Annotated in this window: 57 protein-coding genes, 2 tRNA genes and 3 pseudogenes (1 of these 62 only partly in view); 42 read left to right on the top strand and 20 right to left on the bottom strand. The window is 64.0% G+C overall.

The genetic code is table 11. The annotated features are described in order from the left end of the window. Together B0E41_RS18235 and B0E41_RS18230 are read left to right on the top strand one after the other, a co-directional pair. Window positions 1–1078: the 3' portion of a DUF2779 domain-containing protein gene (locus B0E41_RS18235; protein WP_077332951.1), read on the top strand. Its footprint begins 449 nt before the window's first position; only the last 1078 of its 1527 coding nucleotides appear in the window; the start codon falls outside the window, past its left edge; it ends in the stop codon at window positions 1076–1078. Beyond that, the gene (locus B0E41_RS18230) at window positions 1075–1779 is read left to right on the top strand and encodes a UPF0149 family protein (protein WP_077332949.1); all 705 of its coding nucleotides are present in this window, start codon (window positions 1075–1077) and stop codon (window positions 1777–1779) included. Before B0E41_RS18235 ends, B0E41_RS18230 begins: the two co-directional genes overlap by 4 nt. Window positions 1780–1834: 55 nt before the next feature. On the opposite strand, the gene B0E41_RS18225 is transcribed toward B0E41_RS18230, so the two are convergent. Together B0E41_RS18225 and B0E41_RS26735 are read right to left on the bottom strand one after the other, a co-directional pair. Further along, window positions 1835–2299 (bottom strand): helix-turn-helix domain-containing protein, encoded by a 465-nt coding sequence (locus tag B0E41_RS18225; protein ID WP_077332947.1) that lies wholly within the window; start codon window positions 2297–2299, stop codon window positions 1835–1837. Between the two features lie 13 nt (window positions 2300–2312). After that, window positions 2313–2666 (bottom strand): hypothetical protein, encoded by a 354-nt coding sequence (locus tag B0E41_RS26735; RefSeq protein ID WP_143433896.1) that lies wholly within the window; start codon window positions 2664–2666, stop codon window positions 2313–2315. Window positions 2667–2757: 91 nt separating this feature from the next. On the opposite strand from B0E41_RS26735, the gene B0E41_RS18220 reads away from it, so the two are divergent. Beyond that, on the top strand, window positions 2758–3090 hold the full coding sequence (locus B0E41_RS18220; protein WP_077332945.1) for a YnfA family protein: 333 nt from the start codon (window positions 2758–2760) through the stop codon (window positions 3088–3090). A gap of 107 nt (window positions 3091–3197) precedes the next feature. Here B0E41_RS18220 and B0E41_RS18215 read toward each other — a convergent pair whose 3' ends face one another. Both B0E41_RS18215 and B0E41_RS18210 read right to left on the bottom strand, forming a co-directional pair. After that, window positions 3198–3623, bottom strand: coding sequence for a LysR substrate-binding domain-containing protein (locus B0E41_RS18215; RefSeq protein WP_171984812.1), 426 nt, complete (start codon window positions 3621–3623; stop codon window positions 3198–3200). Beyond that, on the bottom strand, window positions 3571–4626 hold the full coding sequence (locus B0E41_RS18210; RefSeq protein ID WP_077332941.1) for a class I SAM-dependent methyltransferase: 1056 nt from the start codon (window positions 4624–4626) through the stop codon (window positions 3571–3573). Before B0E41_RS18210 ends, B0E41_RS18215 begins: the two co-directional genes overlap by 53 nt. Before the next feature lie 87 nt (window positions 4627–4713). Here B0E41_RS18210 and B0E41_RS18205 point away from each other — a divergent pair, with 87 nt between their 5' ends. Next, the gene (locus B0E41_RS18205; protein ID WP_253194999.1) at window positions 4714–5664 is read left to right on the top strand and encodes a LysR family transcriptional regulator; all 951 of its coding nucleotides are present in this window, start codon (window positions 4714–4716) and stop codon (window positions 5662–5664) included. Between the two features lie 518 nt (window positions 5665–6182). On the opposite strand, the gene B0E41_RS18200 is transcribed toward B0E41_RS18205, so the two are convergent. Next, window positions 6183–7049, bottom strand: coding sequence for a LysR family transcriptional regulator (locus B0E41_RS18200; RefSeq protein ID WP_077332939.1), 867 nt, complete (start codon window positions 7047–7049; stop codon window positions 6183–6185). 97 nt (window positions 7050–7146) lie between these two features. On the opposite strand from B0E41_RS18200, the gene B0E41_RS18195 reads away from it, so the two are divergent. The 3 genes and pseudogenes from B0E41_RS18195 to B0E41_RS18185 all read left to right on the top strand — a co-directional run bounded on the left by B0E41_RS18195 (window position 7147) and on the right by B0E41_RS18185 (window position 11881). Beyond that, entirely contained in the window at window positions 7147–8070 is a 924-nt protein-coding gene (locus B0E41_RS18195) for a DMT family transporter (RefSeq protein WP_143433895.1), read from the top strand. Window positions 8071–8079: 9 nt separating this feature from the next. Further along, window positions 8080–8225: pseudogene (locus tag B0E41_RS27370) on the top strand (SEC-C metal-binding domain-containing protein); the annotation flags it as partial. A gap of 302 nt (window positions 8226–8527) precedes the next feature. After that, window positions 8528–11881 carry a metallophosphoesterase gene (locus B0E41_RS18185; RefSeq protein WP_171984811.1) on the top strand — a complete coding sequence of 1118 codons (3354 nt, stop codon included), beginning with the start codon at window positions 8528–8530 and terminating at the stop codon, window positions 11879–11881. A 263-nt stretch (window positions 11882–12144) separates the two neighbouring features. Here B0E41_RS18185 and B0E41_RS18180 read toward each other — a convergent pair whose 3' ends face one another. The 10 genes from B0E41_RS18180 to B0E41_RS18135 all read right to left on the bottom strand — a co-directional run bounded on the left by B0E41_RS18180 (window position 12145) and on the right by B0E41_RS18135 (window position 19408). Next, window positions 12145–12879 (bottom strand): YkgJ family cysteine cluster protein, encoded by a 735-nt coding sequence (locus tag B0E41_RS18180; protein ID WP_077332931.1) that lies wholly within the window; start codon window positions 12877–12879, stop codon window positions 12145–12147. Between the two features lie 20 nt (window positions 12880–12899). Next, entirely contained in the window at window positions 12900–13337 is a 438-nt protein-coding gene (locus B0E41_RS18175; protein ID WP_077332929.1) for an Ohr family peroxiredoxin, read from the bottom strand. A gap of 1 nt (window position 13338) precedes the next feature. After that, window positions 13339–13587: a zinc ribbon domain-containing protein gene (locus B0E41_RS18170; RefSeq protein WP_077332927.1), complete on the bottom strand. Its 249-nt coding sequence runs from the start codon at window positions 13585–13587 to the stop codon at window positions 13339–13341. Continuing rightward, on the bottom strand, window positions 13574–14023 hold the full coding sequence (locus B0E41_RS18165; RefSeq protein ID WP_077332925.1) for an ArsC/Spx/MgsR family protein: 450 nt from the start codon (window positions 14021–14023) through the stop codon (window positions 13574–13576). The genes B0E41_RS18170 and B0E41_RS18165 overlap by 14 nt, the downstream gene beginning before the upstream one ends. Beyond that, window positions 14020–14844: an ankyrin repeat domain-containing protein gene (locus B0E41_RS18160; RefSeq protein ID WP_077332923.1), complete on the bottom strand. Its 825-nt coding sequence runs from the start codon at window positions 14842–14844 to the stop codon at window positions 14020–14022. Before B0E41_RS18160 ends, B0E41_RS18165 begins: the two co-directional genes overlap by 4 nt. Next, window positions 14841–16454, bottom strand: coding sequence for a SagB/ThcOx family dehydrogenase (locus B0E41_RS18155; protein WP_077332921.1), 1614 nt, complete (start codon window positions 16452–16454; stop codon window positions 14841–14843). The genes B0E41_RS18160 and B0E41_RS18155 overlap by 4 nt, the downstream gene beginning before the upstream one ends. Then, window positions 16447–17376 (bottom strand): ADP-ribosyl-[dinitrogen reductase] hydrolase, encoded by a 930-nt coding sequence (draG, locus tag B0E41_RS18150; protein ID WP_077332919.1) that lies wholly within the window; start codon window positions 17374–17376, stop codon window positions 16447–16449. The genes B0E41_RS18155 and draG overlap by 8 nt, the downstream gene beginning before the upstream one ends. Beyond that, window positions 17369–18214 carry an NAD(+)--dinitrogen-reductase ADP-D-ribosyltransferase gene (locus B0E41_RS18145; RefSeq protein ID WP_077332917.1) on the bottom strand — a complete coding sequence of 282 codons (846 nt, stop codon included), beginning with the start codon at window positions 18212–18214 and terminating at the stop codon, window positions 17369–17371. The genes draG and B0E41_RS18145 overlap by 8 nt, the downstream gene beginning before the upstream one ends. Window positions 18215–18347: 133 nt before the next feature. Continuing rightward, window positions 18348–18953 (bottom strand): hypothetical protein, encoded by a 606-nt coding sequence (locus B0E41_RS18140; RefSeq protein WP_077332915.1) that lies wholly within the window; start codon window positions 18951–18953, stop codon window positions 18348–18350. Beyond that, window positions 18950–19408, bottom strand: coding sequence for a group II truncated hemoglobin (locus B0E41_RS18135; protein ID WP_077332913.1), 459 nt, complete (start codon window positions 19406–19408; stop codon window positions 18950–18952). The genes B0E41_RS18140 and B0E41_RS18135 overlap by 4 nt, the downstream gene beginning before the upstream one ends. A gap of 379 nt (window positions 19409–19787) precedes the next feature. Between B0E41_RS18135 and nifH the strand changes: the two genes are divergently transcribed. The 18 genes from nifH to clpA all read left to right on the top strand — a co-directional run bounded on the left by nifH (window position 19788) and on the right by clpA (window position 36116). Beyond that, entirely contained in the window at window positions 19788–20678 is an 891-nt protein-coding gene (nifH, locus tag B0E41_RS18130) for a nitrogenase iron protein (protein ID WP_077332911.1), read from the top strand. 90 nt (window positions 20679–20768) lie between these two features. Then, a complete protein-coding gene (nifD, locus tag B0E41_RS18125; protein ID WP_077332909.1) occupies window positions 20769–22232 on the top strand; it encodes a nitrogenase molybdenum-iron protein alpha chain in 1464 nt (487 codons plus the stop codon). 71 nt (window positions 22233–22303) lie between these two features. Continuing rightward, window positions 22304–23863 carry a nitrogenase molybdenum-iron protein subunit beta gene (nifK, locus tag B0E41_RS18120; protein WP_077332907.1) on the top strand — a complete coding sequence of 520 codons (1560 nt, stop codon included), beginning with the start codon at window positions 22304–22306 and terminating at the stop codon, window positions 23861–23863. Window positions 23864–24028: 165 nt separating this feature from the next. Then, a complete protein-coding gene (locus B0E41_RS18115) occupies window positions 24029–24376 on the top strand; it encodes a 2Fe-2S iron-sulfur cluster-binding protein (protein WP_077332905.1) in 348 nt (115 codons plus the stop codon). Between the two features lie 2 nt (window positions 24377–24378). Next, window positions 24379–24759, top strand: a complete 381-nt coding sequence (locus tag B0E41_RS18110) for a hypothetical protein (RefSeq protein WP_253194997.1) — start codon at window positions 24379–24381, stop codon at window positions 24757–24759. A gap of 185 nt (window positions 24760–24944) precedes the next feature. Then, complete coding sequence (locus tag B0E41_RS18105; RefSeq protein WP_077332903.1) at window positions 24945–25430, top strand: hypothetical protein; 486 nt, start codon at window positions 24945–24947, stop codon at window positions 25428–25430. Window positions 25431–25450: 20 nt separating this feature from the next. Beyond that, window positions 25451–27157, top strand: coding sequence for an ATP-binding protein (locus tag B0E41_RS18100; RefSeq protein WP_077332901.1), 1707 nt, complete (start codon window positions 25451–25453; stop codon window positions 27155–27157). Further along, window positions 27154–27510, top strand: coding sequence for a hypothetical protein (locus tag B0E41_RS18095; protein ID WP_077332899.1), 357 nt, complete (start codon window positions 27154–27156; stop codon window positions 27508–27510). The genes B0E41_RS18100 and B0E41_RS18095 overlap by 4 nt, the downstream gene beginning before the upstream one ends. Window positions 27511–27526: 16 nt before the next feature. Next, window positions 27527–28006, top strand: a complete 480-nt coding sequence (locus B0E41_RS18090) for a ferritin family protein (RefSeq protein ID WP_077332896.1) — start codon at window positions 27527–27529, stop codon at window positions 28004–28006. A 145-nt stretch (window positions 28007–28151) separates the two neighbouring features. Then, the gene (gene nifE, locus B0E41_RS18085; RefSeq protein ID WP_077332894.1) at window positions 28152–29654 is read left to right on the top strand and encodes a nitrogenase iron-molybdenum cofactor biosynthesis protein NifE; all 1503 of its coding nucleotides are present in this window, start codon (window positions 28152–28154) and stop codon (window positions 29652–29654) included. Between the two features lie 24 nt (window positions 29655–29678). After that, window positions 29679–31079, top strand: coding sequence for a nitrogenase iron-molybdenum cofactor biosynthesis protein NifN (gene nifN / locus B0E41_RS18080; protein ID WP_077332892.1), 1401 nt, complete (start codon window positions 29679–29681; stop codon window positions 31077–31079). Between the two features lie 14 nt (window positions 31080–31093). Further along, complete coding sequence (nifX, locus tag B0E41_RS18075; RefSeq protein WP_077332890.1) at window positions 31094–31504, top strand: nitrogen fixation protein NifX; 411 nt, start codon at window positions 31094–31096, stop codon at window positions 31502–31504. Next, window positions 31501–31989, top strand: coding sequence for a NifX-associated nitrogen fixation protein (locus B0E41_RS18070; protein WP_077332888.1), 489 nt, complete (start codon window positions 31501–31503; stop codon window positions 31987–31989). The genes nifX and B0E41_RS18070 overlap by 4 nt, the downstream gene beginning before the upstream one ends. 2 nt (window positions 31990–31991) lie before the next feature. After that, the gene (locus B0E41_RS18065) at window positions 31992–32189 is read left to right on the top strand and encodes a CCE_0567 family metalloprotein (protein ID WP_077332886.1); all 198 of its coding nucleotides are present in this window, start codon (window positions 31992–31994) and stop codon (window positions 32187–32189) included. 112 nt (window positions 32190–32301) lie between these two features. Continuing rightward, the gene (gene fdxB, locus B0E41_RS18060; RefSeq protein ID WP_077332884.1) at window positions 32302–32616 is read left to right on the top strand and encodes a ferredoxin III, nif-specific; all 315 of its coding nucleotides are present in this window, start codon (window positions 32302–32304) and stop codon (window positions 32614–32616) included. Window positions 32617–32622: 6 nt separating this feature from the next. Next, a complete protein-coding gene (locus tag B0E41_RS18055) occupies window positions 32623–33105 on the top strand; it encodes a nitrogen fixation protein NifQ (RefSeq protein ID WP_077332882.1) in 483 nt (160 codons plus the stop codon). A gap of 216 nt (window positions 33106–33321) precedes the next feature. After that, window positions 33322–33687 carry an ATP-dependent Clp protease adapter ClpS gene (gene clpS, locus B0E41_RS18050; protein WP_077332880.1) on the top strand — a complete coding sequence of 122 codons (366 nt, stop codon included), beginning with the start codon at window positions 33322–33324 and terminating at the stop codon, window positions 33685–33687. 92 nt (window positions 33688–33779) lie between these two features. Continuing rightward, entirely contained in the window at window positions 33780–36116 is a 2337-nt protein-coding gene (gene clpA, locus B0E41_RS18045) for an ATP-dependent Clp protease ATP-binding subunit ClpA (RefSeq protein WP_077332878.1), read from the top strand. A 75-nt stretch (window positions 36117–36191) separates the two neighbouring features. On the opposite strand, the gene B0E41_RS18040 is transcribed toward clpA, so the two are convergent. From B0E41_RS18040 to B0E41_RS18030, 3 genes are read right to left on the bottom strand one after another with little or no spacing between them, the layout of a single operon-like run. Further along, window positions 36192–36965: an SGNH/GDSL hydrolase family protein gene (locus B0E41_RS18040; RefSeq protein WP_077332876.1), complete on the bottom strand. Its 774-nt coding sequence runs from the start codon at window positions 36963–36965 to the stop codon at window positions 36192–36194. Window positions 36966–37005: 40 nt separating this feature from the next. Next, window positions 37006–37494 carry a DUF1499 domain-containing protein gene (locus B0E41_RS18035; RefSeq protein ID WP_253194995.1) on the bottom strand — a complete coding sequence of 163 codons (489 nt, stop codon included), beginning with the start codon at window positions 37492–37494 and terminating at the stop codon, window positions 37006–37008. Between the two features lie 11 nt (window positions 37495–37505). Then, the gene (locus B0E41_RS18030; RefSeq protein WP_077332973.1) at window positions 37506–39047 is read right to left on the bottom strand and encodes a helicase HerA-like C-terminal domain-containing protein; all 1542 of its coding nucleotides are present in this window, start codon (window positions 39045–39047) and stop codon (window positions 37506–37508) included. An 89-nt stretch (window positions 39048–39136) separates the two neighbouring features. Here B0E41_RS18030 and B0E41_RS18025 point away from each other — a divergent pair, with 89 nt between their 5' ends. The 9 genes from B0E41_RS18025 to B0E41_RS17985 all read left to right on the top strand — a co-directional run bounded on the left by B0E41_RS18025 (window position 39137) and on the right by B0E41_RS17985 (window position 46956). Beyond that, on the top strand, window positions 39137–39856 hold the full coding sequence (locus B0E41_RS18025; protein ID WP_077332872.1) for a YebC/PmpR family DNA-binding transcriptional regulator: 720 nt from the start codon (window positions 39137–39139) through the stop codon (window positions 39854–39856). Window positions 39857–39935: 79 nt separating this feature from the next. Further along, window positions 39936–41210, top strand: a complete 1275-nt coding sequence (gene purD / locus B0E41_RS18020) for a phosphoribosylamine--glycine ligase (RefSeq protein WP_077332870.1) — start codon at window positions 39936–39938, stop codon at window positions 41208–41210. A gap of 14 nt (window positions 41211–41224) precedes the next feature. Continuing rightward, complete coding sequence (gene hemF / locus B0E41_RS18015; RefSeq protein WP_077332868.1) at window positions 41225–42139, top strand: oxygen-dependent coproporphyrinogen oxidase; 915 nt, start codon at window positions 41225–41227, stop codon at window positions 42137–42139. After that, on the top strand, window positions 42136–42810 hold the full coding sequence (nadD, locus tag B0E41_RS18010) for a nicotinate (nicotinamide) nucleotide adenylyltransferase (protein ID WP_253194993.1): 675 nt from the start codon (window positions 42136–42138) through the stop codon (window positions 42808–42810). The genes hemF and nadD overlap by 4 nt, the downstream gene beginning before the upstream one ends. Beyond that, entirely contained in the window at window positions 42807–43589 is a 783-nt protein-coding gene (gene rsfS / locus B0E41_RS18005) for a ribosome silencing factor (RefSeq protein WP_077332864.1), read from the top strand. Before nadD ends, rsfS begins: the two co-directional genes overlap by 4 nt. After that, window positions 43586–44053: a 23S rRNA (pseudouridine(1915)-N(3))-methyltransferase RlmH gene (gene rlmH / locus B0E41_RS18000; protein WP_077332862.1), complete on the top strand. Its 468-nt coding sequence runs from the start codon at window positions 43586–43588 to the stop codon at window positions 44051–44053. Before rsfS ends, rlmH begins: the two co-directional genes overlap by 4 nt. 6 nt (window positions 44054–44059) lie before the next feature. Beyond that, window positions 44060–44677: a Maf family protein gene (locus B0E41_RS17995; protein ID WP_077332860.1), complete on the top strand. Its 618-nt coding sequence runs from the start codon at window positions 44060–44062 to the stop codon at window positions 44675–44677. Window positions 44678–44714: 37 nt separating this feature from the next. Continuing rightward, window positions 44715–46265 carry an Rne/Rng family ribonuclease gene (locus tag B0E41_RS17990; protein WP_077332858.1) on the top strand — a complete coding sequence of 517 codons (1551 nt, stop codon included), beginning with the start codon at window positions 44715–44717 and terminating at the stop codon, window positions 46263–46265. Between the two features lie 52 nt (window positions 46266–46317). Continuing rightward, a complete protein-coding gene (locus B0E41_RS17985) occupies window positions 46318–46956 on the top strand; it encodes an outer membrane beta-barrel protein (protein ID WP_171984810.1) in 639 nt (212 codons plus the stop codon). A 12-nt stretch (window positions 46957–46968) separates the two neighbouring features. Here the strand turns inward: B0E41_RS17985 and msbA are convergent, their stop codons facing one another. Next, window positions 46969–48786 carry a lipid A export permease/ATP-binding protein MsbA gene (gene msbA, locus B0E41_RS17980; protein ID WP_290440855.1) on the bottom strand — a complete coding sequence of 606 codons (1818 nt, stop codon included), beginning with the start codon at window positions 48784–48786 and terminating at the stop codon, window positions 46969–46971. A gap of 174 nt (window positions 48787–48960) precedes the next feature. On the opposite strand from msbA, the gene tolB reads away from it, so the two are divergent. The 7 genes from tolB to B0E41_RS17945 all read left to right on the top strand — a co-directional run bounded on the left by tolB (window position 48961) and on the right by B0E41_RS17945 (window position 53958). Continuing rightward, window positions 48961–50271 carry a Tol-Pal system beta propeller repeat protein TolB gene (gene tolB / locus B0E41_RS17975; RefSeq protein ID WP_077332854.1) on the top strand — a complete coding sequence of 437 codons (1311 nt, stop codon included), beginning with the start codon at window positions 48961–48963 and terminating at the stop codon, window positions 50269–50271. Window positions 50272–50334: 63 nt separating this feature from the next. Continuing rightward, a complete protein-coding gene (pal, locus tag B0E41_RS17970) occupies window positions 50335–50910 on the top strand; it encodes a peptidoglycan-associated lipoprotein Pal (RefSeq protein ID WP_253194992.1) in 576 nt (191 codons plus the stop codon). Window positions 50911–50978: 68 nt separating this feature from the next. Beyond that, entirely contained in the window at window positions 50979–51710 is a 732-nt protein-coding gene (gene ybgF, locus B0E41_RS17965; RefSeq protein WP_253194990.1) for a tol-pal system protein YbgF, read from the top strand. A 67-nt stretch (window positions 51711–51777) separates the two neighbouring features. Further along, a complete protein-coding gene (locus B0E41_RS17960) occupies window positions 51778–52890 on the top strand; it encodes a YeeE/YedE family protein (protein ID WP_077332848.1) in 1113 nt (370 codons plus the stop codon). After that, window positions 52887–53693: a tRNA threonylcarbamoyladenosine dehydratase gene (locus B0E41_RS17955; protein WP_077332846.1), complete on the top strand. Its 807-nt coding sequence runs from the start codon at window positions 52887–52889 to the stop codon at window positions 53691–53693. Before B0E41_RS17960 ends, B0E41_RS17955 begins: the two co-directional genes overlap by 4 nt. A gap of 40 nt (window positions 53694–53733) precedes the next feature. Beyond that, a tRNA-Lys gene (locus B0E41_RS17950) sits at window positions 53734–53809 on the top strand. 73 nt (window positions 53810–53882) lie between these two features. Next, window positions 53883–53958: transfer RNA gene (locus B0E41_RS17945), tRNA-Lys, on the top strand. Between the two features lie 186 nt (window positions 53959–54144). Here B0E41_RS17945 and B0E41_RS17940 read toward each other — a convergent pair. Continuing rightward, a pseudogene (locus B0E41_RS17940) lies at window positions 54145–54441 on the bottom strand (tyrosine-type recombinase/integrase); the annotation flags it as partial. Between the two features lie 62 nt (window positions 54442–54503). On the opposite strand from B0E41_RS17940, the pseudogene B0E41_RS17935 reads away from it, so the two are divergent. Next, window positions 54504–54810, top strand: a pseudogene (locus B0E41_RS17935) (transposase); the annotation flags it as partial.

Genomic DNA, 54810 nt, shown 5'->3' with positions numbered 1-54810 from the left:
CTTCGCGGTGCAGAGCGTGGGCCTGTTGCTGGTGGACACCGACTTCGTCTACCCCGGCCACGGCTGCTACGCCGGCCTGTTCCGCGAGGTGGACCTGGGCCCCGTGCTCGGCTCGCGCCCGGTGGCCGACTGGCTGCACGCAATGCGCCAGTGCGAACGCGGCTCGGAACCCGAGGCCACGCCCGGGCCGCATTGCCATGAGGGCAGCGGCTGCGAGTTCGCGGCGAGCTGCAAGGCCTGCGCGGTGCCGGCCACGGCCGAACATTCAGAGACCAGCCTCGACATCCTCGGGCGCGAGGCCGCGGCCGAATGGCGCGCCCCCGGCCACCACGACGTGATGAGCCTGCGCCCCGAAGACATCGTGCCGCCGCGCCAGCGCCGTGCCGTGCGCGCGGTGCAGCAGGGTGCGCCGCTGCTGGAGCCCGAGGTGGGCGCGCTGGCGCAAGCCTGGCCCTACCCGCGCCACTGCCTGCGCTTCGACACCATCGGCCTGGCCGTGCCCATCTGGCCCGGCACCCGGCCCTACCAGACGCTGCCGTTCCAGTGGAGCTGCGCGGTGCAGACGGCGGACGGCGCGTGGAGCGACCACCACTTTCTGGCCGAGGGGCAGGGCGGTGACCCGCGCCGGGCGTTTGCGCTGTCGCTGCTGGGCGTGCTCGGCACAACGGGCGCGGTGCTGGCCTACAACGCCGGCTTCGAACGCAACCGCATCCGCGAGCTCGCGCAGTGGTTCGACGACCTCGCGCCCGCGCTCGACTCGCTGCTGCCGCGCATCGTCGACCTGTTCCAGATCGCGCGCAGCCACTACTACCACCCGGTCATGGCCGGCTCGTGGTCGTTCCGTTCCATAGCGCGCGCCGTGGCGCCCGGGCTGGCGATGGACATCGCGCTCGACCCCGCGCTGGACGCGGGCACCGGGCGCTCGGCGCAGGCGGTGTTTGCGCTGATGCAGAAGCCCGGGCAAAACGCCACCGTGCGCGCGGCCTGCCGGGCCGCTCTGCAAGCCCATGGCCAGCGCGAGACGGCGGTGTTGCGCAGTCTGCTGGCCTTGTTTGAACAAGCGGGAACCGCACCATGAACACCGTCACCACCGAACTGATGCCCCTGAGCGCCGAAGACTTTGCCGCGCTGGAGGCCTGGCTCAAGGCGCGGCGAAAGGCCTTCCCCGAGACGCCCGCCTGGGAATTCTGCGAAGGCTTCATGGCGGCCCTGGTCTGCTGCCGCCGCGCCATCGCACCCGCCGAATACTGGCCCCGCCTGCTCGGCCTGGCGGCCGAGGCCGTGCCCGGCGATGTGTGTGATCTGTGGGCGCGGCGCTGGACGCTGGTGGAGCAGGCGCTGGACACCCGGGTGAGCGCGCTCGACGACCCGGCCGCCTACCAACCCGAACTGAGCGAAGGCGCCGGGTCCTTCGCCCAGCGCTGGGCGCAAGGCTTCATGGCCGCCGTGGTCGCCTGGCCCGAAGAATGGGCTGGCCCACGCAACGCCCAGGCGCAGCAGTGGCGCGAGGCGGCGCTCAAGCTCTTGCGCGCGCTCACCCTGCCCGACACCGGCGCACCCACCCTGCATGCCTACGAAGACCAGCAAGGCCCACCCCGCGTGAGCGCAGCGCGCATGCAGGCCGTGGGCGATGCGATCTGGGCGGTCTACAACCTGCGCGAAACCTGGAAGCGCCTGGGCGCGCGCGTGAAGACGGTGAAACACGCTGCGGCTGCGCCGGGCCGCAACGATGCTTGCCCTTGCGGGAGCGGGAAGAAGTTCAAGAAGTGCTGCGGCTGAGTGCGGGAGGGGTTCACACAGCCATCCTGCGCAGGAGATTCGCCGAAGTCGGTTCCTAGAATCCGCAACAACCGTCTCCGCCTTGTCGAACTCGTTGCGCTTGGTCCGCTGGAATGGCCAAGCTTTCGAGGATCGTGCAATCGACTGCGGGTCCGCCAACGCACGCCGATTCGCAACTGCACACGAAGGCGCAGAGGCTGGCTTCCAGCGCCTTCAGTTCGTCCAGCTTGCGCCGCACCTCGACGAGGTGCAGCGCCGCGATGTCACGCACCTCTGCACAGGGCCGATCAGGCTCATCAACAAGTCCAACCAATTCGCGCACCTGATCGATCGAGAAGCCGAGGTCCCGGCAACGCCGGATGAAAGCAAGGCGGCGAATCGTTCCCTCATTGAACTGCCGCTGACCAGCCTCCGTCCGGTCGGCCGGCTGCATAAGCCCAATGTCCTCGTAGTAACGGATGGTGGGTACCGTGCAACCGGTCTGGCGGGCAACGAAGCCAATCGAAAGTCTTGCGTTCATGCCGCCATCCTAGTCATCTGCATGCGCCGGGTGCGCAGCCGCAAGCTTTTTGCTCGGCATCTTGCGTGGCGCCGATGGGCAACGCGCAGGCTGGGTTTTGCATTTCATGGTCCTGAGCAACCCGATGCGGTGGTTCTGCGCGTTGTTGGTGCCTGCGCCAAAAAATGAGGCCGCCGCCTACGGACGCAAGCGCCAGCAGCACGAACGCCAAAGGCGCAAACTCATCTGCGTAGGCGAGCAAAGCAGATCCGGTCGCAGCCATCGAGGCAGAGCCAATGGTCAGAGCGGCAGCACCGCCGAGCAAGGGAACTGCACAGCAGGCCGCACATGCTGCGCCAACGCCGAGAGCCGCTTTCCAAAGTTTCATGTCGTATCTCCGATGCGAGGGCACAACGCCCACACCGATACGGTAGGACCTCAAGTGGCTTGAGGGTCAAGAGGCCATTGACAATCTCCGCATGGAACTCCTTAAAACATTCCTCCTGTTCGTCTTTACTGCAGTGGCCGAAATCGTCGGCTGCTACCTGCCGTATCTCTGGCTCAAACAAGACAGGTCAGCTTGGCTGCTCGTTCCGGCGGCATTCAGTCTGGCGCTGTTTGCATGGTTGCTCACACTGCATCCGACCGCAGCCGGTCGGGTCTACGCGGCCTATGGCGGCGTGTACATCGGCGTCGCGATGGTTTGGCTGATGCTTGTGGACAAAGTACGCCCCACGCCATTGGACTGGGTCGGTGTGGCGGTAAGCCTATTGGGGATGATGATCATCGTGCTCGGGCGGCAGTCCGAGTGAACGATGACCGAGCGAAAGACATTTCAAAATTTCTTGGCCAAGCTATTTCACTGCCTGCCATGCAGTCAGGCGGCTTGCGCGTCCAGCGCCAGCACCAGGGACCGACCTCACCCTCGCCGCAATTCATCAACAACATGGTCGTGGAGCGCCTGCGCCGCGGCATCCTTGCGGGCAGACGAGGCGATCACGGCCGCGACCTGCAGGCGGGTCAGTGGCGGCAAGCCGTGCCGGGCGTCCAGCTGCACCAGCTCGGGTGGGCATGAGCTGCGCTTGACGGCGGCCACCGCCAACCCGCTTTGAACCACGGCAAGCAGGCCCACGGTGCTGGGGCTTTGGTAGGCGATGCGGTAGCGGCGCCCGGCGCGGCGCAACGCCTGCTCGGGCATCTTGCGCGCCATCGAACCCGGTTCGAACACCGCCAGCGGCAGCGGGTCCCGTTGCCACACCGGGCTGCTGGCCAGGCCCACCCAGACATACGCCTCATCGAACAGGCGGGTGCCTCGCGAAGGCCGGTCTTGTGTGACCAGGGCCACATCCAGATCGCCAGATGTCAATGCTTGGACATCCGGTTCGGGCACGGATCAGGCAGACATCCGCGCCGGAGAAGGGCGCGCAACGCGGGCGCGCAACGCGGGCGCGTGCGATGTGCGCGGCAGCAGCCGACCGCAGGCCGTTCAGACCAGAAGCATCGTATCGAGCGACTGCTTGATCTCCGTTCAAGTCTTCAAGGAGCAACAAACCCGCCGTTTGCAGCTGCTCCCTGAGCAATGCCGGATCGAAGCCCGACAAGAACGCCTCACCTGCGGAAGACACCTCCGACTTCAGCTTGCGGAACGCTTCCGCCACGAGGGTTCCAGGATCAAGGGCCTCTTGGTCAACGTAGTTGAACACCAGTTCGCTTCCCGCCGGAGTGGACGATGCGATCGCCGCGAGGGCAGAGAGATTCGCCTCCCGGGTCAGGTACATGGTCACGCCGAGCCATGAAAAGAACGTCAATCGACTGGGTTGGAATGAAGAGCGAGCCAGGGCCGAGTCCAATGTCTCTGCCGAAAGGTCTGCGGCGATGAATTCGACGGACACCGACGCATCGACGCCGCATTCCGCCAAACGTTGTCGCTTCATCGCTTGTGTCGCGGGATGGTCTACCTCGTAGACCTTCAGTTTGGTGGCCCAGGCAGGTCGCCGATACGCAAAGCTGTCGAAGCCAGCGCCGATGATCACGTACTGCGTGACGCCCCGTTCCACAGCGGCTTCCAGCGCGTCCTCCGCATAGCGCGCCCGGGTGATCACATCGGCATAGGCGGCATTCGAACGCAACGACTGGGCGAGCAGTTCGGCAGGGTCCGCCGCTGCCATGGCTCGCGCGGTCGGCGGCATGCTGCCGAGAACACGTTGGCACAGCGCCGTGCGAACGGCATCGGGAACCAGTCGATCACCCCAATGGTCTTCAAGCAGAGGAGCGGGGTCGTGGCGCGAATGCAGTGCGCGCATCAGTGACGTGGCGAGGGCTGTGCGGCTGGCGTCGAGTGGGTTCAAAGGGGTCTCCAAAGATCAGGGGTGCGCAGTGTCCGATCTGAAGATCATTCTGTACAGTGCATTGTTCTGAACGAATACCTGTAAAAAATGAACTCGTTGGATCTCAACCTCCTTGCTGCGCTGGATGCCCTGTTGACGACTGGCAGCGTTGCCGCAGCAGCGCAACGCATGCACCTGAGCGCTCCGGCGATGAGCCACAAACTGGCCAGAATCCGCGAAGCGCTGGACGATCCCATCCTTGTGCGTGCCGGCCAAAAACTGATTCCCACGCCTCGCGCGGAGGAGATGCGCGCGCCGGTGCGGCGCCTGATCAGCGAAGCGTTCGTCCTGATGCAACCAGGTGGAGGGCTGGACCTGACTCGGATGCAGCGTGAATTCATCGTCCGGGCACCCGAGGGGATGGGGATCGTCTATGGGGCTGCATTGTTAGCGGAAATTCAACGTGAGATTCCGCTGGCAACGCTGCGTTTCATTCCTGAAAGCGACAGTGACTCGATGGCCTTGCGGGAAGGCCGCATTGATCTCGATGTCGGCATCGTGCGGGACGCAGGTCCCGAGGTGAAGACCGCGCCGCTGTACGAGCAGCGCATCGTCGGCGTCGCGAAGGCCGGGCACCGTTTGTTGGCCGCTCGTGTGACACCGAAGCGGTTTTCTGCCGAGCAGCATGTGAGCATCGCCCAGCGAGGGCGGAACAAGGAAGCGGTAGATGTCTTGCTCGCTGATATCGGCTGTGCAAGACGCATCGTGTTGACCGTGCCGAGCGCCTACGGTGCGCTGATGGCCGCTGCACGTTCTTCATTGATCGCTTGCGTGCCCGAGCCCTTGGCGCGCACGGTGGCCAGCGGATTGGGGCTGGAGATCTTCAAGCTGCCCGTGGCCATTCCCGTTGAGCAGGTGGTCCAGGCGTGGCATCCCCGCGTTGATGCCGAGCCAGCCAGTCAGTGCCTGCGTCGCTGCGTGGCTTCGTTGTCGCGGAGTGCAACGTTCGGTCCCCTCGGGCAACGCGTTGTGGCTGGGCACAACGCGCTTCTTTCGTAGCAACCGGCTGCTCTGGGGTCGATGAAGGTCGATGAACGCATTCGGCCATCAGAGTACCGCGATCGGTTTGCCGCCGAAGTGGGTGAGCGGCAGGCCCGCCGCGACTTGGTGGCGATGGAAGAACTGGGCCTGTTGCGAGTGGATGGTGCTGGGGCTTCTACTGCCTACGTACGGACAAACCGGACATGAGGAACACTGAATCGGACATGATCCGGACATCGCTGACGCCAACCTTGGGCCCTCCAGCTGTCGCTAAGTGCTTGATTTTCCTCGCTTACTGGGCAGGTGCAGGCGGCTTCATCCGGGCCTGACCTCTTCGAACCGGACATCAACCGGACATTGACCGCTTTGGCGCTGAAGCCGAGGCAGCCAACTCACTGCAGTATCTCGTCAAACCCCGCTGCCGTGGCCTCGCGTTGTTCCAGACTCAGCGCCGCCTCCGCGAGCGGGTCAGCGCCTTGCAGCCAGGCGGCTTGCGCGCTCGGCCGCGTCGGCGCAGACAGCAGCGGAGGACGACCTCACCCTCGCCGCAATTCATCAACAACATGGTCGTGGAGCGCCTGCGCCGCGGCATCCTTGCGGGCAGACGAGGCGATCACGGCCGCGACCTGCAGCCGGCTCAGCGGCGGCAAGCCGTGTCGGGCGTCCAGCTGCACCAGCTCGGGTGGGCATGAGCTGCGTTTGACGGCGGCCACCGCCAAGCCGCTTTGAACCACGGCAAGCAGGCCCACGGTGCTGGGGCTTTGGTAGGCGATGCGGTAGCGGCGCCCGGCGCGGCGCAGGGCCTGCTCGGGCATCTTGCGGGCCATCGAACCCGGTTCGAACACCGCCAGCGGCAGTGGGTCCCGTTGCCACACCGGGCTGCTGGCCAGGCCCACCCAGACATACGCCTCATCGAACAGGCGGGTGCCTCGCGAAGGTCGGTCCTGTGTGACCAGGGCCACGTCCAGATCGCCGGACGTCAGCGCCGGGATCAGCACCGTGGACTGGGCGCAGACCATCTCCACCTCAACCTCGGGGTGCGTCTGCGCAAAGCGCCGCAACGCCGGCCCCAGGTGGGCCGCAGCGTAGTCCTCGGGAAACCCGAAACGCACATGGCCCGTCACGGGCACCGTCTCCAGCGCCGACTGCGCCGCCGCGTGCGCCAACAGCACCTCGCGCGCCTTCGGTAGCAGCCGCTCGCCAGCGGGTGTGAGCGCAAAGCGCCGCGCATCGCGCAGCAACAGCGGCACCGCCGCGGCTTGCTCCAGCTTCTTGATCTGCATGCTCAGTGCCGCTGGCGAGCGGTGCACCACACGGCAGGCCGCCGACAGCGAACCGCCGTCGACCGCGGCGACGAAAGCACGCAGCCAGTCCAACTGCAAGTCACGGGAACGGTTCGTCATGTCGGGTTGGCTGCAACAGAGATGGTTTCGTTTATCGAATCAATCACACAAGAATATCGCGCTTTGCGAATTTCAGGAACCAGCTGACAGTCCTGCCATGACAGACACACAACGCTCTTCCGGTGCTGGGCTGATGGTGGCCGGCGGCCTGCTGATGGGAACGCTCGGGCTGTTCCTTGAGCAGGCCGGCCAGCACCCACTGACCGCGGTGTTCTTCCGCTGCCTCTTTGGCGGCGCGGCATTGCTGGCCTATGCGTTGGCGACCGGCAGGCTCAAGGAACTGCGTCCGACACGCCAAGGCATGGCCGTGGCAATGCTGACGGGCAGCCTGATGGTGGTGATGTGGGCCAGCTTCTTTGCCGCCATCCAGTGGACCTCGATCGCGTTGGCGACGGTGACTTTTCACTTGCAGCCCTTGTGGTTGTTGCTGGCCGGAACCTGGCTGTTCGGCGAGCGGCTGGGTCTCGCGCGGGCGCTGGGCGTCTTCGGTGCCTTTGCGGGGTTGACGATGGCCACCGGGCTGCTTCGCTCCGGCCTGCCGGCAGGGCAGCAACTGTTCGCCTGGGGCCTGGCGTTGGCTGTGATGGGGTCGGTGTGCTACGCGGCCGTGTCGCTGCTGGCCAGACGGCAGCGCGCGCTCAGCTCCCTGGGTTTGACGTTTTGGCAGTGCGCCACCGGAACGCTGCTGCTGGCCTGGTGGCCCGCCTGGCATGGGCTGCCAGCGCAGTGGGGCGGTTGGCCTGCCGCCACCTGGGGCTGGCTGGTGGGGCTGGGTGTGCTGCACACCGGCTTGGCCTATGCGCTGATCTATGCCGGCATGCAGCGGCTGGAGGTCGGGCGGATTGCGCTGCTGCAGTTCGTCTACCCCATTGCCGCGATCGCGCTCGATGTGGCGATCTATGGCCGGGCGCTGGATGGCACGCAGTGGGCGGGCGTGCTGCTGATGGGCGCGGCGCTGTGGTGGGCCGGCCGAACCGATGCGGTCCGGCCGCTGGCGGCCCGTGGTGTGCAAAGCAGCTGAAAGGCCGTGGGCGATGCGATCTGGACGGTCTACAACCTGCGCGAAACCTGGAAGGGCCTGGGCCCGCGCGTCGAGATGCCGCCCTTGCTGTGGCGGGTCGCAACGATGCTTGCCCTTGCGGGAGTGCGAAGAAGTTCAAGAAGTGCTGCGGCTGAGCTTGGGGGTCTTCATACGGCCATCCTGTACAGCAGATTCGCCGACGATGATCGGGGGCTGTCAAAGGGTTGCGCTTGGCGAAAGATGGCGGGCTCTTGGACGCTAGCGATCAAGCGCTAACGGGTGCGAGTTGTACGTTGATAGCGTCTTCCGCTATTGGCCAAGAGGGATCGATGCGATGCCGCAAAGATTGAGGGTATCCAACAGCGACGGCAGTCGTCCGCTTGTCGTCCCGAGCGTACACTTGATTGACACTAGGCGGAGCTCGCGGCGAAGCTCCCCGCCACCTTCAGGGATCTTTATGTCACAGCGAGAAGTGCGTCGCGGCGTTCAATTCAACGTCATTCACCTCAGTGATCTCCACATGGGAATGACCGGCCAAAAATGGATGTGGCCGACGTTCAAAACTGTCTTCTTTAACGACCTTAGACAGCAGCATGAAAAGACGGGGGCGTGGGATCTGGTCATCTTTTCGGGTGATCTGACGCAAGAATCGTCACCGCAAGAGTATGTCGCCCTCAATGCTGCTCTGATGGAACTTTGGGCCGTATTCAACTCGCTAGGGTGCTCGCCAAAGCTGTTCGTGGTACCAGGCAATCATGATCTTCAGCGTCCTTCCAAGATCGACCCATGTGCTCTTGCACTTGGGAGCTGGTGGCAAACACCGGACATTCATCAAGACTTCTGGGAGAACGGCGAATCACCGTACCGGGCTACTGTCTCGAATGCTTTTGCCGCATACACGAAGTGGACATCGAGCCTTGCCGGTACCCCCATTTCGCTGATTGGCGACGAGGCCGGCTTATTGCCGGGTGATGTATCGGCTCGTATTCACAAGGACGGAGCCTCGCTCGGACTTGTCGGGCTAAATTCCGCTTGGCTACAACTGAGCGAAAAGAACCGGATCGGGGATCTCAACATTCACGTACGCCAGCTGCAGAGCGTGACTGGCGATGATCCAGATGCATGGGCTGCGAGCAATCAATTCAACCTTGTCGTCACTCATCACCCGGTAACTTGGTTGAATTCAAAGGCGGCTGCGCATTGGAACTCGGAGATCCATGTGAACGCGCGCTTTTGTGCCCATTTGTTCGGGCACATGCACGATAGCGTCACTGGTCTGTCTAGCTTCAATGGTGGCGCCACGAAGATCGCAATTCAAGCGCCGTCGATCTTCGGCTTGGAGACTGTCGCCGATGGTCTACAGCGCAATCACGGCTACTCGTTCTTGCGGTTGGTAAAAAGCGCTGACGAGAGGACTCTGAAGATCTGGCCGCGACTCGCGTTCCCGCTCAAGGATGGCGCCCGGCGGCTCATCGCGGATCCGAATTGGGTCCTAATAGACGACGCCTTCGAACTAGCCTTGCAGACTCGGGCTGCCACGTGGTTGCCCCCCGGGCCACTTCTTGGTCCCGACAAAGCGCCCGAGGTATCCCTGGTCGACAATGCAGGTGCAAGGCGCATCTTGGGGAGCCTAAGAAAGACGAATGCCTATTCGCTTGCTGCGGCAAATGTGCGCAAGGAAGAACAGCAGTTTCTCCTTGCCGCGTTGTCCAGCGGACGGCAGGGGTGGCTTGTTGACACCTGGGGCACCGGTGGCGACGAGTTCATAAATGTCGTTTCTACACGCCTGCTGGGAACCACAGCAGAGATCTATTACTTGCCCGTTGGGACTTTTGATGGACAAGAGTCGTTCTTGGCAAATGTGCGGCCGCGCGTGGGCTGTAGCTTGGAAGAGTTGTGCCAAGCGCTTGATCAACGCTCCTGCATGCTCGTTTTGGACGACGTGAATATTGAAGGTGGGAACCGAGCCCAACTTGAGCAAGAGCTGCTCTTCATTGTTAACACCTTGCTCGAATTCTCAGAGCACCTGCACGTCATCATCCGATCGCGGTCGCGGCGCGCCGATCTCGGATCCTTCACCCAACTGCGCCCTCTGGATGAGGCCGACGTGACGGCGTACGTGACAAGTCACAAGCAAGCGTCGAACCTACCGCAGGAGGCAATCACACGCATCTTTCGCCATAGCGGAGGACTTGCTACGCGCATCGACGCGATCCTTCGAGCCATGGAGGTCGTTGGCACCCAGGCGCTGTACGACTTGGACGTTGACATCGCGGGCAAGGCCGCGGCTCGGCCAGATGACATTCCCCATGCACTTGTCGAAGCCATTCAAGAGTTGAATGGATCCGAAGATGAGCATAGTCGCCGAGCGGCCATGTTGCTTAAAGTCCTGTCGCTATTCCCTCAAGGCGAACCTCTGGTCCGGGTGCGTCGATTCTTCAACGCGAAGGCTTTCTACCCCAGTCACGCCACGCTTCTGCTAGAGCGTGGTTTGATCGACTCAAATCCAATAATGACGTCGCTGGAGGGCGGAACGGCTCCTCAAGAACAAGGCAATGCACTCACCGTATGCCGTCCGGTGCGCGAGTACCTTGTGCAGAGCCTGTCCGCGGCGGAATTGAAGACGCTGAATTCGAAGGCGTTGGCGCTGTACTTTGGCGACAACTGGGCTCTGCGAGGCATCCAATCGCCTTCCGATCTGAAGTTCTCGAGTTCGAACTGCGGCGCCCTGGCGATTGACAATGCGAGCACACTTATCCTGCGCGAAGCCCGAGCCGCGACGGAATCCCAGAAATACGGTCGCGTGAAGGTCGCTATGGCTCTGGCGGAATCCTTTGTGGGGCTACTCACACAGGGGGACCATTTCCGTGGCGTGGCGCAGTTTCTGGACGGCGCTGTGAAGATTTTCGAGGACTACGTGTCGGCCATGCCGACCGAGCAGGCGGTGATAGAGCCATTGAGCTTGGCGTCCTTGCTCAGTTCGCACGCTAGTGCGCTCAGGATGATCGGTCAGGTCGAGCGAGCCCATCAGATCGCCACGGACATAAATTTGGTGGGACAGAGCAACTCGTTCAAGGAAAGCACGCTACTGACCATCGCGATGTGCAAGCAGGCGCTTAAGGTGCCCCCTGAAGAAATCATTGCCGCTGCTGAGGCGTGCCGTAGCGTAAATCCCAGAGGCAAGATTGCAGTCAACGCTCGATACGTCATCGTGTCCAACGAGCAATCACCGGACAAGACGGCGCGACTGCGTACGCTCTACGCCGAAGCGCGAAAGAGGCATTGCAAGGTCGTTGCCAACAATATCGCGCTTGATTTAGCACGCGTAGCACCCAATACCGAGCAGAAGAATCTGCTTTTGAATGAAGTCCTTTTGTCAGGTCGGTCGGATAACGACCACTACAACTTTGTACGTGCTTTGCTTCGTACCTGCAGGCTTTCCATCGATGAGTCAGGAACTCTAACTCGGCGGAATTTCGACGACTGCGCTCGCGCATACAGCTACTTGTATAACCAAAGAATCTATGGGTTGTTCGAGTCTTGCCACCAGATTCTCTGGGATGTGTTCAAAGCCCGAGAGGATGAACAGAATCTCTTGACCCTTTACCGTTACAGCTCCCTTGTTTGGCGTCTCCGTAGGAAAACAGAGACGGAACAGAAGTACCGAAATTCATTGACAGCAATCTTGGGCAGTCGCTTGTCTAAGAGCATCTTGGCAGCGGACCGGGAACTGCGGTACTTCATCAGTCGCGAGGCTTCCTCAGCGAGCGAAATCACGACTCCCAATCCTGACGCTTCCGACCCACCTTGAAGCGATGAAGCGCACTCGTTTGATTGCTTGCCAGTGGGCTTCAGAAGGAGTTGGTTCGCACGCGGTCTCAAACCCTGCGTGGTGCCTCGATTGCGCTGGTTGTGTGTGCCCTTTGCTGACAGGCTTCTTTCAGGTGGCTATGAGCGGCTTTGGCCGGCAAGTCATAGGAAATTAGGTCAGGACCACAGATGCTGCTTCAGGATTGACATAAAGCTGTCCCAGCCTGCCGGACCACCCGCACGTTGATCACCCGCCTAGCGCAATCACCGCGGGATGTCGTCAAACCCCGGCGCCATGGCCTCGCGCTGATCCAGATCCACCGCCGCCTCGGCCAATGGGTCGGCACCCTTTAGCCAGGCGGCTTGCGCGTCCGGTGCGTCCAGCGCCAGCACCAGCGCGTGGTTCAGTTCGTAAGCTCCCCAGGCCAGGCCCTGCTGGCGCAGGGCGGCCTGCAGGGCCGACTGCAGCAGCATGCGCACCATCTGGTGCGGCCCGGAAAACGGCACTTCGCTTGCGCGCCCGGCCGCGGCGTCCACGCAGGCGCGCCGGTCGTGCGAGGCGTGGCCACGGCAGGCCAGTGGCCGCGCGCGGTGGATCAGGCACACGCCCTTCACCACGAAGGCGCAGCGCCGGTGCATCGCCACGCGCGCCGTTTCGTCTTGCCCCCGGGTGGCGGCGTCGATCTCGCGCACGGCGGTGATGAGGTCGATGCCGTGGCTCGCCAGCGTGGGCGCGGTGGCGCGCAGGTAGTTGGCCAGCACGAACACCTCGGGCGCGAGCGCGGTCACGCGCAGTTCGCAGCAGCTGGCGCAGCCTTTGCCGCAGGCCACGGGCGGTTGGCCCTCGCACTGGATCGCCACGTTGCCGTCGAAGCTGTCCCAGGCCTGCAGCAGCGCCGCCTCGGGGCCGGCGGTGGCGAGCGTGTGTTCAAAGGCGCCGCGCTGCTGGCGGAAGAAGGCTTCGGCGCCGTGGTCTTCAGGGGCGGTCTGTTCTGGCATGGGCGAAACCTCTCAAGCGGTCAAGCGGTCACCGGCGTGTCGAGCACCGCCTTGAGGTTGAGGCTCATGTTGGTCTTGGTCGCGTCGGCATAGGGGCAGATGCCCTTGGCGCGTTCCATCAGGCTGTCGGCCGTGGTCTGGTCCAGCGGGCCGGCCAGCGTGGCGGTGAGGCTGAGCGCCATGCGGTAGGCGCCTTCGAAGTTCACGTACATCGAGAGCGTGGCCTCGACGTAGCAGCCGCGCAGCGGCAGCTTGTCGGCCTTGGCGATGTGGCGGATGGAGTGTTCGAAACAGGCCGCGAAGGCGGCTGCGAACAGCATCTCGGGGTTCGGCCCCTCGCCGCTGCCGCCCATCTCTTTGGGCACGGCGAGCTTGAGCTTGAAGCTGCCGTCTTCGCTCTGCACCTGACCGCCGCGACCGCCCTGGGTCAGCATGGTTGTTTTGTAGACGAGGTCCATATCAGACTCGCTTTCCTTTGAGGATCTTGGCTTGATCCGACTGGCTGTAGTTGTTGAAATGACCCTGCGCGTGGGCCACGCGCCGGTGCGCCATGCGGATGGCTTCGATCTTGCCGGCCGGGGCGATGCGCGAGACGCACTTCTCCAGCTCGGTGCTCGCGCAGTGCGGGCAGGCGGGCACGGTGCTGGCTCGCACCAGCAGCTCGAACTCGGCCTGGCAGGCCTTGCAGTGGTAGTCAAACATGGGCATGTTGGCCTCCGGTGGGGGTGGTACAGGAAGTGGTGGGCGAGCTGCAGCCTTCGAGCGAGCGCGGGCGTTGCGCCGAGGGTTCGAGGCCGATCCAGGCCGTGACCGCGGCGGTGTCGAAGCCGACGTGGCGGCTGCCGTTTTCGGCGTTCAGCATCAGCGGGCGGCGGATCAGCAGCGGCTCAGCGATCAGCAGGGCCAGGGCGGCTTCGGCGTCCAGTGCCTCGGGCACGACCTCGCCACTCTTGATGCGCGGCGCGGCGCGGTTGAACCACTCGGGCACGGGCAGCGGCGCGAGGAATTCAAGCAGGGCCTCGGTGGTCCAGTGCGCGGTCAGCAGGTTGCGCCGCTCCAGCGTGTGGCCGGCGGCCTGCAGCGCGGCGCGCTGGCGCGCGTTGCCGCCGCAGCCGGGCTTTTCAAAGAAGACGAGGTGGCTCATGGGGGGCTTTCGCTGGGGATGGGTTGGCGGGCTGGGCGCAACAGGCGCAGGCATTCCACGCTGGCGGCCATGTCGAGCGCGCTGAAGTCGTCCTGCGTGCGCAGGCTGGCGTCGGCACCGAGCGCGAGCAGCTGGCGCAGCACGGTGGCCTTGCCGCTGCTGGACGCGTACATCAGCGCGGTGGCACCGGTGGTGTTGGTCTGGTCGATCGGCACGCCTGCGCGCACCAGGCGTTCGATGCCCGACAGATCGCCGTGCACGCAGGCCAGCCAGAGCGCGTTGTTGCCGTCGCGGTTGACCGCGTCCAGGGTCACGCCGTGGTGAAGCAGGGCGCTCACGATGGCGGCGTCGCCGCGCCAGGCCGCGAGCATCAGGGGCGTGTTGCCGTGGGGGCCGCGCGCATCGGGGTCGTCGAAGCCTTCGGCGCGCAGCCAGTCGGACAGGGCTTGCGTCGGTGGTTTGCGCGGCGGCGCGGGCGGCGTGGCGGGCGCCGCCGGTGCGGGCGCGTTCTGCGCCGCGACCCAGGCTGTCTGGCCGCCGATGAGGTCAAACACCTGGGTGAAGCCGAAGTCGGCGAAGGTTTGAGCCCAGGGCTGGCTGGCGTTGCCGTGGTAGCAGTAGATCAGCACCGGGCGCGCGCGGGCAGTGCGCAGCAACAGGTCGTCCTGGTTGTCGCTGCAGAGCCGCACGGCACCGGGCCAGCCGTCGCGTGCATGGCTGGCGGCGTCGCGCGTATCGAGCAGCAGGGCATTGGGGTGGGCCGCGCACCAGGGGCCGAGCTCGGCCACGGTGAGACGGCGGAAGACGCGTTGGCCTTTCATGGGCGGGGCTCCGGGTAGGGGGGTGTGCTGGCAATGCGCGCGTCCGCCACCGGCAGGCCGACGCTGAAGTGGTAGAGCACCTGCCAGGCTTCGGTGCCGGGGGCGCCCAGGCCGAGCAGCTCGCGCACCGGGTCGTCGAAAAAGCAGCCGATGCCGGTGCCGCGCAGGCCGGCGGCTTCGGCTTCGAGGTAAAGCACCTGGCCGATCAGGCCGGCTTCGCGCAGGCGGTCACTGTACAGCCAGGCTTGTTCGCTTTTGATCGACGGCAGCTCGGCCAGCAAGGCGATCACGAACACCGCGTCGGCGGCGATGGCCTGGTGGCAGGAGAGGGCGCGCAGCGTGCCGGCCAGTGCGGGGTTCGGGGCGAGTTCGACCAGCGGGATGTCGGCGGGGCAGCGGTCGACCGGCTTCCAGGTGAGTTGGGGCAGGGCGGCTTGCAGCCGCGCCTGGGCCGTGATGTTGCGCGGCAGCAGGTAGGCGCCGGGCGCGAGGCCGTCCACCCGGTGGGCGAACAGCACCGCGTGCACCTGGGCGCCGTCCTGGCCCATGTCCCAGGGCAGCTGGCCCGCGGGCATGAGCGCGGTGAGCAGGGGCCAGAGGGTGGCGGTGTGAGTGCGGGCGCTGCGGTCGAAGCGCTGGGCGCTGCGGCGCTGGCGGATCAGTTGCGAGGCCTTGGCTGTGCTGCTGGGCAGCAGCGTGCGGCGGGCCTGCGCGGGCAGCGCCGGGGTGGGCTTGGCGGTGAGGCGGCGCGAGGCCTGGGCCACGGCGTCGATCACCGGCCAGCGGTACATCGGGTGGGCATCGAGGCGGTTGGCTTGTCCGAACCAGCTGGCACCGGCCAGCACCTCGGGCAAGTCCAGCGGCGGCGTGTTGATCGCTTCAAAACACAGCTCGAACACGGCCTCGTCCTCTTCGCCCTCCGCGTGCAGAAAATCGCCCGCACGGTCCAGGCCCATGAGCGCGGCCAGTTCGACGTGGCCCAGGCCCAGCTCGCGCACACGCCAGCCCAGCAGGGCGGCGGCGTAGCGCAGGGCGCCGATGGCGTGGCCCATGTCGAGCTGGCAGTAGCGAAAAGCGCGCTCGCCGTATTTCCAGGCCTCGCGCCAGTGGATCGAGCTGAAGCCCACCAGCAGGCGCGGCGCGGTGGCTGGCCCATCGAAGGCGGCGCGCAGCTCCAGCGCGTGTTCCTTGGGCGCGTAGTGGTACACGCCATCGGTCAGGTCGGGCAGGCCTTGCGTCACGAGGTAGACCTCGGTCGGGTGCAGGTTGCCGCTGGAGGGGTTGATGCGCAGCGCCCAGCGGTCTGGGCCAAGCTCTTTCCAGGCCGAGAGCGCGAACGAGAGCTCGAACAGGCGGCCGATCTGGGCCAGGTTCGCTGAGCGGGCCTCGCGCCCGGGCTCGAAGAGTTGATTCCAGCCGATGGATTCTTCGGCGGCGTCCAGCGGCAGGGGCGTGAGCGGCGCGCCAGCGAAGCGGCGGAACGGGTCGGGCTGGGCGTCCCAGTCCAGCGTTTCCGGGCCGGCGGCGTAGGCGCCCAGCCGGTGCTTGCTGCGCTCGTGGTAGGACTGAACGTGAGCCAGCGCGCTGACCTGAGTGACGGTTTCAGCCATGGGGCGCCTCCGCCGGGCCGCGCGAGAGCGCGAGCAGGCCGCTGCACTGGTCGGTGATGGCCATCACGGTCTGCGGCTGCAGGCGCTGCAGCCAGCGCCGGGGCAGGGCGGCGGCGCCGCAGCGCGCACCGGCCAGCATGCCGATCAGCGCGCCCGTGGTGTCGGCGTCGTCGCCCTGGTTCACGGTGCTGATCAGGGCTTCTTCGAAGTCGTTGTGCAATGTGTAGAAGTGCAAGACGGTCTGCACCGTGTCCACCACATAGGCGGTGGCGTGGCCGCGGTAGGGCACGAAGTTGAAGGCCGGGTTCTGTTCGATCCAGCGGTCCATCCAGACCAGGCTGTCCGCGTGGCTGGCGCCATCGATGAGGCGGCGCACGAGGTGGCCGAAGCCCAGCGTGGCGGCGTCGGACAGCGGGTGGTGGTGCGTCAGGCGCGCCTGAGCGAGGGACAGGCGCTCGAAGGCCGCGTCGTCGCCCAGCGTGGCCAGGGCCACGGGCAGGTTGCGCATCAGCGCGCCGTTGCCGCCGTCGCCGGTGTTGTAGGGGCCTGCGAGGCTGCGCTCGTGGAGGTAACGCAAGATGCCGCGCCGGCAGGTGTTGCCGATGTCCACCGGCTTGGCCTGGAACCACTTCACAAAGGCCAGGCCGATGGTGTGCACCAGCGCGTCGTCGCCGAGGGCGTGGCTTTGCAGGGCCTGTGGGCCGCCCTGCAGAAGGGCCGCGCCCAGGGCCAGGCTCATGGTGGTGTCGTCGGTGACCTGGCCGCGCGCGAGCTTGAGCCAGCCGCCGCCCACGATGTCGCGGTGCACGCCGTATTGCAGCGCGATCTCGCGCGGGCGCATGAACTCCACCGTCGCGCCCAGCGCGTCGCCGATGGCCAGACCCAGGTAGGCGCCGAGCACGCGGTCGAAGCGATCAGTCATAGCGCGCCACCACGTCGTAGTCGCCACCCAGGGCGATCACCTCTTGCTCGCCTTGCAACACATGGCCCGGCAGCAGGCCGGGGAACACCAGCAGCTTGCTGGCGGGCACCAGCAGCTCGAACACCCAGTCGCCAAAACATGAGGCTTCTTCGGGGCTGAGGCTGAAGGACACGATGTTGTTGAGCCGCACACGGCACTGGCGTTCGCGCAGTGAGCCCTGCAGCAACTGCTCTTCCACGCGGTTGCTGCCGCGCCAGAGCCGCACGTGGCGGCCTTGCATCTGGGGCGGGGGCAGTGGGAAGCGGGCCAGTGCCCACTGGCAGAACTCGTACAACAGGTCGAGCTGCTGGTGGATGTTGTTGCTGTGGTGGCGGCTGCTGGTTTTTTCTTCCAGGTAGGCCACCCAGGCCGGTGAAGGGAAGCGCGCCAGCGGCGCCTTGTGGAACGTGGGCACGAGGCCGAAGCGGCTCTCTACCCAGCCCTTGAGCACGGCGCCCGCCGCGCCGTTGGCGTCCATGCCCCAGCCCTGCAGCAGGCGGCGCCAGCTGCCGCGCCAGCGCCGTGGCTCGGCCGATGCCGCGCTGCCGTTGGCGGGTTTCTCGGGCGCTTGCAGGCCGAAGGCGATGGACAGGTAGTGCACAAAGACCTCGCGCGCTTCGCTCAGGTCGCTACAGCGGTCCAGCAGCGCGAAGAGACCCGGCTGGGTCTCGCGCGTGCCGGCGATGTGCAGCTCGGGCGCGCGCTCATTGAAGCCCGTGCTGGCCAGCCAGGCCGTGGGCACACCCACCAGGTTGGTGCTGGTCCAGCGTGGGGGTTGGTCGCGCTCATCGTCGTCCATCTCAACGGCCTGAGGGTTTGATCGGATGGATTCCGTCGCGAGCGGACCGAGGCTGCGTTGAGGAGCGGAGCCGTACTCACGTACGGCGAGCACCGCAGATGCAGCATCGGTTCGCGCAGCAGGAAGACACCGATCAAACGGGGCGGTTTTCGTTGGGATTCCGCACGGGACCCATAAGCGTCAGGCCTTCTGCGTAGGTGATGGTGTCGAAGGTGACGTCGAACTTCAGCGCAGCGTCGGCCACGGCGTCGAGCTTGCCGGCGGTGTCCTTTTTCTTCAGGTCGTTCTTTTCGAGGTACAGCAGATCGAGCATCTCGTTGTAGACCGTGGACTCGTCGATGGGCAGCACATAGAACATCGCGCCCTTGTACGGCACCTGGTACTTCTTGGACAGGTCGATGTTGTTGCAGAACAGGAAGTACTTGCCGCCCGCGCTCAGCGAGTCGCCCAGCACCTCGGCCACGTCCTTCAGGTTCTCGAAGCTGAGCAGGTAACCGGCGAAGAAGGGCAGGGTCTTTTCACCCACGGTGCCGATGGCCATGACCTGTGGGCACATCAGTTCGGGTGGGCGCGCTTCGTCGGCCAGCTTGGGCGCAAAACGCAAGGCGAGTTCGCCGCGAAAGCCGACCCGGCCGAACTTGCTGGTGGGGGCCTTGAGCAGCGGGTTGAGCAGGCGGCCCTCGCTCTCCAGGCGGGCAAGCCCGGTGTCGTCGATCTCTTTGGTGGCCAGGGTGGTCATGAAGCTTCCTTCGGGTTGTTGGCAGGGGTTGCCGGGGGGTGTGGGGTGTTGCGCATGAAGTCGGCGGTCTTGAAGAAGGCCGCCATCAGCACGCTGTGCAAACCGGGGGGCACGCCGGTCTGCTGTATCGCGGCGGCCATGCAGGCGAGCCAGGCGTCGCGCTCGGGCACGCCGATGGCAAAGGCCGCGTGGCGCATGCGCAGGCGCGGGTGGCCGCGCTGCGCGGTGTAGTCCTTGGGGCCACCCAGCCACTCGGCCAGGTACAGCCGCAGCACGGCTTTGGTATGGCCCAGATCGGGCTCGTGCATGGCGCGGATGCCCTGGGCATCGGCCCGGCTGTCCATCTGCGCATAGAAGGCATTCACCAGGCGGTCCACCGCCGCCTGGCCACCGATCGCTTCAAAGTGCGAGGGCGGCGCCAGCGGTGCGGGGATGAGCGCGTGAGGCAGGTTCATGGCTCTCTAAGAGCAATCAACGTACCAGGCGCATTTGCCGCGCGACGGCCATCAAATGCGACACAAAGCCGCCGCAGCGACCCGCCGACGCGGTGTGTGTGCGAACAATTTCGCTGTTTTGTCGGGAACAGGACAAAGCCCTTTCGGAAGCCGTTGCGCGCCCTGAAAAGTGCACTTTTCCCTCTGTAGAGGCCCTGTTTCAAGGGCGACAAAACAGGGGCCAAACCACATGGCACGGAAGCTGCAAAGAGGAGGATGCGCGGACACCAGTCCGGCCGACGTGAACCTAGAGCAATAAGACCAACAGGCACGGAAGGCTGACCCAAAGTCGCGGCAACGCTTGCTTAGGTTCTTTAACTTTCCTGAATGGAGTACTGCAATGGCCAAACTTCGGCAAATCGCCTTTTACGGTAAAGGCGGCATCGGTAAATCGACCACTTCCCAGAACACCCTGGCTGCTCTGTCCGACCTCGGCCAGAAAATCCTGATCGTCGGCTGCGACCCCAAGGCCGACTCGACCCGCCTGATCCTGCACGCCAAGGCACAGGACACCATCCTCTCGCTGGCCGCTGAAGCCGGTTCTGTGGAGGACCTGGAGCTCGAAGACGTGATGAAGATCGGCTACAAGGACATCCGCTGCGTCGAGTCCGGTGGCCCTGAGCCAGGCGTCGGCTGCGCTGGCCGCGGCGTGATCACCTCGATCAACTTCCTGGAAGAAAACGGCGCCTACGACGGCGTGGACTACGTGTCCTACGACGTGCTGGGTGACGTGGTGTGCGGCGGCTTCGCCATGCCCATCCGCGAGAACAAGGCGCAAGAGATCTACATCGTGATGTCGGGCGAGATGATGGCCATGTACGCGGCCAACAACATCTCCAAGGGCATTTTGAAGTACGCCAACTCGGGTGGTGTGCGTCTGGGTGGCCTGGTCTGCAACGAGCGCCAGACCGACAAGGAACTGGAACTGGCCGACGCCCTGGCCGGCATGCTGGGCAGCAAGCTGATCCACTTCGTGCCGCGCGACAACATCGTGCAACACGCCGAGCTGCGCCGCATGACGGTGATCGAGTACGCACCTGAATCCAAGCAGGCCGCCGAGTACCGCACCCTGGCCCAGAAGATCCACAACAACGCCGGCAACGGCACGATCCCGACCCCGATCACCATGGACCAGCTGGAAGACATGCTGATGGAGTTCGGGATCATGGACACCATCGACGAGACCCAGGTCGGCAAGGCAGCAGCAGCCGCCGCGGCCGCCGCCGCCTAAACGGCCGGCCCCCAAGTCCGATCCGCCTGGCGTGTGCCGGCGGGTCGGTCTTGAATCCCAAGCAAAACCAAATATCCATTGGAGTTACCCATGACTGCCACAGTTGAAGACCGCAAGGCCACGAACAAAGCCTTGATCGATGAAGTGCTGAAGGCCTATCCCGAAAAGATGGCCAAGCGCAGGGCGAAGCACCTGGGCTCGTTCGAAGAAGGCAAGCCGGACTGCGGCGTCAAATCCAACATCAAGTCCCTGCCGGGCGTCATGACCATCCGCGGTTGTGCCTACGCCGGTTCCAAGGGCGTGGTGTGGGGCCCCATCAAGGACATGGTCCACATCAGCCACGGTCCCGTGGGCTGTGGCCAGTACTCCTGGGCTGCACGCCGCAACTACTACATCGGCACCACCGGCATCGACACCTTCGTGACGATGCAGTTCACCAGCGATTTCCAGGAAAAGGACATCGTCTTCGGTGGTGACAAAAAGCTCGACAAGATCATTGATGAGATTCAAGAGTTGTTCCCGCTCAACAAGGGCATCTCGATCCAGTCCGAGTGCCCGATCGGCCTGATCGGTGACGACATCGAAGCCGTGTCGAAGAAGAAGAGCAAGGAATACGAAGGCAAGACCATCGTGCCCGTGCGCTGCGAAGGTTTCCGCGGCGTGAGCCAGTCGCTCGGCCACCACCTGGCCAACGACGCGATCCGCGACTGGGTGTTCGACCGCACCGATCCGAACAAGCGCCCCGAGTTCGTCTCCACGCCCTACGACGTGGCCATCATCGGCGACTACAACATCGGTGGTGACGCCTGGTCCAGCCGCATCCTGCTCGAAGAAATGGGTCTGCGCGTGATCTCCCAGTGGTCCGGCGACGGCACCATCGCCGAGATCGAAAACACGCCCAAGGCCAAGCTCAACGTGCTGCACTGCTACCGCTCGATGAACTACATCAGCCGGCACATGGAAGAGAAGTACGGCATTCCATGGGTGGAATACAACTTCTTCGGCCCGACCATGATCGAGAAGAGCCTGCGCGAAATCGCCAGCCACTTCGACGACAGCATCAAGGCCAAGGCCGAAGAGGTGATCAACAAGTACAAGCCGCTGATGCAGGCCGTGATCGACAAGTTCAAGCCGCGCCTGCAGGGCAAGAAGGTCATGCTGTTCGTGGGCGGTCTGCGTCCGCGCCACGTGATCGGCGCTTACGAAGATTTGGGCATGGACGTGGTCGGCACCGGATACGAATTCGGCCACGGCGACGACTACCAGCGCACCACGCATTACGTGAAAGACGGCACGCTGATCTATGACGACGTGACCGGCTACGAGTTCGAGAAGTTCGTCGAGCAAGTGCAACCCGACCTGGTGGGCTCGGGCATCAAGGAAAAGTACGTGTTCCAGAAGATGGGCGTGCCCTTCCGCCAGATGCACAGCTGGGACTACTCCGGCCCGTACCACGGCTACGACGGCTTCGCCATCTTCGCCCGTGACATGGACATGGCAATCAGCTCGCCCATCTGGAGCCTGACCAAGGCTCCGTGGAAAAAAGCCGCCTGAAGAAGACTGCGGGCGGCCTGGCCTCTGCCGGTCGTCCGCTCCTTGAATTTCAACATCCTCTGGAGAGCACCATGCCCCAATCAGCCGACAAGATCCTCGACCACGAACTGCTGTTCCGTGAGCCCGAGTACCAGGACATCTTCCGCAACAAGAAAGCGGAATTCGAGTTCAACCACAGCGACGAAACGGTCAAGCAGATCGTCGAGTGGACCAAGACCGAAGACTACAAACAGAAGAACTTCGCCCGTGATTCCCTGTCGGTGAACCCGGCCAAGGCCTGCCAGCCGCTGGGCGCGGTCTACGTGGCCAACGGTTTCCAGAAGACGCTGAGCTTCGTGCACGGCAGCCAGGGCTGCGTGGCCTACTACCGCTCGCACTTCAGCCGCCACTTCAAGGAACCCACGTCCTGCGTGAGCTCCTCGATGACGGAAGACGCCGCCGTGTTCGGTGGCCTGAACAACATGGTCGACGGCCTGGCCAACGCCTACAGCCTGTACAAGCCCGACATGATCGCCGTCTCGACCACCTGCATGGCCGAAGTGATCGGTGACGACGTCGACGCCTTCATCAAGACCAGCAAGCAAAAAGGCAGCGTGCCCGACGAGTTCGACGTGCCGTTCGCCCACACCCCGGCGTTTGTGGGCAGCCACATCACCGGCTACGACAACGCGCTGCTGGGCATCCTGCGCCACTTCTGGGACGGCAAGGCCAAGACCACCGAACCCCTGGTGCGCGTGCCCAACGAGAGCATCAACTTCATCGGTGGCTTCGACGGCTTCGTCGTCGGCAACATGAAGGAAATCCGCCGCATCTTCGATCTGTTCGGTGTGCAGGTGAACATCATCTGTGACCCGTCCGGCAACTGGAACACGCCCACCGATGGCGAGTTCCGCATGTACGCCGGTGGCACCTCGAAAGAAGAAGTGGTCGCCGCGCTGCACGCCAAAGCGACCATCGTGTTCCAGGAGTTCTGCTGCGAGAAGACCAGCAAGTTCATCGCCGAACACGGCCAGGAAGTCGTCACGCTGAACGCCCCCGTGGGCGTGGCCGGCACCGACAAGTTCTTGATGGAAATCTCGCGCCTGACCGGCAAGCCGATCCCGGCCGAGCTGGAGAAAGAGCGCGGCGAACTGGTCGACGCCATGGCCGACAGCCAGGCCCACCTGCACGGCAAACGCTTCGCCCTCTACGGCGACCCGGACCAGATGCTGGGTTATGCCGGCTTCCTGCTCGAACTCGGTGCCGAACCCTCGCACGTGCTCGCCACCAACGGCGGCAAAGAGTGGGAGATCAAGGTCCAGGCCCTGTTCGACAGCTCGCCCTACGGCGCCGGTTGCAAGGTCTACCCCAAGCGCGATCTGTGGCACCTGCGTTCGCTGCTGTTCACCGAGCCGGTGGACTTCCTGATCGGCAACACCTACGGCAAGTACCTGGAACGCGACACCAAGACGCCGCTGGTGCGCATGGTGTTCCCGATCTTCGATCGCCACCACTACCACCGTTTCCCCACCTGGGGCTACGAAGGCGGTATGCGCGTGCTGGTCACCCTGCTTGACGAGTTCTTTGAAGCCCTGGATGCGAACACGATTGTTCCGGGCAAGACGGACTACTCGTACGACATCATTAGGTGATGGTTCCCCCTGCGCCGCTTCGCGTCACCCCCCAGGGGGCGATGCGAGTGGCCCGGCGGAGCCGGTTCCACCGCATCCTGAGTTGAACTCCCCCTGGTCTTCGGTGGACGCCCAGGTCGGCTCCCCGCTCGCTGGCGGGACCTATCAAATTTCTAGAGGTGCCCTATGGCCAACGTGACATTCAGTTCTCCGCGCATGAAGAAGGACCTCACGGTCTATGCCATCGCGGGTGACACCAAGACCCTGCTGGCGGTGGCGAAGGCCAACGACATTCCGCTGGATTTCGAGTGCGAGAACGGCGAGTGCGGCTCCTGCCAGTTGCAGGTGACCGTGCTGTCGGGCAACACGCCGCATGGCGTGGCGCTGACCGAAAAAGAGAAGACGGTGTTGAAGCTGGCCGGCAAGATCACGGCGCAGCAGATCGCCGACGCCGAGACCAAGGACCTGCCGCCACCGTGGCGCCTGGCCTGCCAGTTCATCGTGCGCAACGAAGACATCGTTGTGAAGTTCTGACCATGAACACGCCCGCCACCACCACCGCACTCGACGTGGCCCAAGACGGCTCGGGAACCGCAGCAGTTGAAGCGGTCTACATCAAGACCACGCTGGACGGCCGCAAGGTCGAGGTGATCGACGGTTGGGTGTGTCTCGGTGGCGTGCGCGAGGCCGACAACCTGATCGCCATGGACGAGCACCCGAACCGCCAGGCGATTGCCAAGGCGGTGCCTGGTGCCTCCCATGTGGCGGGCCGGCTGCCCCTGACCCTGCCCGAGGCCGCTGTGGCCCAGGGCGCTCTGTCGATTGCGCAGCGGCAGTTCGATGCCAGCCCGGCCGGCATCACGCAACGGTTGCGAAAAGCCGTCTGGGCCAAGACAGCAGCTGAAGGCGTGGAATGACCCCACTGTGCGTTCGATGCCACAAAAACCGTTCGGGCTGAGCTTGTCGAAGCCTTGCGCGGTGCCGGCATGTCGAACCCTTCGACAGGCTCAGGGCGAACGGAACTCAAAGCCAACAGACCTTGTTGCAAACGGGGCGTCCACGCAATGGGCGCTGATCGGCCATAGCCATCGGAGAGAGAACCATGATCTATGTGGTGGAAGTGCCCGAACAAGCCGCACCGCGCGCGTGGTTCGCCTACGACGAGGCCGACTTCGCGCGCAAGGTCGAGGCTGGCGATCCGCTGCAGCCTTGGGAAATTTTTGACACGCTGAGTGCGCGTGATCTGCTCAGCGACATCGGCCACGAATCGGTGGACGCGACCGCACGTGAACGCTACCCGGCCATCTGTGCGCTCGGCGACAGCCACGGCTGGGACGCGCCGCTCTACCGCGCCGACCACCTGCTCGGCAGCGGCGTGCTGAGCGCCGAACCGGTGAGTGAGGCCGAGGCGCTGGAGGCCGCGCTGGCCGCACGCGGCGGGCTCACCTGCGTCTACCGCGGCGACCGCGACGCCATCGGCGCGTTTGAAGGTGCTGACCCGCGCATCGCCGGCAAGGACAACTGGCACGCGCGGCGCGCGCTGTACGAGCAGCTGGTGGCGCTGGAAGTGCTGGCCGACGACAACTGATCCCCAACCGATCCACGGCCATGAAGCTGCGCATTGAACGCCCCCATGCCCAGACCCTGGCAGGGGAATTCCCCGAGCTCGCCGGCCTGACGGACCAGCTGCGTTTCGGCCAACACGCCGAGACCCGGCTGCGCCTGCTGAGCGCGCCGGTGCTGGACCGGCTCGACCAGCTCTGGGACGCGGGCGGCCCGGCCCAGCAGCGCCGCGCCGTGCAGCTGCGTTCGCTGCGGGGCTTGCTCGGCGTGCCCGGTGCCCAGCGCTTCACGGCCGACACGCTGGAAGACGCGGTGCCCGCCCTGGTGGCCTACTTGGCCGAGGGCAGCACGCACGGCTGGCTGTTCAGCGCCGACACCGACGGCGTGCCGCTGGCCTGGTGCCCGACGCGCATCGACTACACGCCGCCTTCCCACGACGAAACCGGCAAGGTGCTGGTCGACCTCAAGGCCAATGCCAAGGGCGGACTGGTCAGCCAGACACTGCGCCTCTCGGGCAACGACGTGATCGGCCGCAGCGTGGCCGAGCTGCTGCTCGCGCGCGGCCTGGTGCGCGAAACGCCCGAGCTGCTGCGCGCGTATGAAGCTTCGGTGGCCACGTACTTCGACTGGCGCGCGCAGAGCGGCGCCCAGTTCCTCGGCCGTGGCCTGGCCTTTCACGCGCCCGACCCGAGCGCCACCCACCGCGACAACGACTGGCAACGCAAGGACATCGTGATCCTCTCGGCGCAGGGCGAAGCGGCGCGCCTGGTGAACGACGAGGCCGTGCTGCAGCAGCGCGACACCAGCCTGGAAACCCCAGGCGAGCTGCTCACCAACTACCTGATCAAGGCCGCCAAGAGCAGCCAGTACGACGCCGAACAGGACGTGCTGGCGCTGAAGGCCTCTTTGCAGGACCGACCCCGGCTGTTCCGCCAGCTGCCGGTGCACCCGCTGATCCTGATGTTCCACCTGGAGTTGCACCACCATGTGTGGGTGCATGTGGACGACCTCGAACCCTATGCGTACAAGCCCCAGCTCAAGCAGCTGCTGGTGCTGCCGCCCGAGCAGACCGACCTGATCGACATCCTCACCGCCGAGATGGACGTGCTGATGGACGACATCATCGCCGGCAAGTCCGGCGGCACCACGGTGCTCTGCGCCGGCCCGCCTGGGGTGGGCAAGACGCTCACCGCCGAGGTCTATGCCGAGATCATTCAGCGCCCGCTCTACCGCGTGCACTCGGGCCAGCTCGGCCTGAACGTGGCCACCATGGAGACGGCGCTGAAGGACGTGCTGCAGCGCGCCCAGCGCTGGGGCGCGGTGCTGCTGATCGACGAGGCCGACGTCTACATCAAGAAGCGCGACGACAACCTGACCATGAACGCCGTGGTCGGCGTCTTCCTGCGCGTGCTGGAGTACTTCAACGGCCTGCTGTTCCTGACCACCAACCGGGTCGACGACATCGACGAGGCCATCGTCTCGCGCTGCATCGCGCTGATCCGCTACCACCCGCCCGACGCAGCCGCCCGCGCGCGCATCTGGGGCGTGATGGGCGAGCAGTTCGGTCTGGCCCTGGGCAACGACATGCCGCGCATGCTGGCCGAGCTGTTCCCGGCCGCGACCGGGCGCGACATCAAGGGCCTGGCCAAGCTGGTCGCCAAGTACTGCCGCCACAAGCAGGTGGACGCGAGCCGCGAGGTGTTTCTTCGCTGCGCCATGTTCCGTGGCCTCGACCCGGTGAGCACACCATGATCGCCCGCATGCAATACCTGATCCTGCAGAACAGCGGCGAGGTCATGACGAGCCTGCTCGCCGAGCTGCAGGGTGAAGAGGAGCTGTTCGCCAGCGCCAACACCCTGGCCTGTGTGGAGATGCATTTGCTGCGCATGGCGCAGACCCTGGCGCACTGGCCCGAGCCGCTGCGCCTGCGCCTGGTCCAGCTCGACTGGCACGGCTGGGCGCGCCTGCAGGGCCTGCTGGAGAGCGACGGCCAGCCGCGGCGCGAAGCCGTCTGGTACGGCATCCACGCCCTGGTGCCGGCCACGCTGGAACTGATCGCCCAGCTGCGCCAGAAAGAGCCGGCCTGGTTCGAACTGGATTTTTGACCGAAGGAAGATTGACATGGACTCCGTAGAAGAATTTCTGGCCCACACCATCCAGTTGGAAAACGAAGCCGCGCTGCGCTTTGGACAGCTCGCCGACGCCATGCGCACCGCCGGCAACACCGAGGTGGCCCAGCTGTTCCGCCAGCTCGCCGACTATTCGTTGCTGCACCTGGGCGACGCGCGCGAACGGGCCGGCTACCGGAACCTGCCTACGCTGGCCGAGGCCGACTACCAGTGGCCCGACATCGAAAGCCCCGAGGCCGCGGCGATCTGGGCCGCCGACCCCTTCATCGGCATCGAGCAGGCGCTGCAAGTGGCGCTCGACGCCGAGAGCGCCGGCCTGGCGTTTTACGACAACGTGCTGCAGACCACGACCGACCCCGAGATCAAGGTGCTGGCGAAAGAGTTTGTGGAAGAAGAGGCGCAGCACGTGGCCGAGCTGGAGCGCTGGATCGTTCTGCACCGCAGTGGCGAGAAGCTCCCGATGCAGAAGTAGTCCGTGGTCGGGAGGCCTGTCGCAAAGCGCCCGCGACATTCCCTTCAAACCCGCCACAGACGGCCACAAAACCGGTCCAAAAGCCTGAAAAAGGCCTGGCACCCAACTTGCAAAGGGACTCTCAACCCACCGTCTGGAGTCCGCCATGTCTGTATCGCTCAAGGCCAAGATCGCTGAAGTGTTCGAGGAGCCCGGCTGCGACATCAACCAGGGCAAGAGCGAGAAGGAGCGCAAGAAGGGTTGCACCAAGCAGCTCTCGCCCGGCGCGGCGGCGGGTGGCTGCGCCTTCGACGGCGCAAAGATTGCGCTGCAACCGGTGGTCGACGTGGCCCACCTGGTGCACGGCCCGATCGCCTGCGAAGGCAACTCCTGGGACAACCGCCACAGCGCGTCCAGCGGCTCCACCATCTACCGCAGCGGTTTCACCACCGACATCAACGAACTCGACGTGATCTACGGCGGTGAAAAGCGCCTCTTCAAGTCCATCCGAGAGATCATTGAAAAGTACGATCCGCCCGCGGTCTTCGTCTACCAGACCTGCGTCACCGCGCTGACCGGCGACGACATCGAAGCCGTCTGCAAGCGCGCCGCCGAAAAGTTCGGCAAGCCGGTGATCCCGGTCAACGCGCCCGGCTTCGCCGGCCCCAAGAACCTGGGCAACAAGCTCGGCGCCGAAGCCCTGCTGGACTACGTGATCGGCACCGTCGAGCCCGAGTACACCACCGCCTACGACATCAACATCATTGGCGAATACAACCTGGTCGGTGAACTCTGGCAGGTCAAGCCGCTGCTCGACGCGCTGGGCATCCGCATCCTCTCGTGCATCTCGGGCGACGGCCGCTACAACGAGATCGCCAGCGCCCACCGCGCCAAGGTCAACATGATGGTCTGCTCCAAGTCGATGATCAACATCGCGACCAAGATGGAGCAGCGCTACGGCATCCCGTATTTCGAAGGTTCGTTCTACGGCATCAGCGACATGAGCGAGACGCTGCGCCAGATCGCCAGCCTGCTGGTGAAGCAGGGCGCCGACGCCGAGCTCATCGAACGCACCGAGCGCCTGATCGAGGTGGAAGAAGCGCGCGCCTACAAGCGCATCGCCGAATACAAGAAGCGCCTGCAGGGCAAACGCGTGCTGCTGATCACGGGCGGTGTGAAGTCGTGGTCGGTGGTGGCGGCGCTGCAGGAAGGCGGCATGGAAATCGTCGGCACCAGCGTCAAGAAGAGCACCAAGGAAGACAAGGAAAAGATCAAGGAGATCATGGGCGAGGGCGCCGACGCCCACATGATCGATGACATGACACCGCGCGAGATGTACGCGATGCTGAAAGAAGCGCGCGCCGACATCATGCTCAGCGGCGGCCGCTCACAGTTCGTCGCGCTCAAGGCGCGCATGCCCTGGCTGGACATCAACCAGGAACGCCACCACCCCTACGGTGGCTACGAAGGCATGGTCGAGCTGGTGCACGAGATCGACCGCGCCATCTTCAACCCGGTGTGGCAGCAGGTGCGCATCCCCGCGCCCTGGGGCGACGACGGCGAAACCCTGGGCGCGGTCACACCCACCGTGACAGGCACCTCGACCGACCATCTCAGTGCGGTGGCAGCGAACGCCATGGGCTTGGAGCCCGAAGAAATCCCCGTCTGATTCACCCGCACCGAAAGCACAGCCATGGCACGCGTCGTCGAATCCAAAAAAGCCTGCACCGTCAACCCGCTCAAGATGAGCCAGCCGCTGGGCGCGAGCTTCGCGTTCCTGGGCTTGGACGCCTGCATGCCGGTGATGCACGGCTCGCAGGGTTGCACCTCGTTTGGTCTGGTGCTGCTGGTGCGCCACTTCAAGGAAGCGATCCCGCTGCAGACCACGGCCATGAACGAGGTGACCACCATCCTCGGCGGCTACGAGAACATCGAGGCGGCGCTGCTCAACATCCGCAAGCGCGCTGCGCCCAAGGTGATCGCGATCTGCTCCACCGGCCTGACCGAAACCAAGGGTGACGACGTCGACGGCTACCTGGTCACCGCGCGCAAGCGCCACCCCGAGCTGGCCGACACCGAGATCATCTACGTCTCCACGCCCGACTACGTGGGCGCGTTTGAAGACGGCTTCAAACACGCCATCACCGCCATCGTGAAGTCGCAGGTCAAGCCGTTGCCGGTGGTGGCCGACCAGGTCACGCTGCTGCCCGGCAGCCACCTCACGCCGAGCGACATCGACGAACTGCGCGAGACCATCCAAGCCTTCGGCCTGAACCCCATCGTGCTGCCCGACATCTCGGGCTCGCTCGACGGCCACATCGCGCCAGACTGGCGCGGCACCACGCTTGGCGGTACCACGCTGGAGCAGATCCGCGCTGCGGGCGCCTCGGCCTTCACGCTGGGCATCGGCGAGCAGACGCGCGAAGGCGCCGAGGCGCTGGAAAAGATCGCCGGCACGCCGCTGGAGATCTTCGAGCGCCTGACCGGCCTGGCCAGCAACGACCGCTTTTTGCAGCGCCTCTCGTTGCTCTCGGGCAAGCCCGTGCCGGCCAAGTACCGGCGCCAGCGCAGCCAGTTGCTTGACGCCATGCTCGACGGCCATTTCTACACCGGCGGCATGAAGGTCGCCATCGCCGCCGAGCCCGACCTGATGCTGGCCCTGGGCGGTCTGCTGCACGAAATGGGCGCCGAGCTGACGTGCTGCATCAGCACCACGCAGTCCAAGGCCCATGCGCTGCTGCCGGCCGAGCAGGTGCTGCTGGGCGATCTCGAAGACCTGGAAATCGCGGGCAAGGACTGCGATCTGCTGGTGACGCATTCGCATGGCCGCCAGGCCGCCGAGCGCCTGAACAAGCCGCTGCTGCGCGTGGGCTTTCCGGTGTTCGACCGCATCGGCAACGCGCACAAGGTGTCGGTGGGCTACCGCGGCACGATGAACCTGATCTTTGAAGTCTCGAACCTGATGATTCAACGCATCGCCCACCACCACGCGGGCGACTGGCCGCTCACGCCAGAAGCGCAGCTCGCCACGCGCCGCCTCGACAGGCCCAACGACGCCTTCCCACCCACCCCGCTGGCAGCCGCCAGCGCCTGACCCAGGAGTCCACCATGAAGATCGCCTTCGCCACCCAGGACAAGGAGCGCGTGGACGCGCACTTCGGCTGGGCCAAGAGCATTGATGTCTACGAGATATCTGCCACCGGCCACCACTTCATCGAGAGCTTCGAGTTCGGCGACAAGCTCGAAGAAGACGGCGACGAGGACAAGCTCGCACCCAAGCTCGAAGCCATCAAGGACTGCGCCATCCTCTATGTGGCCGCCATCGGTGGCTCGGGTGCGGCACGTGTCGTGGCCATGAAGATCCACCCGATCAAGGTACCGCAACCCGAGAACATCGCCGAGATCCTGGACAAGCTGCAGGCCGTGTTGCAGGGCACGCCACCGCCCTGGTTGCGCAAGGCCCTGGCCAAGGACAACGAGCCCGCATTCGATTTTGAAGACGACGAGGTCACCCCATGAACGCCACTGCCACCCCCGAACTCGCGCCCGAGAGCGACGAGACTTTTCTCTCCACGCCCTTTGTGCAGCAGCTGATCAAACAGATGCGCGCGCAGGACACGCACGGCAGCTGGGAAGGCAAGACCGACCTGCAGTTGCTCAAGCCCTTCATCCACACCGCCGAAGAACGCCGCGCTCTGCCCATCCTCGGCGACCCGGACCCCGAGACCCTGTGGCACCTGGAGATCTTTTACAACGCGATCGCGGTGGCGATCGAACGCGAGACCGGGCAGATGGTCTCGCCCATGATGAAGATGAGCCACGAAGGCTTTGGCCGCATGGTGCTGATCGCCGGCCGCCTGGTGGTCGTCAACAAGCAGCTGCGCGACGTGCACCGCTTCGGTTTCTCTTCGCTGGCCAAGCTGTCCGACGCCGGCACCAAATTCCTGACCGAAGCCGTGGCCATGATCCGCGAATTTCCCGCCGTCGCTCAATACGGAGCCTGACCATGAGCACCGAAACCGATGAACTGAAAGCGCGCCTGAAGAAGGCCAACGCCCAGGCCACGCAGGCCAAGATGGACCTGCACGACCTGTCTGAAGACCTGCCCACGGGCTGGGAAAACATCCTGTCCGTGGCCCAGCGTTGCCACGACACCCACGCCACGCTGATGGACCTGCGCAAGGCCGTAGCCGCAATAACCTGATCCCCCCTGCGCCGCTTCGCATCCCCCCAGGGGGGCGCACCTGGTGGCCCGGCACAGCCGGTTCCACGGGTGCATTGCACGAAGCCGCTCACACCGCCAAGGAGTTTGTTTCATGAGCGAACATTTCAGCGTCACCCTGCCCAGCGGCGCCACCTGGACGCCGACCTTCGTTTCCGCCCTGGACGAGAACAAATGCATCGGCTGCGGCCGCTGCTTCAAGGTCTGCCCGCGCGGCGTGCTCGAACTCGTGGGCCTGACCGACGAAGGCGAGCGCATCTCGGTGAGCCTCGACGACGATGACGACGACGAGGAATACGAAAAGAAGGTCATGACCATCGCGCACCAGGAGCTGTGCATCGGCTGCACGGCCTGCTCGAAGATCTGCCCGAAGAAGTGCTACACGCACGCGGCCGCACCGGCGGTGTGAACGGCCATGGCCAAGTTGCTGGTGAAACCCGCTCCTGACTGGGCCGCCCTGGAGCCGCTGATTCGCGTGCGGCGCGACGAGGTGGACGAGGTGCAAAGCCTGCTGCTGGATCATGCCGACCTGTCGGCAACGACCTCGGCCGAGCGCCAGGAACTCACCTGGACACTGGCCTGCGCGACGCTCGGCGACCGCCACCTGTGGCAAGACCTCGGTCTGCCGTCGCGTGAGGCTTTGTCGGCGCTGATCGCCCAAGCGTTCCCATCGCTGGCCGCGCGCAACACGCAGAACATGAAATGGAAGAAGTTTTTCTACCGTCAGCTCTGCGAGCGCGAAGAGATATTGATCTGCAAATCGCCCACTTGCGGCGACTGTTCCGACCACGGGTTGTGCTTCGGACCCGAGCTGGCGACGATGACGGGGGCTGGCCGTGTCTCTGGCAACGGCGAATGGATGGAAAAGACCTCATTCACCTTGAGGGAGCCAAGATGAATCACTTGGCGAGCCACCGCCTTCAATGCCTTAAAAATCACATAAACCGCCTGGAAGTCTGCTTCCTCGGCGGTTTTGCCATTTTCCGGCGGCCCACAATCGGTCCATGCCACTCAGCACTTGCCATTCCCCACTTCGGGCCCATCTCAACCCATCCGTTGCGATTCGCCCCACCAATTGCCCCCGACGCGACGGTGCGCGGGCGGGACCGCTAGAATGGTTTTCATGGCTACCCAGAACCCGAAAAAACCGCCCAATCCTGTCTTGCCTCCTGACGCAGGGAGCGATGACTCGGTGGTGCTTGAGCGCCGAACACAGCGCACCAAGCCACCTCAGATGTTTCAGGTGGTTTTGCTCAACGACGATTTCACGCCCATGGAGTTCGTTGTGCATGTGATCCAGGAATTTTTTAGCAAAGACCGCGAGACCGCGACGCAAATCATGCTGAAGATCCACCTTGAGGGCAAAGGCATCTGCGGGGTGTATTCCCGCGATGTGGCCGGCACCAAGGTTGATCAGGTGTTGGCGGCGGCCCGTGGCGCAGGCCACCCACTGCAATGCTTGAGTGAACCAGTTGAATAAAGTGTGATCTACCCCACCTGATGGTCTCTTCCCTTCATATCACTCCGTAGACGTTCGCGTTTCAGACCACCCCCAGCCCAAAGGAAGCGTCCATGATTGCCCAGGAACTTGAAGTCAGCTTGCATATGGCCTTCGTCGAGGCCCGGCAACAGCGACACGAATTCATCACGGTCGAGCACCTGCTGCTCGCCTTGCTAGACAACCCCAGCGCCGCCGAGGTGTTGCGCGCCTGTTCGGCCAACATCGACGACCTGCGAAAGTCCCTGACGAATTTCATCAAGGACAACACGCCTCAGGTCGCCGGTACCGACGAGGTGGACACCCAGCCCACGCTGGGTTTCCAGCGCGTGATCCAGCGCGCCATCATGCATGTGCAGTCCACCGGCAACGGCAAGAAGGAAGTGACCGGCGCCAACGTGCTGGTGGCGATCTTCGGTGAGAAAGATTCACACGCCGTTTATTACCTGCACCAGCAGGGTGTGACGCGCCTGGACGTGGTGAACTTCATCGCCCATGGCATCCGCAAGAGCGATCCGCCCGAGGCCAGCAAGCCGGGCGAGAGCGCGGCAGAAAACGAAGAAGCCGGCGAAGCCAAGCAGAACGAAAAGGCCTCGCCGCTGGAGCAGTTCACCCAGAACCTCAACCAACTGGCCAAGGAAGGCAAGATCGATCCGCTGATCGGCCGCGAGTACGAGGTCGAGCGTGTGATCCAGATCCTGTGCCGCCGCCGCAAAAACAACCCCTTGTTGGTGGGCGAAGCCGGCGTGGGCAAGACGGCCATTGCCGAGGGCCTGGCCTGGCGCATCACCCAGGGCGAGGTGCCCGAGATCCTGGCCGAGTCCAGCGTGTATTCACTGGACATGGGCGCCTTGCTCGCCGGCACCAAGTACCGTGGCGACTTCGAACAACGCCTCAAGGGCGTGCTCAAGTCGCTCAAGGACAAGCCCAACGCGATTTTGTTCATCGACGAAATCCACACGTTGATTGGTGCGGGCGCCGCTTCGGGTGGCACGCTGGACGCATCGAACCTGCTCAAGCCCGCGCTGTCCAGTGGTCAGCTCAAGTGCATCGGAGCGACCACCTTCACCGAGTACCGCGGCATCTTCGAAAAAGACGCTGCGCTCAGCCGCCGCTTCCAGAAGGTGGACGTGGTCGAGCCGACCGTGCAAGAAACGGTGGACATCCTCAAGGGACTGAAGTCGCGTTTTGAAGAGCACCACGGTGTGAAATACGCGTTGGCCGCTCTGCAGGCTGCGGCCGAGCTCAGTGCCAAATACATCAACGACCGTCACTTGCCCGACAAGGCGATTGACGTGATCGACGAAGCGGGTGCCGCGCAACGCATCCTGCCGATCTCCAAGCGCAAGAAAACCATCAGCAAGACCGAGGTCGAAGAGATCGTGGCCAAGATCGCGCGCATCCCGCCGGCCAACGTGTCCAACGACGACCGGGGCAAGCTGCAGACGCTGGAGCGCGATCTGAAGAGCGTGGTGTTCGGTCAGGACAAGGCCCTGGAGGTGTTGGCGGCCAGCGTGAAGATGGCCCGCTCCGGCCTCGGCAAGAGCGACAAACCGATTGGTGCCTTCTTGTTCAGTGGCCCCACCGGCGTGGGCAAGACCGAGGCCGCCAAGCAGCTCGCCTACATCATGGGCATCGACCTGTTGCGCTTTGACATGTCGGAGTACATGGAGCGCCATGCGGTCAGCCGCCTGATCGGCGCGCCCCCGGGCTATGTGGGTTTTGACCAGGGCGGCTTGCTGACCGAGGCCATCACCAAGAAGCCGCACTGCGTGCTGCTGCTCGACGAGATCGAAAAGGCGCACCCGGACATCTTCAACGTGCTGCTGCAGGTCATGGACCACGGCACGCTGACCGACAACAACGGGCGCAAGGCCGATTTCCGCAACGTCATCATCATCATGACGACCAATGCGGGTGCCGAGACCATGAACAAGGCCACCATCGGCTTCACCAACCCACGCGAATCGGGTGACGAAATGGGCGACATCAAGCGCCTGTTCACGCCCGAGTTCCGCAACCGGCTGGACGCCATGGTGAGCTTCAAGGCGCTCGACGAGAACGTCATCATGCGCGTGGTGGACAAGTTCCTGCTGCAGCTGGAAGGTCAGTTGGCCGAGAAGAAGGTGGAAGTCACCTTCACCGACGCGCTGCGCAAGCACCTGGCCAAGAAGGGCTTCGATCCGCTCATGGGTGCCCGCCCGATGCAGCGCCTGATTCAAGACACGATCCGTCGGGCACTGGCCGATGAACTGCTGTTTGGTCGGTTGGTCGATGGCGGCCGCCTGACGGTGGACCTGGAGACCAAGACGGGCGAGGACGGCAAGGAAACCCAGGACGTGAAACTGGACATCCTTCCGCTGCTCAAGAAGGAAGGCAAGGCGAAGCCGGAAGAGGCCACCACGGGCTGAATGGTCTTCCCTCTCGCTTGATCAAAAGAAAGCCCGGCATGCCGGGCTTTCTTCATGGGCTGATCAATGACGGCGTCAACGTGTGCGCCAGGCCAGCACCGCGTCCGCCCATTTGTTGCCCAGCTTGGCCTCACCCGTCGGGTTGGGGTGAACGCCATCGTAGTTGTCGCCAACCGAGTACCCCGCGGCCTGATTGACCACCGCAATCGGCGAGGTGGCGTTGGAACGTGCTGTGGCGATGCCGTCCACGAGCTTGTTCAGGGCGGCCGTGCCCGACGGGTCTGGACTGGCGGGAATGATCTTCGCCAGCAGGATGTGGGTATCGGCCTTGCTGGCGCGGATGGCGTCGATCACACCGCCCAGCTCCTGGGCAATGCCGCTGGCGCCTTGCCCAGCCAGCACGTCGTTGGTGCCCAGGTGGATCAAAACCACATCGGGGTTGGATTGACCCACGAGACCGGATATTCGGGGCAGGAGTTCGTTCACCGAATAGTCCCAGTACCCCTCGTGGTCCTGATCGAAGTCGGCGTTGGGCGGCGCCGTGGAGCCGCTGTCTCTGAAACCACGGGACACGCCCGACTTGCTGCCCACGAGATCGATCGAACAGCCTGCGCCGTTCAGTCGTTGCCAGAGCACGCGGCGGTAGCTGTTGTGGCCGGCCTCTGCTTCAGTGATCGAGTCGCCCAACGACATGATTCGCAAGCTGCCGCCGTCGGTGCCGCAACTCGCCACTTTCTGAGCGGTCGTTCCGCTGCCAGCGTCGTCGCTGCTGCTGCCACCACCGCAAGCGGACAACAAGGCGGCCACCGCCAGCAGGCCGGATGGAAGGAGAGGGCGGTGCATGGGCATGTGAAGTCCTTGCCTTGTATTTGAATTTGAGAGAAGTGATTCAGGAGGCCGCTTGACCCGCCAGATAGGCCTTCCGCAGGGCCTCGATGCGCTGGCGGTTGACACCAAAGTCTTTGCGCCCCAACCGGCTGGCGCTGCGGATGTCAATGACCTGGCGCTCCGGGTTCACCCAGAACTCCAGGTCGTCGACGAATTTCAGCCAGGGTGTCTGAGCCTCGACTCGCACGTAGTCGTGCCGCTGTTCGACGACGGTCACGCCGGAAAGGGTCGACAGCGCAGCGACCAGTGCCTGGACAGAGACTGACGCGTCACCATGCTTGAGCGGCAGCGCCTCGATGAACGCGTAGGCCTGCTGTGGATGATCGGGGTACAGGTCGGCCTGGCTGGACACACTGTTGGGCGTGTTCGATGGGGCTTTCAGCCGCCCTTGTTTCACCCCCAGGTCGGGAGGCTGCCGGCCCGACAACATGCCCATCTGTGCCGCCGCCACCGCGGCCACGATCAGGGCCAGCAGAACGTAGACCAGCATTTTGACGACCTTCAACGCTTGCCACCCAGCAGGCTGCCCAGCACGCCGCGCACGATCTGGCGGCCGATGCCGCTGGCCACGCTGCGCGCTGCTGTTTTGGCCATGGTCTGCACCAGACCGTCGTACTGGCCACCGCGTGGGCCGGTGCGGCCGAACAAGGCTTCGTTGAGCATGCCGCCGATGCCCCCACCTTCGGCCTCAGCCTCCTTCTTGGCTGCGCCCGGAATGCGCGGTGCCTTGGGAGCCCCATCCGCGTTGGTTGGGGCTTCTTCGGTGGCGCCCGCGTGCTGGCGGAACATCTCGTAGGCACTTTCCCGGTCCACCACCTTTTCGTACACGCCGGCCACCAGCGAGTTCTGCAGCAGGGCCTGGCGTTGCGCGGGGGTGATCGGGCCCAACTGGCTGCCCGGCGGCAGCACAAACACCCGCTCGGTTTCGCTCGGGCGACCCTTGGTGTCCAGGAGGCTGATCAGCGCTTCGCCGACGGCGAGTTCGGTGATGGCTGCTTCAATGTCCAACCCGGCTTTGGGACGCATGGTCTGAGCGGTGGATCTCACCGCCTTCTGGTCACGCGGCGTGAATGCGCGCAGGGCGTGCTGTACCCGGTTGCCCAGTTGGCCGAGCACGCTGTCGGGAATGTCCAGCGGGTTCTGCGTCACGAAATAGACGCCCACGCCCTTGGAGCGCACCAGGCGCACCACCAGTTCGATGCGCTCGACCAGCACCTTGGGTGCTTCGTCAAACAGCAGGTGGGCCTCGTCGAAGAAGAACACCAGCTTGGGTTTTTCCGGGTCACCAATCTCGGGCAGGCTCTCAAAGAGTTCGGAGAGCATCCACAGCAGGAAGGTCGCGTACAGGCGGGGCGCGTTGAGCAGCTTGTCGGCCGCGAGGATGTTGATCACACCTTTGCCGCGCTCGGTCTGCATGAAGTCGTTGATGTCGAGCATGGGCTCGCCAAAGAACTTGTCGCCGCCTTGCTGTTCGATTTGCATCATCCCGCGCTGAATGGCGCCGATGCTGGCCGCGCTGATGTTGCCGTACTCGGTGGTGAACTGTTTGGCGTTGTCACCCACATGCTGCAGCATGGAGCGCAGGTCCTTCATGTCCAGCAGCAACAGGCCGTTGTCGTCGGCAATCTTGAACACGAGGTTCAGCACGCCGGCCTGGGTGTCGTTGAGGTCGAGCATGCGCGCGATCAGCAGCGGGCCCATGTCGGAGATGGTGGCGCGCACCGGATGGCCCTGCTCGCCGAACACGTCCCACAGCATGGTGGGGCAGGACTGGGTCGGGGTGGGCGTGAGGCCGCGATCGGCCAGCACCTTGACGATCTTCTCCGGCAGGTTGCCAGCCTGGCTGATGCCGGTGAGGTCGCCTTTGACGTCGGCCATGAACACCGGCACGCCGATGTTGGAGAACTGCTCGGCCAGGGTTTGCAGCGTGACCGTCTTGCCCGTACCGGTCGCGCCAGTGATCAGGCCGTGGCGGTTGGCCAGCCCGGGCAGCAGGTGACATTGGACGTTCTGGTTCTGGGCAATCAGCATCGGTTCGGCCATGGTGGTCATCTTCGTCGGGTGCGGTGAGTGGGGAATCGTAAAATCGCCGGTCATTAGACCAAATTCTGGTCAAGAAAAAGGACTCACTCGTGGCGGGACACAGCAAATGGGCCAACATTCAACACCGCAAGGGCCGTCAAGACGAAAAGCGGGGAAAGATCTGGACACGCGTCATCCGTGAGATCACCGTGGCCGCACGCACGGGCGGTGGTGACCCGCTCATGAACCCGCGCCTGCGCCTGGCGATCGACAAGGCCAAGGCCGCCAACATGCCGGCCGACCGCATCAAGTACAACGTGGACAAAGCCTCGGGCAACCTCGAAGGCCAGGCGCTGGAAGAGATCCGGTATGAGGGCTACGGCATCGGCGGCGCAGCCATCATCGTGGACACCATGACGGACAACAAGGTGCGCACCGTGGCCGAAGTGCGCCACGCTTTCAGCAAGTACGGCGGCAATCTGGGCACCGACGGCTCGGTGGCGTTCCAGTTCAAGCACTGCGGCCAGATCATCTTTGCCCCCGGGACCTCGGAAGACAAGGTGATGGAGGTGGCGCTGGAAGCGGGCGCCGAAGATGTGATCACCGATGGCGACGGTGCCATCGAGGTGCTGACCGCTTACACGGATTTCGAAGCGGTGAAGAACGCTCTGGAAGCCGCCGGCCTCAAGCCCGAGGTGGCCGAGGTGACGATGCGCGCCGAGAACACCATCGAACTGACCGGTGAAGACGCGGCCCGCATGCAGAAGCTGCTGGATGTCCTGGAGGACCTGGACGACGTGCAGGAAGTCTTCCACAACGCTGAGATTTGACACACCCCCGCGCCGCGCTTCGCGCGTCACCCAGGTTGAGGTTATTTCCGGGCACTGAGTCGCATTTTTGGAGAATGGTTTGAAAGTATTGGTGATTGGCGGCGGTGGCCGCGAGCACGCGCTGGCGTGGAAACTGAAGCAGTCCGAAGGCGTGAGCCAGGTTTTTGTGGCCCCCGGCAACGCCGGCACGGCCCGCGATGCGCAGCTGATCAACCTGCCCATCGCCGACAAGGTGGCGCTACGAGAATGGGCGCAGGCCAACGGCATCGGCCTGACCGTGGTAGGCCCTGAAGCGCCGTTGGCGGCTGGCGTGGTGGACGAATTCCGCGCCCACGGCCTGCCGATCTTCGGCCCGACCAAGGCCGCCGCACAACTGGAAAGCTCCAAGGCTTTCTCCAAGGCCTTCATGCAGCGCCATGGCATTCCCACGGCCGAGTACCAGACCTTCACCGACCCCGTACAGGCGCACGCCTACGTGGATGCCAAAGGCGCGCCCATTGTCATCAAGGCCGACGGACTGGCGGCGGGTAAGGGCGTGGTGGTGGCGATGTCGCTGGCCGAGGCGCACGAAGCGATTGACTTCATGCTGCTGGACAACACCCTGGGCGTGGCGCACAACGAAGGCGGCGCGCGCGTGGTGATCGAAGAGTTCCTTGAAGGCGAAGAGGCCAGTTTCATCGTGCTGTGCGACGGTGTGAATGCGCTCGCGCTCGCCACCAGCCAGGACCACAAACGCCTGCTCGACGCCGACCAGGGCCCCAACACCGGCGGCATGGGCGCGTACTCGCCCGCACCGGTGGTCACACCTGCGGTGCACCAGCGCGCGATGGACGAGGTGATCTTGCCCACGCTGCGTGGCATGGCAGCGGATGGATTTCCCTACACAGGCTTCCTCTATGCCGGGTTGATGATCACGCCCGACGGCCGCGTGAAAACGCTGGAGTTCAACTGCCGCATGGGCGACCCAGAGACGCAGCCCATCATGATGCGGCTCAAGAGCAACCTGGCTCAGGTGCTGTTGGCGGCCACCCGCGCTGAGCTGGATCAGGTGACCCTGGACTGGGATGCGCGCGTGGCGCTCGGCGTTGTGCTGGCTGCTGCCGGCTACCCGTTGAATCCGCGCAAGGGCGATGCCATCTCCGGACTGCCGGCCGACGCGGCCGATGCCATGGTGTTCCACGCCGGAACGACCGACACCGACGGGCAGGTGCTGGTCTCGGGCGGCCGGGTGTTGTGCGTCACCGTGCTGGCCGATTCCGTGGCTGCCGCGCAGCAGCGCGCGTACAGCGTGGTGGATGGCATCCGGTTCGACGGCCTGCAGTGCCGCCGCGACATCGGCTTTAGAGCCCTTTGAGCACCCCCGCCACCATGAGCCCACAGACGCAGCGCGTGCGCGATTACCTGACCGGCCTGCAAGACCGCATCACCTCCACCGTGGCCTTGGTCGATGGTGGCCAGTTCGTGGTGGACCACTGGGAGAAGCCTTCCGGTGAAATGCTGCAGGGACAGGGCATCACACAGATCCTGGAAGGTGGCGCGGTGTTCGAACGTGCCGGCTGCGGCTTTTCGCACGTGACCGGCCCGCGCCTGCCACCCTCGGCCACGCAGCACCGCCCCGAGCTTTCGGGCGCGCCGTTTGAAGCCATGGGTGTTTCGTTGGTGTTTCATCCCCGCAATCCCTATGTGCCCACGGTGCACATGAACGTGCGCATGATCGCCGCCACACCGAAAGGTGGCGAACCGGTGTGCTGGTTCGGTGGCGGCATGGACCTCACGCCGTACTACGGCTTCGAAGAAGACGCGGTCCACTTTCACCGCACTTGCAAGAACGCGCTCGACCCGTTCGGCGTGGACAAATACCCGCGCTTCAAGACCTGGTGCGACGAGTACTTCTATCTCAAGCACCGGGACGAGCAGCGCGGTGTGGGCGGCGTCTTCTTCGACGACTTTGCTGAGCTGGGTTTCGATGGCAGTTTTGCCATGTTGCGCTCGGTGGGCGATGCGTTCCTGGATGCGTACCTGCCCATCGTAGACCGGCGCCAGCCCACGGCCCACGGCGAGCGCGAACGTGATTTTCAGCTCTACCGCCGTGGCCGCTATGTCGAGTTCAACCTGGTCTGGGACCGGGGCACGCACTTCGGCCTGCAGTCAGGCGGGCGCAGTGAATCCATTCTGCTGTCCATGCCGCCCCTGGTGAGCTGGTCTTATCAGCGCCAGAGTGCCACGGGTTCGCCTGAAGCTCGGCTGAACACCGACTTCCTGGTGCGCAAGGACTGGATTTGACGCAGCACATCGAGACACCGCCCGGTGCTGCACGGTCGGACAGGCCGCAGCGGGTGGGCATGTTTGGCGGTGCCTTCGACCCACCGCACAGGGCGCACCGCACGCTGGCCGAAGCGGCGCTCACCCAGCTTGGCCTGGATGTGCTGCACATCCTGCCCACCGGACAGGCCTGGCACAAATCGCGCGTGCTGACGCCGGCAGAGCACCGCTTGTCCATGTGCCTGCTGGCCTTCGGGGATCTGCCGAACACGCGCATTGACACCCGGGAAATCCGCCGTCAAGGCCCCAGCTACACCGCCGACACCCTGCAAGCATTGGTAGCCGAGTACCCCGGTGCCGAGCTCTTTCTGGTGTTGGGTGCCGACCAGTTGCTCGCCTTCAAGAGTTGGGTGCGCTGGCCTGAAGTGCTGGCGCAGGCCACGCTCGCGGTGGCCAACCGTGCCACCCAGATCGGTGTCGATGGCGTGCATGATCAGGGCGACGAGATGGACCTGTCGGGCATTGACCTGCCTTTCGAGCGGCTGGACATGCAGCTCAAAAACATCAGCGCCACCGCCGTGCGCGCCCGTGCGGGTCAGCCTGCCGGTCATGACAATGCGCTGGGGGTTCTGGTGCCCGAAGCCGTCGCAAGCTATATTTCACAACATTCCCTCTATCAAAAGCCTTCATGACCAGCGAAACCACCGCCAAAAAAGACATCCAGAAACTCCAGCGGGCCATCGTGGATGGCCTGGAAGACGTCAAAGGCCAAGACATCGTGGTCTTCAATACCGAGTCGATGTCCCCCCTGTTTGAGCGCGTGATCATCGCCAGCGGCACCTCCAACCGCCAGACCAAGGCACTCGCCGCCAGCGTGCGCGACGCCGTGCGGGAGGCCGGTTTTGACAAACCCCGCATTGAAGGCGAAGACAACGGCGAATGGATCATCGTGGACTGCGGTGCCGCCGTGGCGCACGTGATGCAGCCCGTGATCCGCCAGTACTACCGCCTCGAAGAAATCTGGGGCGCCAAGCCGGTGCGCCTGAAGCATGGCGACGAAAAGGTCGTTGAAATCAAGCCAGTGACCAAGAAGGCCGCCGCCAAGACGACCAAAAAAGGCGTGGTCAAAGAGGTGAAGCCGGTCGACGCGAAGTCGGTGGCCCGCAAGGCCGCCAAGGCAATTTCCGCCGCGGCCGCACCAGCGAAAACCGCTGCCAAGCCTGGTACCAAGACCGGCGTGAAGGCCGTGGCCAAGTCCGCTGCAAAGACCTCCGCAAAAACCGCCGCCCCCATTGCCACGCGCAAGCCTGCCGCCAAGGCAGCGCCCACAAAGGCACCCTTGAAGACGGTGGTTGTCAAGCCGAAATCGGCCACCCGCCCAGCCGCCAAATCGGCAGCCAAGCCCGCTGCCAAGCGCGCTGCACCAGCGACCAAGGTCGCGGCCAAGTCGGCTCCCAAGAAAAGGACATGAAGCTGGTGATCGTCGCGGTCGGGCAGCGCATGCCCGACTGGGCCCAGAGCGCCTACGACGATTACGCCAAGCGCTTCCCGCCCGAGTTGCGGGTGGAGATCAAAACCGTCAAGACCGAACCGCGCGGCTCCAAGACCGTGGAAACGGTCATGGCCGCCGAGCGCGAGCGCATCGTGGCGGCGTTGCCCAAAGGCTGCCGCACCGTGGTGCTGGACGAGCGCGGCACCACGCTCACGACCAAGGCCCTGGCACTGCAGCTGCAGCAGTGGCAATTGGGTGGGGACGATGTGGCCCTGGTCATCGGTGGGCCTGACGGCCTGGAGCCTGCGTTCCGCGCAGCGGCACACCAGCGCATCCGGCTCTCCGACCTGACGCTGCCCCACGCCATGGTGCGGGTGCTGCTGATCGAGCAGCTCTACCGCGCCTGGTCGATCAATGCCAACCACCCTTACCACCGCGAGTGACACACCGTGAGTGAATTCGTTTACCTGGCCTCCCAGAGCCCACGACGCAAACAGTTGCTGGAGCAGTGGGGCGTGCGCTGCGAGTTGCTCTTGCCCGACGCCGAAGAGGATGCCGAGTCGCTGGAAGCGGTGCTGCCCGGCGAGGCGCCCGCCGTTTACGTGCAGCGCGTGACGGGGCTCAAACTGCTGGCTTCGCTGGCGCGGCTCAAACGGCGGGGCTTGCCGGCGGCCCCTGTGTTGTGCGCGGATACCACGGTGGCCCTGGGTCGGCGCATCCTGGGCAAGCCGGCCGACGCTGCCGATGCCTGCGCCATGCTGGCCGATCTGGCGGGGCGCCGCCACCGGGTGCTCACCGCCGTGGCCGTGGGCCGGCCTGGGGCACGCAAAGATCGGCAATGGGCAGCGCTGTCCACCTCATTGGTGACGTTTATGCCGCTTTCCACCGCACAGATTCGTCGTTACGTGGACAGCGGCGAACCCATGGGCAAGGCCGGGGCCTATGCCATCCAGGGACAGGCCGCGCTGTGGACCCAGCACATCAGTGGCAGCTATTCGGGCATCATGGGTTTGCCCGCGCACGAGACGGCACAGGTGCTGGGCGCTGCTGGCGTGAAGCTGCTGTGACGTCTCGGCAACAACAAAAACGGAGAGCCTCGACGTCATGAGCCAGGACATCTTGATCAATTGGGCGCCCCAGGAAACCCGGGTGGCGGTGGTGGAGCAGGGAGCCGTCCAGGAGGTGCACCTTGAGCGCACGCTGGAGCGCGGCCTGGTGGGCAACATCTACCTGGGCAAGGTGTCCCGTGTGCTGCCTGGCATGCAATCGGCTTTCATCGACATCGGCCTTGACCGGGCGGCCTTTCTGCACGTCGCGGATCTCATGCCCAACATCGCGGCCAAGCACGCTGCACCGCGCGACAAGGCCCCCATGCCGCCCGCCGAGAGCGCTGGAGATGCTTCCAACGGGCGCAACAACCGCGTGCTGGCGCCCGATCCTGTCCAGCCCATCGAACGCCAGATTTTTGAAGGCCAGGCGCTGATGGTTCAGGTGCTCAAGGACCCCATCGGGACCAAGGGCGCGCGCCTGACGGCGCAGATCAGCATTGCCGGCCGCTTGCTCGTGTTCCTGCCGCAAGACAACCACATCGGCGTGTCACAGAAGATCCCACCCGCCCAGCGCGAGTCATTGCGCCAGCGCGTGATGGGGCTGGCTGCGCCCAAGGACGGCAGCGCCACTGGGGGTTTCATCCTCCGCACCAACGCCGAGGACGCGAGCGACGAAGAGCTGGCGGAAGACATTGCATACCTCCGCAAGACCTGGCAGCGCATCAAGGAGGCCGGCTCGCGCCAGCCACCCGCCTCTCTGCTGCACGAAGACCTGAACCTGATGCAACGCGTGTTGCGCGACCTGGTGAGCGCGCAGACCCAGTCCATTCGCATCGACTCGAAGGAGCAGTTTGGCCTGCTGCAAACCTTTGCCGCGGAATTCATGCCGGACACCGCGAAGAAGCTGCAGCTGTACACCGGCGAACGCCCCATCTTCGATCTGTTCAACATCGACGAAGACATCGTTCGTGCGCTCAGCCGCAGGGTGGACCTGAAGTCGGGCGGCTACCTGGTGATCGACCAGACCGAAGCCCTGACCACGGTCGATGTGAACACCGGGGGTTTTGTCGGTGCCCGCAATTTCGATGACACGGTGTTCCGCACCAACCTTGAAGCGGCCCAGGCGATCGCGCGCCAGCTGCGTTTGCGCAACCTGGGCGGCATCGTCATCGTGGATTTCATCGACATGGTGCGGGAAGACCACCGAGACGCCGTGCTCACCGAGTTCCGCAAGCAGTTGGCCCGTGATCGGGTGAAAACCATGACAGGTGGCTTCTCCCAGCTGGGCCTGCTGGAGATGACGCGCAAGCGCACACGCGAATCGCTGGCTCACATGCTCAGCGAGGTCTGTCCGGCTTGCAGCGGCAAAGGCGTGGTGAAGACGGCTCGCAGCGTTTGCTACGACATTCTTCGAGAAATTCTGCGGGAGGCGCGCGCTTTCAACCCCAGGGAATTTCGGGTGGTGGCGTCGGCACAGGTGGTGGAGTTGTTCCTGGACGAAGAAAGTCAGCACCTGGCTGGTTTGTCTGACTTCATCGGCAAGCCGATCTCGCTGCAGGCCGAGGGTTCGATGACGCAGGAGCAGTACGACATCGTGCTGCTGTGAACGGGGCTGGTCTGGCCTTGCCGCGTTGGCGGGTGTTTAAGGGAAGATGGGGATGTCCATGGTCAAAACCGATTTCCTGTTGCTGCTGCTCGGCAGCGCCATGCTGGCGCTGACAGCCCATGCGCAACCCTTAAGCACGCCCAACTTGGTGCCGACGGCGGCCCTCATGGTGCCGTATCTCTTCGGGTCTTTGGGCGCCGCGCACGACAGCGTGATCCACATCGCCGGTGACCCGGGGCAAAGCATGGGCGCCAGCGACAGCCAGACGGGCCTGCAGCTGGGTGCCGGCATGCAGTTCAACGAGATGCTGGGTGCAGAAGGGTTCGTTCAGGGCGGCCAGCGCCACGGGTACATCGCGGCCAATGGGCAGACGTATGTCCAAGCCGTGCGGACCTTCGGCGCACGCCTGACACTGGGCGGCGAGATCACGGATCGATTGCGCCTGTTTGGCAAAGCCGGACTGGCCCGTGTGATCCACAGTGGTCGAGCCCAATGGGGCGCCGTGGCAGAAGACCAGGCCTACAGCAACCGCCAGACCCGATCGCTGATCGGTTTTGGCATGAGCTATCGGCTCACAGATCGCCTGGCCTTGCGGGCCGATGCCGATCACATCTTCCAGCGGCGCAACGACAAAAACACCGGGTGGGGGAACCTCGACTTTTTCGGTCTGGGGCTGCAGTACAGCTACTGAGCCGAGGCCGGGTCAGGTGGGCGTTGCAGCATCGCTTTTGAACCCTTGCGCATGCAGCCGCGCGTACAGCCCATTGGCCTTGAGCAGCTCACTGTGCGATCCCTGTTCCGAAATCTGCCCATTGGCCAGCACCACGACACGGTCCGCGTGTTCGATCGTGGAGAGCCGGTGGGCGATCACGAGCGTGGTTCTCCCTTTCATGAGCCGGGCCAGTGCTTCCTGAACCAGTCGCTCGGACTCGTTGTCCAGCGCCGAAGTCGCTTCGTCCAGGATGAGGACAGGCGCGTCCTTGTAGATGGCGCGGGCGATGGCCAGCCTTTGGCGCTGACCGCCAGAGAGCTCGGCCGCGTTGTGCCCCACGTTGCTGTGGATGCCCCTGGGCAGGCGCGCAATGAGGTCCCCCAGGTTGGCCGATGACAGCGCCGCCTGCACACGGTTTTCATCCAGCGAGCCATCGGCCGTACCCAGGGCCACGTTGGCGGCCAGGCTGTCGTTCAGCATGATCACGTCCTGGCTGACCATGGCGAACTGCCGTCGAAGGCACTTCAGGTCCCAAGAGGGCAGGGCCACCCCATCAAGCAACACCTCGCCGCGCAACACCTCGACAAAACGGGGCATCAGGTTGGCCAGTGTCGTCTTGCCCGAGCCAGAGGGACCGACCAGTGCCAGCACTTCGCCTGGACGCACGGTCAAGGAGATACCCCGCAGGGCGGTGCGGTTGAGATCGTCGCCTTCGGATTCAGGGGTGTCGTCGCGAGAGGGGTAGCGGACCCACACGTCCTTCAGTTCGATGGCGCCTTGAACCCGCAGGGCTTGGTGGGCCCCACTGGATTGTTCGGGAGTCTCTTCGATCAGCACCAGTCCACGCTCGAGTGCCGCCAGGCCGCGCGTGATGGGGCCGGCGATCTCGGCGAGATGGCGGATCGGTGCGACCAGCATCAGCATGGCGGTCACAAACGCAACGAAGTTGCCCACGGTGACGCCGCTGCTGCTGCTTTGCCACAAAGCCACAGCGATCACGGCAGACAGGGCGACGGCCGCCAGCATCTGAGTCAGTGGGGTCATGGCCGCCTGCGCGATGGTGGATTTGAGCGCTAGCCGCCGCAGGCCCACGCTGAGCACTTCAAACCGCTCTGACTGGCGCTGCTGGGCACCATGCAGACGCACCATGCGGTGGGCCAGCGCGTTTTCTTCCACCACGTAAGCCAGCTCGTCGGTGGCTTGCTGGCTGGAGCGCGTGAGACGGTAGAGCCTGCGCGAAAGCACCCGCATCACCACAATCAGGCCCGGGAACAGCAGCAGCACGATCAAGGTGAGCTTCCAGTTCAGGTACATCAGGTAGCCGAGAAGGGCCAGCAGCGTCAGGCTGTCCTTGGTCAGCGTGAGCAGGGCATTGACCAGCATGGTCGATCCCGTTTGGACCTCATAGACCAGCGTGTTGGACAGCTTGCTCGCGCTTTGCCGTGCGAACAGCGTCATCTGTGCGTCGTTGAGCTTGGCGAACATGGCGCGCCGCAGGTTGAGCAAACCCAGGTTGGCTGTATACGAGAGCGCGTACTGCGCCAGAAACCCCGCCAGACCACGCACACCAAACAGGCCCAGCAATGCCGCAGGCACCATCCAGAGCGCCACGTTGCCCTGGGCGAATCCGCGATCCAGCAGTGTCTTCAGCAGTGCCGGGATCATGGGTTCGGTCAATGCACCCACCAGCGTGCACATGGCCGCCATCACGATGCCCGTTTTGGCCGAGCGGAAATATGGCCAGAAACGCAACAAGCGCTGCCGGATGCTGGACTCGGGAAGAGACGGAGGGGCTTGGGTGGAGGTCAAAACAGCGTGGTCTGGGGTCAACTGAAATAAGCGGTCTGAAGCGCACGGCGCCGGGCGACAAGGATATGCACATCTTGTCACGGCAGCGGTGTGCTCATCCGGTATTATCCGATGGCCCTTTTGAAGCGGCGCTGCCTCAGCGCTTGCACAGGCATCACCACCCACAAACGACGCATGCTGGATTTGAATCGACCCGAATGGCTGCCTTCCCGGCGGCATCTGTTGACCCAGGCTGCAGCACTCCCGCTGATGGCACTGCCCCTGAAAGACGCGCTGGCCCAGTTCAGGGTAGAAGTTGGTGGCGCCGGCATGACCCAGATCCCGATCTCGACAGCCGCTTTCAAAGGCAATAGCCAGGTTGATCAGGACATCGCGGCCATCGTCCGGGCCGATCTGGAGCGCAGTGGACAGTTTCGGTTTGTGGAGCCTTTGCCCGTCCAGCTCGACGAAAACACGCGGCCCGATTTGGCGCCATGGCGCGAGAAGGGCTCCGATGCCTTGTTGACGGGCAGCGTGACGCGCCTGGCCGACGGGCGCTTTGATGTGCGTTTCCGGTTGTGGGACGTGGTGCGCACCCAAGACATGGGCGGGCTGAGTTTTCCGGCTTCGGCCCGTGAACTGCGTTTTGCGGCCCACAAAGTCGCCGACTACGTGTACGAAAAGCTGACAGGAGAGAAGGGCGTTTTTGCCACACGCATCGCGTACATCACCAAAGTCGGCCAGCGGCACGTCTTGAACGTGGCCGATTCCGATGGCGAGGGTGCGCAATCGGCCTTCTCTTCAAATATGCCGCTGTCATCGCCCAATTGGGCGCCCAACGGTGCCCAGTTGGCCTACGTGTCGTTTGAAGCGCGCAAGGCGGTGATTTACTCGCACGATGTGGCTTCGGGCAAAAGACGGTTGCTGGCCAACTTTCGAGGTTCCAACAGCGCACCTTCATGGTCACCTGATGGCCGCCAGGTGGTGGCCGCATTGGCCATCACGGGCAGCACGCAGATCCACGTTTTAGACGCCAATGGCGGTGCGCCAAGGCGCCTTACCCAGTCCGCCAGCATCGACACCGAACCGGTTTTCAGCCCTGACGGTCGATCCATCTACTTTGTGAGCGATCGGGGCGGTTCTCCGCAAATCTATCGGATGGGTGCGCAGGGAGACAACCCTCAGCGACTGACCTTTGTGGGCAGCGAAAGCACCTCTCCGGCCCCCAGTCCCGATGGCCGTTGGCTGGCGTTCATTTCCAGGGTCGGCGGCGGTGATCGTGTGCACGTCATGGAGCTTGCCAGTGGCAAGGTGACTGCGGTCAGCGACACAAGTGCCGATGAAAATCCGAGTTTTGCACCCAACAGCCGCTTGATTCTTTATGCGACGCGGTCCGGTGGTCGCGAGGCCCTGATGACCACCACCGTCGATGGGCGTGTCAAGACCCGCTTGGCAACCCCTCAAGGCGATATCAGGGAACCCGACTGGGGCCCCTTCGTGCGCTGAAGCCTGTCTCAAAACTCACGCTCTCAACTTTTACTCTTACACCGATCCAGAAAGGGACGCTTCATGTTCAAAAACCCGACTTCGATGCCACAACTTCAAGCAACCACCGGCTGTACCTGGGCGACTCGGCTCGCAGGCCTGCTCCTTGTATCAGCTCTGGCCGCCTGCGGTTCGAGTGTGAAGCTTGAAGATGCGCCGGTGGAAGACCGCAACACCAGCACCGGGCAGGCTGGGGATGGCACAACAGGCGTCGACCCTCGCAACGTGGCCGAAGTCCAGGTCCCCGGCATTGATGTCCCGCAGCCGGCCGCGCTGTCCCGTGTGGTGTATTTCGACTACGACAGTTTCGCCGTTCGTGCGGACTCCACCGCTGTCCTGGAAGCCAATGCGCGCTTCCTCAAGGCCAATCCGAACCGCAGGGTGGGACTCGAGGGTCATACCGACGAGCGCGGTAGCCGCGAGTACAACATCGCATTGGGACAGAAGCGTGCCGAAGCCGTGCGCCGCGCTTTGGCGCTGCTCGGGGTGGCCGAATCGCAGATGGAGCCCGTGAGCTTCGGCGAGGAACGGCCGGCCGCGATGGGCATGGACGAAACCGCCTACGGCAAGAACCGCCGCGTTGAAGTGACCTACCGCTGAACATGACCTTGCGCTCACCTGCATCTTTGGCACCTTGGTGGGGCGCATTGGCGCTGGTGGGTGCCTGTTTGTGGCCCTTGCAAGCCCATGCGCTCTTTGACGACGATGAAGCACGCAAGGCCATTCTGGATGTGCGGCAAAAATTCGATGCTTACAAGCAATCGAACGATGCCGCCCTGAGTCGCCTCATCAACGAAGCGCGTGAAAACAGCGCCACCAGCCAGCGAAGCCTGTTGGAGTTGTCCAATCAGAACGAGCAGTTGCGTGCCGAAATGGCCCGCCTGCGTGGTCAGAACGAGCAGCTGGCACGCGATGTGTCGGAATTGCAGCGCCAACAAAAGGATGCGCAGGCCGGTGTCGATGCGCGTCTGAAGCAGGTGGAGCCCGTGCGCGTGGCACTCGATGGGGTGGAGTTTGGTGTCACACCTGAAGAGAAGCGTGACTTCGACGCGGCGATGGAGCTGTTGCGCAAGGCCGAATTCGGTGCGGCCACGGCCGCTTACAGCGGTCTGCTGCGCCGGTTTCCCAGCAGTGGTTACACGGCTTCCGCTCTTTACTGGCTGGGGAATGCTCAGTACGCCACCCGCGCCTACAAAGATTCGATCGACAGCCACCGTCGATTGGTGACCCAGTTTCCGACGCATCTGCGTGCACCCGAGGCCATGTTGGCCATGGCCAACAGCCAGGTGGAACTGAAGGACGGCAAGGCCGCTCAGCGCACCCTGGAAGCGCTGGTGAAGGGCTACCCGCAGTCGGAGGCCGCAGCGGCCGGGCGTGAGCGGCTTGCGCGTCTGCGCTGAGCGCGCTGGTTGAAGCTGCCTCTCCGTTCCCGTCCGTCAGGAGAGGGGCAGCTTCTACAATGCCGGCATGGACATCGCCGACTTTCAAAAATTACAAACGCTTGTGCTGTGGGCCGCTTTCGCGGCCTCATTGCTTTTTGGCTTCATCGCTCAGCGCACCCAGTTTTGCACGATGGGTGCGGTCAGCGACATCGTCAACATGGGCTCGTGGACCCGCATGCGCATGTGGGGCATGGCGGTCGGTGTGGCCATGATCGGGTTCTACAGCATGGGCTGGCTGGGCTGGATCGACACAGGAAAAACCATTTACGCCTCCGGCCGCATCGTCTGGCTTTCAGCCACCGTCGGTGGCATGCTGTTTGGTTTTGGCATGGTATTGGCCTCCGGCTGTGGCAGCAAGACGCTGGTGCGCATCGGCACGGGCAGCCTGAAATCGCTGGTTGTGTTTTTTGTCATGGGGTTCGCAGCTTTTGCGACCTTGCGCGGTTTTCTCGCAGTGCTGCGTGTCAACACAGTCGACCTCGTGGCGTTCGACCTTGTATCGGGCGGGACGCTGCCCATGTGGCTCGCGCAGGCCACCGGCATGGCGCCGATCACCACGGGCTTGTGGGCGGCCTTGCTGATCGGTGGCGCATTGATGGCGTGGGCGTTGGCCAGTGCTGATTTTCGGAACACCAACAACCTCTTGGCTGGGCTGGGCCTGGGATCGGTGATCGTTTTGATGTGGTGGATCAGTGGTCATCTGGGCTTTGTGCCTGAGCATCCTGAGACGCTCGACGCGGTGTACCTGGCCACCAACAGCGGTCGCATGGAGTCGCTGACCTTCACCGCACCCATGGCTTACACGCTCGACTGGCTGATCCATTTCAGCGATACCTCCAAGGTGCTGACACTCGGCGTTGTCTCTGTCGCTGGCGTGGTGGTGGGTGCGTTCGTTGAAGCGCTGATGTCCCGCAGCTTTCGATGGGAAGGTTTTCGCAACACCCAGGACACGGCGCTGCACCTCGTCGGCGCAGCCTGCATGGGTGTGGGCGGGGTCACGGCCCTCGGGTGTACCGTCGGCCAAGGCTTGTCTGGCCTTTCAACGCTTAGCCTCACCAGTGTGATCGCTGTGGCCGGCATCATGGCCGGCGCCTGGCTGGGATTCCGTTTCCAGATATGGTTGTTGGAGCGCGAATGACCGTTGAATTCGAACGTCGCTTTGGCGGACTGCGGCGCCTCTACGGCGTGCCCGGCGCACAGGCCATCTTTGACGCCCATGTGGTGGTGGTCGGGATCGGTGGCGTGGGATCCTGGGCTGTTGAAGCGCTGGCGCGCAGCGGTGTGAGCCGCCTCACCTTGATCGATATGGACCATGTGTCTGAATCCAACATCAACCGCCAGATACATGCGCTGGAACCCACGCTGGGTCAATCCAAGGCAGAGGCCATGCGCGAACGGATCGCGCAATTTCACCCCCATTGTCAAGTGGATGTGATCGACGACTTCGTCACTGCAGACAACTGGCCAAAGCTGTTGCCATCCGCCGCCGGTTTGCCTTCTGCCTTGATCGACGCTTGTGACCAAGTGCGCGCGAAGACAGCGCTGGCCGCCTGGGCACTGCGTGAACGCGTGCCGTTTGTGACGGTCGGTGCAGCCGGCGGCAAACGCCTTGCCCAGGCCGTGGAGGCGGCGGATCTGGCCGATGTCACCCACGACCCTTTGCTGGCTCAGCTTCGTTACAACTTGCGAAAAGCGCACGGCGCTTCGCGCAGTGGGCGCATGGGAACCTCCTGTGTGTTCAGCCGTGAAGCGGTCGCACCACCCGATGCGTCCTGTGACATCGAAATCGGTGATGGATCACTGAATTGCCACGGATATGGGTCCGTGGTCAGCGTGACGGCCACGTTCGGACTTTGCGCAGCTGGGTGCGTGATGAACGCCCTGGCGAATTCTGGAAAAGCTTTGGTGGCCACATCAAATCAAACAAAAACGACGCTATAATTTGAGGCTTCGCAGGAAGCAGCCTGACACCGCGAGACCAGGGGCGTTAGCTCAGTTGGTAGAGCAGCGGACTCTTAATCCGTAGGTCGAGTGTTCGAGTCACTCACGCCCCACCATGAAATCATGGGCGGGTCTCGCAGTTGCACATTGATTCCGGCAGATATCTGTCTGCTGGAACACCCAGTTGATGGGACGTTAGCTCAGTTGGTAGAGCAGCGGACTTTTAATCCGTTTGTCGTGGGTTCGACCCCCGCACGTCCCACCAAGTTTCCCTCACGGGGGCTGAAAAGCCCGCTACACAAAACGTAGCGGGCTTTTTCGTTTCTGTTGTCGGTGACAGTCTGGTGACAGTTTTGGCGGATGCTGAAAAGTTGGCCTTTCCCCTAAGGACTGTTTTCAAAACCCCGCGCAGTTCTGATGGTCCGAAGGTGCGAGGCAAGGAACAATGGCGTCATGAAGAAACAAGCCGAACTGGGACTGAACTTGAGTGTCGCGGCTGCATGTACATCGCGTGGTTGTATGAAGCGCTGACCTGGTTGCGCTCCTGATGGGCCAGCTGAAATTCGATGTGCTCATGTGGTCAGCCCTGTTCATGCAGGAGGGTGGAAGCTATGCCCCGGAAGCCATGACCGGTCATGCGCTCCGCGTAGCCCATGAGATCCAGCGCGCCTAGGATCGTGTTGTTGTTCATCGACTTTTGATGATCGTGCTCACCGGGGAAGAGCAGGGCGCTGCTGTGACCGGTCATGACCTTGCCCCTGAAAAGTGGAGTTGTTGGCCTTGTTGAAAATACCGACAAGGAGTCAAGGAATGACAGCAGCAAAGCAGGTGCGTGCGCAGTACACGCAGGAGTTCAAGTTGGAGGCGGTCCGTCAAGTGAGCGCCGGTCAGGCCATTGCGGTGGTGGCCAAGGTCTTGGGCATCCCCAAGGCCAGCCTGGGTAACTGGGTTCGCCAGGCAGCCAGGGGTATTGAGCGGCGCCGGGGGAGAGCGTGCTGGAGGTCAGCGCCAGCGGTTACTTCAACTGGCTGCGCCGTCCGCAGGACATCGCTGGCAGGCCCGGCGGGCGCCACAGCGATGAAGCTCTGCTGGCACACATCCGCGCCATCCACGCCGA

The sequence above is a fragment of the Hydrogenophaga sp. A37 genome (assembly GCF_002001205.1).
In the GTDB taxonomy this organism is placed as follows: Bacteria; Pseudomonadota; Gammaproteobacteria; order Burkholderiales; family Burkholderiaceae_C; genus Hydrogenophaga.
The sequence above is the reverse complement of the archived record's forward strand: the minus strand, read 5'-3'. Positions and strand labels throughout refer to the sequence as shown.

Bases quoted from the DNA above. Each gene is read 5' to 3' on its own strand.
- B0E41_RS18230 (WP_077332949.1), top strand. From the start codon at position 1,075: ATGAACACCGTCACCACCGAACTGATGCCCCTGAGCGCCGAAGACTTT.
- B0E41_RS18225 (WP_077332947.1), bottom strand. From the start codon at position 2,299: ATGAACGCAAGACTTTCGATTGGCTTCGTTGCCCGCCAGACCGGTTGC.
- B0E41_RS26735 (WP_143433896.1), bottom strand. From the start codon at position 2,666: ATGAAACTTTGGAAAGCGGCTCTCGGCGTTGGCGCAGCATGTGCGGCC.
- B0E41_RS18220 (WP_077332945.1), top strand. From the start codon at position 2,758: ATGGAACTCCTTAAAACATTCCTCCTGTTCGTCTTTACTGCAGTGGCC.
- B0E41_RS18205 (WP_253194999.1), top strand. From the start codon at position 4,714: ATGAACTCGTTGGATCTCAACCTCCTTGCTGCGCTGGATGCCCTGTTG.
- B0E41_RS18200 (WP_077332939.1), bottom strand. From the start codon at position 7,049: ATGACGAACCGTTCCCGTGACTTGCAGTTGGACTGGCTGCGTGCTTTC.
- B0E41_RS18195 (WP_143433895.1), top strand. From the start codon at position 7,147: ATGACAGACACACAACGCTCTTCCGGTGCTGGGCTGATGGTGGCCGGC.
- B0E41_RS18185 (WP_171984811.1), top strand. From the start codon at position 8,528: ATGTCACAGCGAGAAGTGCGTCGCGGCGTTCAATTCAACGTCATTCAC.
- B0E41_RS18180 (WP_077332931.1), bottom strand. From the start codon at position 12,879: ATGCCAGAACAGACCGCCCCTGAAGACCACGGCGCCGAAGCCTTCTTC.
- B0E41_RS18175 (WP_077332929.1), bottom strand. From the start codon at position 13,337: ATGGACCTCGTCTACAAAACAACCATGCTGACCCAGGGCGGTCGCGGC.
- B0E41_RS18170 (WP_077332927.1), bottom strand. From the start codon at position 13,587: ATGCCCATGTTTGACTACCACTGCAAGGCCTGCCAGGCCGAGTTCGAG.
- B0E41_RS18165 (WP_077332925.1), bottom strand. From the start codon at position 14,023: ATGAGCCACCTCGTCTTCTTTGAAAAGCCCGGCTGCGGCGGCAACGCG.
- B0E41_RS18160 (WP_077332923.1), bottom strand. From the start codon at position 14,844: ATGAAAGGCCAACGCGTCTTCCGCCGTCTCACCGTGGCCGAGCTCGGC.
- B0E41_RS18155 (WP_077332921.1), bottom strand. From the start codon at position 16,454: ATGGCTGAAACCGTCACTCAGGTCAGCGCGCTGGCTCACGTTCAGTCC.
- draG (WP_077332919.1), bottom strand. From the start codon at position 17,376: ATGACTGATCGCTTCGACCGCGTGCTCGGCGCCTACCTGGGTCTGGCC.
- B0E41_RS18145 (WP_077332917.1), bottom strand. From the start codon at position 18,214: ATGGACGACGATGAGCGCGACCAACCCCCACGCTGGACCAGCACCAAC.
- B0E41_RS18140 (WP_077332915.1), bottom strand. From the start codon at position 18,953: ATGACCACCCTGGCCACCAAAGAGATCGACGACACCGGGCTTGCCCGC.
- B0E41_RS18135 (WP_077332913.1), bottom strand. From the start codon at position 19,408: ATGAACCTGCCTCACGCGCTCATCCCCGCACCGCTGGCGCCGCCCTCG.
- nifH (WP_077332911.1), top strand. From the start codon at position 19,788: ATGGCCAAACTTCGGCAAATCGCCTTTTACGGTAAAGGCGGCATCGGT.
- nifD (WP_077332909.1), top strand. From the start codon at position 20,769: ATGACTGCCACAGTTGAAGACCGCAAGGCCACGAACAAAGCCTTGATC.
- nifK (WP_077332907.1), top strand. From the start codon at position 22,304: ATGCCCCAATCAGCCGACAAGATCCTCGACCACGAACTGCTGTTCCGT.
- B0E41_RS18115 (WP_077332905.1), top strand. From the start codon at position 24,029: ATGGCCAACGTGACATTCAGTTCTCCGCGCATGAAGAAGGACCTCACG.
- B0E41_RS18110 (WP_253194997.1), top strand. From the start codon at position 24,379: ATGAACACGCCCGCCACCACCACCGCACTCGACGTGGCCCAAGACGGC.
- B0E41_RS18105 (WP_077332903.1), top strand. From the start codon at position 24,945: ATGATCTATGTGGTGGAAGTGCCCGAACAAGCCGCACCGCGCGCGTGG.
- B0E41_RS18100 (WP_077332901.1), top strand. From the start codon at position 25,451: ATGAAGCTGCGCATTGAACGCCCCCATGCCCAGACCCTGGCAGGGGAA.
- B0E41_RS18095 (WP_077332899.1), top strand. From the start codon at position 27,154: ATGATCGCCCGCATGCAATACCTGATCCTGCAGAACAGCGGCGAGGTC.
- B0E41_RS18090 (WP_077332896.1), top strand. From the start codon at position 27,527: ATGGACTCCGTAGAAGAATTTCTGGCCCACACCATCCAGTTGGAAAAC.
- nifE (WP_077332894.1), top strand. From the start codon at position 28,152: ATGTCTGTATCGCTCAAGGCCAAGATCGCTGAAGTGTTCGAGGAGCCC.
- nifN (WP_077332892.1), top strand. From the start codon at position 29,679: ATGGCACGCGTCGTCGAATCCAAAAAAGCCTGCACCGTCAACCCGCTC.
- nifX (WP_077332890.1), top strand. From the start codon at position 31,094: ATGAAGATCGCCTTCGCCACCCAGGACAAGGAGCGCGTGGACGCGCAC.
- B0E41_RS18070 (WP_077332888.1), top strand. From the start codon at position 31,501: ATGAACGCCACTGCCACCCCCGAACTCGCGCCCGAGAGCGACGAGACT.
- B0E41_RS18065 (WP_077332886.1), top strand. From the start codon at position 31,992: ATGAGCACCGAAACCGATGAACTGAAAGCGCGCCTGAAGAAGGCCAAC.
- fdxB (WP_077332884.1), top strand. From the start codon at position 32,302: ATGAGCGAACATTTCAGCGTCACCCTGCCCAGCGGCGCCACCTGGACG.
- B0E41_RS18055 (WP_077332882.1), top strand. From the start codon at position 32,623: ATGGCCAAGTTGCTGGTGAAACCCGCTCCTGACTGGGCCGCCCTGGAG.
- clpS (WP_077332880.1), top strand. From the start codon at position 33,322: ATGGTTTTCATGGCTACCCAGAACCCGAAAAAACCGCCCAATCCTGTC.
- clpA (WP_077332878.1), top strand. From the start codon at position 33,780: ATGATTGCCCAGGAACTTGAAGTCAGCTTGCATATGGCCTTCGTCGAG.
- B0E41_RS18040 (WP_077332876.1), bottom strand. From the start codon at position 36,965: ATGCCCATGCACCGCCCTCTCCTTCCATCCGGCCTGCTGGCGGTGGCC.
- B0E41_RS18035 (WP_253194995.1), bottom strand. From the start codon at position 37,494: ATGCTGGTCTACGTTCTGCTGGCCCTGATCGTGGCCGCGGTGGCGGCG.
- B0E41_RS18030 (WP_077332973.1), bottom strand. From the start codon at position 39,047: ATGGCCGAACCGATGCTGATTGCCCAGAACCAGAACGTCCAATGTCAC.
- hemF (WP_077332868.1), top strand. From the start codon at position 41,225: ATGAGCCCACAGACGCAGCGCGTGCGCGATTACCTGACCGGCCTGCAA.
- rsfS (WP_077332864.1), top strand. From the start codon at position 42,807: ATGACCAGCGAAACCACCGCCAAAAAAGACATCCAGAAACTCCAGCGG.
- rlmH (WP_077332862.1), top strand. From the start codon at position 43,586: ATGAAGCTGGTGATCGTCGCGGTCGGGCAGCGCATGCCCGACTGGGCC.
- B0E41_RS17990 (WP_077332858.1), top strand. From the start codon at position 44,715: ATGAGCCAGGACATCTTGATCAATTGGGCGCCCCAGGAAACCCGGGTG.
- B0E41_RS17985 (WP_171984810.1), top strand. From the start codon at position 46,318: ATGTCCATGGTCAAAACCGATTTCCTGTTGCTGCTGCTCGGCAGCGCC.
- tolB (WP_077332854.1), top strand. From the start codon at position 48,961: ATGCTGGATTTGAATCGACCCGAATGGCTGCCTTCCCGGCGGCATCTG.
- pal (WP_253194992.1), top strand. From the start codon at position 50,335: ATGTTCAAAAACCCGACTTCGATGCCACAACTTCAAGCAACCACCGGC.
- B0E41_RS17960 (WP_077332848.1), top strand. From the start codon at position 51,778: ATGGACATCGCCGACTTTCAAAAATTACAAACGCTTGTGCTGTGGGCC.
- B0E41_RS17955 (WP_077332846.1), top strand. From the start codon at position 52,887: ATGACCGTTGAATTCGAACGTCGCTTTGGCGGACTGCGGCGCCTCTAC.